The organism is Streptomyces sp. NPDC127114, from assembly GCF_042677525.1.
Lineage (GTDB): Bacteria > Actinomycetota > Actinomycetes > Streptomycetales > Streptomycetaceae > Streptomyces.
This window is the reverse complement of record NZ_JBHXTJ010000012.1, coordinates 22,405-79,265: the sequence shown is the minus strand read 5'-3', so window position 1 is coordinate 79,265 and position 56,861 is coordinate 22,405. Positions and strand designations below refer to the sequence as shown.

Annotated in this window: 49 protein-coding genes (1 of these 49 running past the window's edge); 22 read left to right on the top strand and 27 right to left on the bottom strand. The window is 72.4% G+C overall.

Going from position 1 to position 56,861, the window contains the following annotated elements:
• From gltX to ACFVGS_RS15125, 3 genes are all read right to left on the bottom strand, one after another.
• A protein-coding gene (gene gltX / locus ACFVGS_RS15135) for a glutamate--tRNA ligase (RefSeq protein ID WP_384416965.1) crosses the window boundary here: on the bottom strand, positions 1-384 show its 5' end (the start). It extends 1,089 nt beyond the left edge of the window; only the first 384 of its 1,473 coding nucleotides appear in the window; it begins with the start codon at positions 382-384; its stop codon lies beyond the left edge, outside the window.
• Complete coding sequence (locus tag ACFVGS_RS15130; protein ID WP_384416962.1) at positions 377-1,171, bottom strand: fumarylacetoacetate hydrolase family protein; 795 nt, start codon at positions 1,169-1,171, stop codon at positions 377-379. The genes gltX and ACFVGS_RS15130 overlap by 8 nt, the downstream gene beginning before the upstream one ends.
• Before the next feature lie 80 nt (positions 1,172-1,251).
• The gene (locus tag ACFVGS_RS15125; RefSeq protein WP_384416959.1) at positions 1,252-1,437 is read right to left on the bottom strand and encodes a hypothetical protein; all 186 of its coding nucleotides are present in this window, start codon (positions 1,435-1,437) and stop codon (positions 1,252-1,254) included.
• A 564-nt stretch (positions 1,438-2,001) separates the two neighbouring features.
• Here ACFVGS_RS15125 and ACFVGS_RS15120 point away from each other — a divergent pair.
• From ACFVGS_RS15120 to ACFVGS_RS15055, 14 genes are all read left to right on the top strand, one after another.
• On the top strand, positions 2,002-5,703 hold the full coding sequence (locus ACFVGS_RS15120) for a nitrate- and nitrite sensing domain-containing protein (protein WP_384416956.1): 3,702 nt from the start codon (positions 2,002-2,004) through the stop codon (positions 5,701-5,703).
• Between the two features lie 9 nt (positions 5,704-5,712).
• Entirely contained in the window at positions 5,713-6,126 is a 414-nt protein-coding gene (locus tag ACFVGS_RS15115) for a roadblock/LC7 domain-containing protein (protein WP_128978732.1), read from the top strand.
• 212 nt (positions 6,127-6,338) lie between these two features.
• Positions 6,339-6,746, top strand: a complete 408-nt coding sequence (locus tag ACFVGS_RS15110; protein ID WP_128978535.1) for a DUF742 domain-containing protein — start codon at positions 6,339-6,341, stop codon at positions 6,744-6,746.
• Entirely contained in the window at positions 6,727-7,314 is a 588-nt protein-coding gene (locus ACFVGS_RS15105) for an ATP/GTP-binding protein (RefSeq protein WP_384416953.1), read from the top strand. Before ACFVGS_RS15110 ends, ACFVGS_RS15105 begins: the two co-directional genes overlap by 20 nt.
• A 363-nt stretch (positions 7,315-7,677) precedes the next feature.
• On the top strand, positions 7,678-10,944 hold the full coding sequence (locus ACFVGS_RS15100; protein WP_385692688.1) for a nitrate- and nitrite sensing domain-containing protein: 3,267 nt from the start codon (positions 7,678-7,680) through the stop codon (positions 10,942-10,944).
• Between the two features lie 10 nt (positions 10,945-10,954).
• On the top strand, positions 10,955-11,368 hold the full coding sequence (locus ACFVGS_RS15095; RefSeq protein ID WP_128978734.1) for a roadblock/LC7 domain-containing protein: 414 nt from the start codon (positions 10,955-10,957) through the stop codon (positions 11,366-11,368).
• Between the two features lie 93 nt (positions 11,369-11,461).
• Positions 11,462-12,034, top strand: a complete 573-nt coding sequence (locus tag ACFVGS_RS15090) for a DUF742 domain-containing protein (RefSeq protein WP_384416947.1) — start codon at positions 11,462-11,464, stop codon at positions 12,032-12,034.
• Positions 12,015-12,596 (top strand): ATP/GTP-binding protein, encoded by a 582-nt coding sequence (locus ACFVGS_RS15085; RefSeq protein ID WP_069978110.1) that lies wholly within the window; start codon positions 12,015-12,017, stop codon positions 12,594-12,596. The genes ACFVGS_RS15090 and ACFVGS_RS15085 overlap by 20 nt, the downstream gene beginning before the upstream one ends.
• A 124-nt stretch (positions 12,597-12,720) precedes the next feature.
• Positions 12,721-13,722, top strand: a complete 1,002-nt coding sequence (locus ACFVGS_RS15080; protein WP_385692687.1) for a serine/threonine-protein kinase — start codon at positions 12,721-12,723, stop codon at positions 13,720-13,722.
• Positions 13,712-14,188, top strand: coding sequence for a hypothetical protein (locus ACFVGS_RS15075; RefSeq protein ID WP_384416941.1), 477 nt, complete (start codon positions 13,712-13,714; stop codon positions 14,186-14,188). Before ACFVGS_RS15080 ends, ACFVGS_RS15075 begins: the two co-directional genes overlap by 11 nt.
• Complete coding sequence (locus tag ACFVGS_RS15070; RefSeq protein WP_385692686.1) at positions 14,166-15,407, top strand: hypothetical protein; 1,242 nt, start codon at positions 14,166-14,168, stop codon at positions 15,405-15,407. The genes ACFVGS_RS15075 and ACFVGS_RS15070 overlap by 23 nt, the downstream gene beginning before the upstream one ends.
• A gap of 55 nt (positions 15,408-15,462) precedes the next feature.
• On the top strand, positions 15,463-16,251 hold the full coding sequence (locus tag ACFVGS_RS15065; protein WP_384416935.1) for a hypothetical protein: 789 nt from the start codon (positions 15,463-15,465) through the stop codon (positions 16,249-16,251).
• Positions 16,248-17,150 (top strand): PP2C family serine/threonine-protein phosphatase, encoded by a 903-nt coding sequence (locus tag ACFVGS_RS15060; protein ID WP_385692685.1) that lies wholly within the window; start codon positions 16,248-16,250, stop codon positions 17,148-17,150. Before ACFVGS_RS15065 ends, ACFVGS_RS15060 begins: the two co-directional genes overlap by 4 nt.
• Complete coding sequence (locus ACFVGS_RS15055; protein ID WP_385692684.1) at positions 17,137-18,753, top strand: hypothetical protein; 1,617 nt, start codon at positions 17,137-17,139, stop codon at positions 18,751-18,753. Before ACFVGS_RS15060 ends, ACFVGS_RS15055 begins: the two co-directional genes overlap by 14 nt.
• A 108-nt stretch (positions 18,754-18,861) precedes the next feature.
• Here ACFVGS_RS15055 and ACFVGS_RS15050 read toward each other — a convergent pair whose 3' ends face one another.
• The 4 genes from ACFVGS_RS15050 to ACFVGS_RS15035 form a co-directional block, all read right to left on the bottom strand.
• A complete protein-coding gene (locus ACFVGS_RS15050; RefSeq protein ID WP_384416926.1) occupies positions 18,862-19,062 on the bottom strand; it encodes an acyl-CoA carboxylase subunit epsilon in 201 nt (66 codons plus the stop codon).
• A gap of 15 nt (positions 19,063-19,077) precedes the next feature.
• Complete coding sequence (locus ACFVGS_RS15045) at positions 19,078-20,661, bottom strand: acyl-CoA carboxylase subunit beta (protein WP_384416923.1); 1,584 nt, start codon at positions 20,659-20,661, stop codon at positions 19,078-19,080.
• Positions 20,662-20,840: 179 nt separating this feature from the next.
• Positions 20,841-24,731, bottom strand: a complete 3,891-nt coding sequence (locus tag ACFVGS_RS15040; RefSeq protein ID WP_385692683.1) for an endo-alpha-N-acetylgalactosaminidase family protein — start codon at positions 24,729-24,731, stop codon at positions 20,841-20,843.
• 96 nt (positions 24,732-24,827) lie between these two features.
• Positions 24,828-25,337: a hypothetical protein gene (locus ACFVGS_RS15035; protein ID WP_384416917.1), complete on the bottom strand. Its 510-nt coding sequence runs from the start codon at positions 25,335-25,337 to the stop codon at positions 24,828-24,830.
• A 246-nt stretch (positions 25,338-25,583) separates the two neighbouring features.
• Here ACFVGS_RS15035 and ACFVGS_RS15030 point away from each other — a divergent pair, with 246 nt between their 5' ends.
• Positions 25,584-26,201: a YceI family protein gene (locus ACFVGS_RS15030; RefSeq protein ID WP_384417039.1), complete on the top strand. Its 618-nt coding sequence runs from the start codon at positions 25,584-25,586 to the stop codon at positions 26,199-26,201.
• A gap of 100 nt (positions 26,202-26,301) precedes the next feature.
• Here ACFVGS_RS15030 and ACFVGS_RS15025 read toward each other — a convergent pair whose 3' ends face one another.
• Positions 26,302-27,456 carry a serine hydrolase domain-containing protein gene (locus ACFVGS_RS15025; protein WP_385692682.1) on the bottom strand — a complete coding sequence of 385 codons (1,155 nt, stop codon included), beginning with the start codon at positions 27,454-27,456 and terminating at the stop codon, positions 26,302-26,304.
• A gap of 106 nt (positions 27,457-27,562) precedes the next feature.
• Between ACFVGS_RS15025 and dnaN the strand changes: the two genes are divergently transcribed.
• Positions 27,563-28,672 (top strand): DNA polymerase III subunit beta, encoded by a 1,110-nt coding sequence (gene dnaN, locus ACFVGS_RS15020; protein ID WP_384416911.1) that lies wholly within the window; start codon positions 27,563-27,565, stop codon positions 28,670-28,672.
• Between the two features lie 203 nt (positions 28,673-28,875).
• Here dnaN and ACFVGS_RS15015 read toward each other — a convergent pair whose 3' ends face one another.
• The 8 genes from ACFVGS_RS15015 to ureA form a co-directional block, all read right to left on the bottom strand.
• Positions 28,876-30,222: a hypothetical protein gene (locus ACFVGS_RS15015; RefSeq protein ID WP_384416908.1), complete on the bottom strand. Its 1,347-nt coding sequence runs from the start codon at positions 30,220-30,222 to the stop codon at positions 28,876-28,878.
• Positions 30,223-30,279: 57 nt separating this feature from the next.
• Positions 30,280-31,911 carry a citramalate synthase gene (gene cimA, locus ACFVGS_RS15010; RefSeq protein WP_385692681.1) on the bottom strand — a complete coding sequence of 544 codons (1,632 nt, stop codon included), beginning with the start codon at positions 31,909-31,911 and terminating at the stop codon, positions 30,280-30,282.
• Between the two features lie 284 nt (positions 31,912-32,195).
• Positions 32,196-33,545: an MFS transporter gene (locus tag ACFVGS_RS15005; protein WP_385692680.1), complete on the bottom strand. Its 1,350-nt coding sequence runs from the start codon at positions 33,543-33,545 to the stop codon at positions 32,196-32,198.
• An 81-nt stretch (positions 33,546-33,626) separates the two neighbouring features.
• The gene (locus ACFVGS_RS15000; RefSeq protein WP_384417036.1) at positions 33,627-34,166 is read right to left on the bottom strand and encodes a TetR/AcrR family transcriptional regulator; all 540 of its coding nucleotides are present in this window, start codon (positions 34,164-34,166) and stop codon (positions 33,627-33,629) included.
• Between the two features lie 113 nt (positions 34,167-34,279).
• Positions 34,280-34,723 carry a hypothetical protein gene (locus ACFVGS_RS14995; protein WP_384416900.1) on the bottom strand — a complete coding sequence of 148 codons (444 nt, stop codon included), beginning with the start codon at positions 34,721-34,723 and terminating at the stop codon, positions 34,280-34,282.
• 45 nt (positions 34,724-34,768) lie between these two features.
• Positions 34,769-35,788, bottom strand: coding sequence for an agmatine/peptidylarginine deiminase (locus tag ACFVGS_RS14990; protein WP_385692679.1), 1,020 nt, complete (start codon positions 35,786-35,788; stop codon positions 34,769-34,771).
• Between the two features lie 20 nt (positions 35,789-35,808).
• Positions 35,809-37,491 (bottom strand): urease subunit alpha, encoded by a 1,683-nt coding sequence (locus ACFVGS_RS14985; RefSeq protein ID WP_385692678.1) that lies wholly within the window; start codon positions 37,489-37,491, stop codon positions 35,809-35,811.
• Positions 37,491-38,225, bottom strand: a complete 735-nt coding sequence (ureA, locus tag ACFVGS_RS14980; RefSeq protein ID WP_384416891.1) for an urease subunit gamma — start codon at positions 38,223-38,225, stop codon at positions 37,491-37,493. Before ureA ends, ACFVGS_RS14985 begins: the two co-directional genes overlap by 1 nt.
• Positions 38,226-38,427: 202 nt before the next feature.
• Here ureA and ACFVGS_RS14975 point away from each other — a divergent pair, with 202 nt between their 5' ends.
• Positions 38,428-39,873 (top strand): cytosine permease, encoded by a 1,446-nt coding sequence (locus ACFVGS_RS14975; RefSeq protein ID WP_384416889.1) that lies wholly within the window; start codon positions 38,428-38,430, stop codon positions 39,871-39,873.
• A 16-nt stretch (positions 39,874-39,889) separates the two neighbouring features.
• Here the strand turns inward: ACFVGS_RS14975 and ACFVGS_RS14970 are convergent, their stop codons facing one another.
• From ACFVGS_RS14970 to ACFVGS_RS14955, 4 genes are all read right to left on the bottom strand, one after another.
• Positions 39,890-40,981 (bottom strand): branched-chain amino acid aminotransferase, encoded by a 1,092-nt coding sequence (locus tag ACFVGS_RS14970; protein WP_384416886.1) that lies wholly within the window; start codon positions 40,979-40,981, stop codon positions 39,890-39,892.
• Positions 40,982-41,232: 251 nt separating this feature from the next.
• Positions 41,233-42,273, bottom strand: coding sequence for a 3-isopropylmalate dehydrogenase (locus ACFVGS_RS14965; protein ID WP_385692677.1), 1,041 nt, complete (start codon positions 42,271-42,273; stop codon positions 41,233-41,235).
• Positions 42,274-42,350: 77 nt separating this feature from the next.
• Positions 42,351-42,482, bottom strand: a complete 132-nt coding sequence (locus ACFVGS_RS14960; RefSeq protein ID WP_384416880.1) for a hypothetical protein — start codon at positions 42,480-42,482, stop codon at positions 42,351-42,353.
• A 234-nt stretch (positions 42,483-42,716) separates the two neighbouring features.
• The gene (locus tag ACFVGS_RS14955) at positions 42,717-43,604 is read right to left on the bottom strand and encodes a LysR family transcriptional regulator (protein WP_385692676.1); all 888 of its coding nucleotides are present in this window, start codon (positions 43,602-43,604) and stop codon (positions 42,717-42,719) included.
• 101 nt (positions 43,605-43,705) lie between these two features.
• Between ACFVGS_RS14955 and ACFVGS_RS14950 the strand changes: the two genes are divergently transcribed.
• Genes ACFVGS_RS14950 through ACFVGS_RS14940 form a run of 3 tightly spaced genes read left to right on the top strand, consistent with a single transcriptional unit; the run spans position 43,706 to position 45,841 of the window.
• Entirely contained in the window at positions 43,706-44,725 is a 1,020-nt protein-coding gene (locus ACFVGS_RS14950; protein ID WP_385692675.1) for a zinc-binding dehydrogenase, read from the top strand.
• A gap of 40 nt (positions 44,726-44,765) precedes the next feature.
• Positions 44,766-45,107, top strand: a complete 342-nt coding sequence (locus ACFVGS_RS14945; protein ID WP_384416871.1) for a PadR family transcriptional regulator — start codon at positions 44,766-44,768, stop codon at positions 45,105-45,107.
• Complete coding sequence (locus ACFVGS_RS14940) at positions 45,104-45,841, top strand: hypothetical protein (RefSeq protein WP_385692674.1); 738 nt, start codon at positions 45,104-45,106, stop codon at positions 45,839-45,841. Before ACFVGS_RS14945 ends, ACFVGS_RS14940 begins: the two co-directional genes overlap by 4 nt.
• A gap of 46 nt (positions 45,842-45,887) precedes the next feature.
• Here the strand turns inward: ACFVGS_RS14940 and ACFVGS_RS14935 are convergent, their stop codons facing one another.
• Complete coding sequence (locus ACFVGS_RS14935; RefSeq protein WP_385692673.1) at positions 45,888-46,451, bottom strand: GNAT family N-acetyltransferase; 564 nt, start codon at positions 46,449-46,451, stop codon at positions 45,888-45,890.
• 90 nt (positions 46,452-46,541) lie between these two features.
• Between ACFVGS_RS14935 and ACFVGS_RS14930 the strand changes: the two genes are divergently transcribed.
• The gene (locus ACFVGS_RS14930; RefSeq protein ID WP_385692672.1) at positions 46,542-47,423 is read left to right on the top strand and encodes an alpha/beta fold hydrolase; all 882 of its coding nucleotides are present in this window, start codon (positions 46,542-46,544) and stop codon (positions 47,421-47,423) included.
• A gap of 79 nt (positions 47,424-47,502) precedes the next feature.
• Here ACFVGS_RS14930 and pruA read toward each other — a convergent pair whose 3' ends face one another.
• Both pruA and ACFVGS_RS14920 read right to left on the bottom strand, forming a co-directional pair.
• On the bottom strand, positions 47,503-49,134 hold the full coding sequence (pruA, locus tag ACFVGS_RS14925; protein WP_384416859.1) for an L-glutamate gamma-semialdehyde dehydrogenase: 1,632 nt from the start codon (positions 49,132-49,134) through the stop codon (positions 47,503-47,505).
• A 33-nt stretch (positions 49,135-49,167) separates the two neighbouring features.
• Positions 49,168-50,094 (bottom strand): proline dehydrogenase family protein, encoded by a 927-nt coding sequence (locus ACFVGS_RS14920; RefSeq protein ID WP_384416856.1) that lies wholly within the window; start codon positions 50,092-50,094, stop codon positions 49,168-49,170.
• 194 nt (positions 50,095-50,288) lie between these two features.
• Here ACFVGS_RS14920 and ACFVGS_RS14915 point away from each other — a divergent pair, with 194 nt between their 5' ends.
• Positions 50,289-51,731, top strand: a complete 1,443-nt coding sequence (locus tag ACFVGS_RS14915) for a PucR family transcriptional regulator (protein ID WP_385692671.1) — start codon at positions 50,289-50,291, stop codon at positions 51,729-51,731.
• Between the two features lie 27 nt (positions 51,732-51,758).
• Here the strand turns inward: ACFVGS_RS14915 and ACFVGS_RS14910 are convergent, their stop codons facing one another.
• The 4 genes from ACFVGS_RS14910 to serA form a co-directional block, all read right to left on the bottom strand.
• Entirely contained in the window at positions 51,759-52,937 is a 1,179-nt protein-coding gene (locus ACFVGS_RS14910) for a hypothetical protein (protein WP_385692670.1), read from the bottom strand.
• Positions 52,938-52,941: 4 nt separating this feature from the next.
• The gene (locus ACFVGS_RS14905; RefSeq protein ID WP_385692669.1) at positions 52,942-53,892 is read right to left on the bottom strand and encodes a hypothetical protein; all 951 of its coding nucleotides are present in this window, start codon (positions 53,890-53,892) and stop codon (positions 52,942-52,944) included.
• 390 nt (positions 53,893-54,282) lie between these two features.
• Complete coding sequence (locus ACFVGS_RS14900) at positions 54,283-54,861, bottom strand: TetR/AcrR family transcriptional regulator (RefSeq protein ID WP_385692668.1); 579 nt, start codon at positions 54,859-54,861, stop codon at positions 54,283-54,285.
• Between the two features lie 79 nt (positions 54,862-54,940).
• Entirely contained in the window at positions 54,941-56,530 is a 1,590-nt protein-coding gene (gene serA, locus ACFVGS_RS14895; protein ID WP_384416841.1) for a phosphoglycerate dehydrogenase, read from the bottom strand.
• Positions 56,531-56,861 lie beyond the last annotated feature (331 nt).

Below are 56,861 nucleotides of genomic sequence, written 5' to 3'. Positions count from 1 at the left end.
GGGCCGGCCCGCGGCGCGGGCGGCCTCGCGGCGGTCGTCCAGCTCGGTCTGGGTGCAGTAGCAGTGGTACGCGTAGCCGCCGGCGAGCAGCTTGTCGGCGACGTCCTTGTAGATGTCCATCCGCTGGGACTGCCGGTACGGCGCGTGGGGGCCGCCGACCTCGGGGCCCTCGTCCCAGTCGAGGCCAAGCCAGCGCAGCGAGTCGAGCAGCTGCTCGTACGACTCCTCGGAGTCGCGGGCCGCGTCGGTGTCCTCGATGCGGAAGACCATGGTGCCCTGGTTGTGCCGGGCGAAGGCCCAGTTGAAGAGGGCGGTGCGGACCAGGCCCACGTGGGGGTTGCCGGTCGGGGACGGACAGAAACGGACGCGGATCGCGTTAGCCACGCTTGATCACCCTGTTGGTGAGAGTGCCGATGCCTTCGATGGTGACGGCGACCTCGTCGCCGACGTTGAGGGGGCCGACCCCGGCGGGGGTGCCGGTGAGGATGACGTCGCCCGGGAGCAGCGTCATGGCCTCGGAGATGTGGACGACCAGGTCCTCGATGGAGCGGATCATGTCGCTCGTACGACCGAGCTGTCGCTGTTCGCCGTTGACCGTCGCCTGGATGGTCAGGTCGCTCGCGTCGGCGATGCTCAGGCCGGTCTCGATCCAGGGGCCCAGCGGGCAGGAGGTGTCGAAGCCCTTGGCGCGGGCCCACTGGGCCTCGCGCTTCTGGACGTCGCGGGCGGTGACGTCGTTGGCGCAGGTGTAGCCGAGGACGACGTCCTTCACGCGCTCGCGGGGCACCTCGCGGCACATACGGCCGATGACCACGGCCAGTTCGGCCTCGTGGTGCAGCTCGTCGGAGAAGGAGGGGTACTCGATGGCGTCGCCGGGGCCGATGACCGAGGTGGTGGGCTTGAAGAAGGCCACCGGCGCCTCGGGCACCTCGTTGCCGAGCTCCTTGGCGTGCTCCGCGTAGTTGCGGCCGATGGCCACGACCTTGTTGGGAAGCACGGGCGGCAGGAGCCGTACCTTGCTCATCGGGACCTTGGTGCCGCTGAGCTCGAAGTCGGTGTACGGAATGCCCTTGATGATGTCGAGGACCAGGCCGCCGGACTCGACGGTCCCCTCGCCCTCGACCGCGCCGAAGGCGACGTTGCCGTCGATGGAGAATCTGGCGATGCGCACGAGTGCTGTCGCCCCTCACTTGCTACTGGCTGGAGTCTGACGCTCCAGGCTAACGCGCAGGGGCGGGCGCCTCGGGCGACTTACCGCGCGGGCTGGTACGGCGCCGGGGCGGTCATGAGGATCGTGCGGCGCGGGTTGGCCGTGGCGCCCGGGAGCTCGGCGGCGTACTCGGGCTGGGCGCCGCGGCCGAGCTGCGCCGCGTCCTCGAGGTGGGCGAGGGTGGAGCGGCGGGGGTTGGCCGTGGTGCGGAGCACGAACGTCTTCATCGCGGTGTCGGACCCTTGTCTGGGAGCGGTTGGGCTGCAGCACCCATTCTGTAAAGCGTCAGGCTAAACATGCAATTCCCTTCGATTGCCTGGCGGATTCAACGAACTACGTGTGAGTTTGCTCACCAGGAGCGGAACATACCGGGCATTACACACCGCCATCCGAGGTAACCGAAACGGACATTCCTCCACTGAATGCGCCATTCCGCTCCTGATCATGGCGACTGGGACACCCCCACCCCTCGGTCACTTCGCGCGGATACGCCCGATTCCTCCGTGATCATCTTCTACATGGGGTGACGTACCGTTCACGCGTTGTCATGCCCCTCGGGGCGCGCCCCACGGCCCTTGTTGGAGATCCGCCACTGTGCTGGAATTCCACGCACCGCCGCGGGCTTGAGGCCGGCGCGCAGGGGGCGCAACGCAGCGCCGGCCGAGTGGCGGGAAAGGGGGATCTGCGCCGGTCACCGACGACCACCACTGGGGCGCACCTGCGCCCCCAGACGCCGACACCGTCCTCTCCGTTCACCCGGAAGGACGCCTGGTCCAGAGGTTGCGACGCTAGTGCAGGGACGTTTCAAGAGGGATGGCACGGGCTCCTCCCAGGCCCGCAAGGGCCGAGGGGAAGCTTCGGCGGAGCAGGAGCCGCGTGCCGGGACCCAGCACGGTTCCCCGGCCCCGCAGCCCCAGAACCCCAGGAAGGGCGAAGGCGGTGACGGTGCCGCGCGCGGTACCGCCGCGGACGCCGCGACCGAGCACGCCCCGCTGCCCAAGCTGCAGTCCGAGAGCCAGGTCGGGCCTCGAATAGCCCTGCGCAACTGGCGCATCTCCACCCGCCTCGTCGCGCTGCTGACCCTCCCCGTGGTCGCCGCGACCAGCCTCGGCGGCATCCGTATCAGCGAGTCCTTGAAGGACATGGAGCAGCTGGATCACATGCAGCTGCTCACCAAGCTGACCAAGGAGGCCACCAACTTCGCCGAGGCGCTGCAGACCGAGCGTGACCTCTCCGCCGGTCCGCTCGCGAACAAGAAGTCGACCAGCGACTACCAGGTCTCCAACCCGCGCAAGGCGACCGACCGCGCGTACAAGGCCTTCCTCGAGGCGACCAACGACATCCCGGCGACCGAGGACGACGAGTCGCTGCGCAGCATCCGGCAGAACGTCAGCCAGATCGCCTCGCAGGTCAGCCAGCTCGGTTCGATCCGCACCACCGCGTACGAGGACGGCGTCGCCCACTCGGTGACGGTCGAGGCCTACAGCCGGCTCATCCGCTCGCTGCTCAGCCTGTCCCAGGACATGGCGCAGGCGACCAGCAACCCTGAGATGATCAAGCGGACCCGCGCGCTCGCCGCGTTCTCGTCCGCCAAGGAGTACGCCTCCATCCAGCAGGCGATCATCGCCTCCGCGCTGCCCCCGAACGACAGCAAGCCGGCCAAGATCGAGCAGGGCGACCGCCTCTACGGCGACGCCGCCCTCACCAGTGAGGCCGTCGAGCTCAAGTCCTTCAAGTCGATCTACGAGTCGACCGGCGGCGACGCCGAGGAGCTCACCGCCTCGCTGACCAACGGCAACCCGTCGATCGAGGCCGCCGACAACTACGCCCAGCGGATGCTGAAGTCGGACCGCGGCCTGCCCGACGTCAAGCGCGGTCACCTCAACTTCACCGACGAGTACGGCACCAAGATCCGGGCCATGAACACCATCGAGGCCACGCTGCTGGGCGAGATGGAGACCAAGGCCCGTGAGCTGCGCCAGGAGTCGCAGCGCGACGCCATCATCAACGGTGCCCTGATCCTCCTCGTCCTCGGCGTCTCGCTGGTCGGTGCCTTCGTCGTGGCCCGGTCCATGATCCGGTCGCTGCGCCGCCTCCAGGACACCGCGACCAAGGTCGCCCAGGAACGCCTGCCCGAGCTGGTCAAGCAGCTCTCCGAGTCCGACCCGCAGGACGTCGACACCTCCGTCGAGTCCGTCGGTGTGCACTCCCGCGACGAGATCGGCCAGGTGGCCGCGGCCTTCGACGACGTGCACCGCGAGGCGGTCCGCCTCGCCGCCGAGCAGGCCCTCCTCCGGGGCAACGTCAACGCGATGTTCACCAACCTCTCGCGCCGTTCCCAGGGCCTCATCCAGCGTCAGCTCTCGCTCATCTCCGAACTGGAGTCCCGCGAGGCCGACCCGGACCAGCTGTCCTCGCTCTTCAAGCTCGACCACCTCGCGACGCGCATGCGCCGTAACGGTGAGAACCTCCTCGTCCTCGCGGGTGAGGAGCCCGGCCGTCGCTGGACCCGCCCGGTCCCCCTGGTCGACGTCCTGCGTGCCGCCGCCTCCGAGGTGGAGCAGTACGAGCGCATCGAGCTGGCCGCGGTCCCGGCGACCGAGGTCGCCGGCCGCGTCGTCAACGACCTCGTGCACCTGCTCGCCGAGCTGCTGGAGAACGCCACCTCGTTCTCCTCGCCGCAGACCAAGGTCCGCGTCACCGGTCACGCCCTGCCCGACGGCCGTGTGCTCGTCGAGATCCACGACACCGGCATCGGCCTCTCCCCCGAGGACCTCGCCGCGATCAACGAACGGCTCGCCTCGCCGCCCACCGTGGACGTCTCGGTCTCCCGCCGCATGGGTCTGTTCGTGGTCGGCCGCCTGTCCCTGCGGCACGGCATCCGGATCCAGCTGCGTCCGTCCGACTCGGGCGGCACCACCGCGCTCGTCATGCTCCCGGTCGACGTCGCCCACGGCGGCAAGAAGCCCGCGCCGAAGCCCGGTGCGGGCGGCCAGGGCGCCGTGCCGCAGGGCCAGGGCGCCCCGGGCGGCCGGCTCACCGGCGGTCCCGGCGCGGCCGGCGGCCCCGGCGCTCCCGGCGGGCGTCCGGGCGGTGCCCCGTCCGCGCCCGGCGGCCGGCTCGGTGCGGCCGCGAGCCGTACGGCGCTGCCCGGCCGTGACGGCGGCCCGCAGGGCCAGAACGGCCCGAGCGGCCAGAACTTCTTCCAGGAGCGCAGCGCCCAGGCTCCCGCGCCGGCCCAGGCGCAGGCGCAGGGCCCGCAGACCGAGCAGATGCCGCCCGTGCCGCAGGACCAGCAGCGTCCCGGTGCCGGCGCGCCCGGCGGTTTCGTGGGCGGCGCGCAGAGCGCCATCCCGTCCCGTACGGACGTGTGGGGCGGCGGACAGAACAACCAGGCCCCGCGCGGCCCGCAGGCCCCGCAGGCTCCTCAGCCTCAGGCCCCGCAGGAGCCCCGCCCGGTCCAGAACGGCTACCCGCGTGCCGAGCTGCCCGGCGGCAACCCGCAGCAGCCCGCCCGGCCGCAGGCCACGAGCTGGGGCAACGACCCGGCGCAGCCGGTCCGCAGGCCGCAGCAGGACATGACGCCGCCGGACGCGCCGCGCGGTCACGAGGAGCCCCAGCAGGCCCCGCACCAGAGCCCGCAGGGCTACCAGGGCGGTGCCCAGGACCCGGCGTCCACGGCGCAGTTCCCGCGTCCGGACTTCGGCGCCCCGCAGCAGGCTCCCCAGCAGGCCCCGCAGCAGCAGTTCGGCCACCAGCCGTTCGTCCCGCAGGCCCAGGCGCCCCGGCAGGCCCCGCAGGCGCCGGCTCCCGCCCCGCGCCAGCGCACCGGCAACGAGCCGCAGCAGTCGCAGCAGCCCCGCCAGCCGCAGCTCCAGCAGCCGCGTCAGCCGGAGGCCCTGCCGCCGGCGTCGCACGCCGGGGACGGCCGTACGCCGCTGTACGACACCCTGGAGACCAACTGGTTCCGCCAGGAGCAGGAGCAGAGCGGCCAGGGCCAGGCTCAGGGTCAGGGGCAGTACGCCGGTCAGTACCCGGGTCAGCAGCAGCCGGCCCAGGGCCACGGACCCGCTCCGGCCGCGCCGCAGCAGCAGGCGCAGCGCCAGGCCCCCGGCCAGGGCGTGCCGGACGTCGAGCGGACGATGCAGACGCCCGTGGTCGACCAGCGTCCCGAGGCGGGCCGGCCCAACGGCCAGGCCTCGTGGCGGACCTCGCCCAACGACGAGCTGGTGCGCCAGGCCGAGCGGGTGCGCAAGCCCGCCGCCGGCGGTGTCACCACCTCCGGGCTCCCGCGGCGCGTGCCGCGGGCCAACCTCGTGCCCGGGACCGCCCAGGAGCAGGCCCAGACGGCCGGCCCCCAGGTCTCCCGCGCACCCGACGACGTCCGCGGCCGGCTCACGAATCTGCGCCGCGGTATCCAGCAGGGCCGTCAGGCGGGCAACTCCACCACGGGTTCCTTCAATCTCGGTCCGACCCACCAGCAGGAGCGTTAGTTGAGCGCGATGAGCCAGGCGGCGCAGAATCTGAACTGGTTGATCACCAACTTCGTGGACAACACCCCAGGGGTGTCCCACACGGTGGTGGTCTCCGCCGACGGACTGCTCCTTGCCATGTCCGAAGGGTTCCCCCGCGACCGCGCCGACCAGCTTGCGGCGGTCGCGTCCGGACTGACCTCGCTGACCGCGGGGGCGTCCCGGATCTTCGAGGGCGGTCCCGTCGCCCAGACCGTGGTGGAGATGGAGCGCGGCTTCCTCTTCATCATGTCGATCTCGGACGGTTCCTCGATGGCCGTGCTCGCGCACCCCGAGTGCGACATCGGCCTCGTGGGCTACGAGATGGCGCTGCTCGTCGACCGTGCGGGCAGCGTGCTCACCCCGGACCTGCGTGCCGAGCTGCAGGGCAGCCTGCTCCGCTAGCCGCGCCGGGCCGCGCCGGGCTTCCGTCCGGCAGCCTTCCGACCGTCCCCTCTCTCCCCGTCCGTCCTCGTATCCACACCCGTCAACGACATGCCCGGGGCGGTGCGCCCCTCCGCACCGCCCTGGACCCGTTCACCGTCCGGCCGCCCCACCCGGCCCCCCACCGGCCCCATCAGACGGCAGAAGGTTCTGCTGTCACGCCCGGAGGATTCATGACCCCGCCCCCCGCCTCTCACGATCCGTACGGCGCGTCGATAGACGACGGCTACGGAGCTGAGGGCGACCAGCCGCTGGTACGTCCGTACGCGATGACCGGCGGCCGGACCAGGCCTCGTTACCAGCTCGCCATCGAGGCGCTGGTCAGCACGACGGCCGACCCGGCGCACCTGGCCACGCTGCTTCCGGAGCACCAGCGCATCTGCCACCTCTGCCGTGAGGTGAAGTCGGTGGCCGAGGTGTCGGCGCTCCTGTCGATGCCGCTCGGTGTGGCCCGCATCCTCGTGGCCGACCTGGCCGAGGCCGGCATGGTGGCCATCCACCAGCCGGGCAACGGAGAGGCCGGCGGCACGCCGGACGTGACACTGCTCGAAAGGGTGCTCAGTGGACTTCGCAAGCTCTAGCGGTTCCGTTCCCCAGAGCCGCTCGACCACCAGCGCGAAGATCGTGGTGGCGGGTGGCTTCGGCGTGGGCAAGACCACGTTCGTCGGCGCCGTCTCCGAGATCAACCCGCTGCGTACCGAGGCCGTGATGACGTCCGCGTCCGCGGGCATCGACGACCTGACGCACACCGGCGGGAAGACGACCACCACGGTGGCGATGGACTTCGGCCGCATCACCCTGGACCAGGACCTGATCCTGTACCTGTTCGGTACGCCCGGTCAGGACCGCTTCTGGTTCATGTGGGACGACCTGGTCCGCGGCGCCATCGGCGCCGTCGTGCTCGTGGACACCCGTCGGCTCGCCGACTGCTTCCCGGCCGTGGACTACTTCGAGAACTCGGGCCTCCCCTTCGTCATCGCCCTCAACGGTTTCGAGGGGCACCAGCCGTACACCCCGGACGAGGTGCGCGAGGCGCTCCAGATCGGGCCGGACACCCCGATCATCACCACCGACGCCCGTCACCGCGCGGACGCGAAGAGCGCGCTCATCACCCTCGTCGAGCACGCCCTCATGGCGCGGCTGAAGTAGTACACCTCAAGTAGAAGTCGATATACGTCAGTTGTCGTAGAGGTTTTGGGGGCGGTCTGTGTCGTTCGACACGACCGCCCCCAACGGTTCCACCGGTTCATAACGTTTCGACAGAGAATTGGGACGCCTCGGACACCCGACGCATCCACTCGGTGCCGCTGCGCTCACATGAGCTCCGCCTTTTGGCGGGGCTCGCTCTTTATGCCCGTTTTATCTCTGCCGTAGGGCGTGAAAACCGGCTGCTTCGCACTGTTTGGAGGGGACCCCCTTCACGTGCTGGAATTCATGAACTCCCGAGTAGTACGGCCCTGAACGAAAAACCCGGCACAACGTAGGTGCCGGCGCCGAGAGGTTGTTGGTCGAGTGAGGCGAAGCAAGGAAAGCTCCGCGGAGCAGCAGACGCGGGGCAACTTCACGCCGCCGTCCCGCGGGCCGATGTCGCCCGTGGACGAGCCCGTGGCGCCGCCGGCTCCGAGCCGCAAGGGCAGCACCAGCAAGCTGTCCCCGCGCAACTGGCGCGTGCCCACCAGGCTGAACGCGATCCTCCTCATACCCGTGCTCGTCGGCCTCGTCATGGGCGGCTTCCAGGTGAAGGGAGCCATCGACACCTGGCAGGAGGCGCAGGACGCCGAGAAGACGGCGCTCATCGTGCGCGCCGCCTCGGACTACGGCCAGGCGCTGCTCAACGAGCGTGACCTCACCGCCGCACCGCTGCTCAAGGCCAAGACCGCCGAGGACCGCGAGAGCGACGAGGTCACCCAGGCCTACGCCGCCACCGACGCCGCCAAGGTCAAGTTCGACGAGGCCGTCAAGAACATGCCGAGCGGCCAGGGCCTCGAGCGCCGCCTCCGGCTCTTCCGGGACGCCGAGCCGCGCCTCCAGGAGCTACGCAAGGTCGCCTACACCCGCTCGCTCGACCCGGTGAACACCCAGCTCGGCTACACCGAGTGCCAGCACTACCTGATGGAGTTCTCCAACGAGCTCGGTCTGGGCACCGGCAACATCACCAGCTACGGCCGCACCGTCTACGCGATCCAGCTGGCGAAGGCCGCCGAGTCCCTCCAGCGCTCCATCGGCACCCAGCTCCTCGTCCGGCCCAGCCAGAAGGACGAGGTCTTCGCCCAGCAGTCGGTCGCCTTCAACTCGTACAACTACCTGGAGCAGATCGCCCTCGGCGAGTACCAGTCCGGCGGCACCGAGGCCGACGTCGAGCGGCTCAAGGAGGTCATGGCCGGCAAGGCCGCCGAGGGCTCCAAGAAGATGGCGGCGCTGGGCATCGAGCTGCCCAAGGGCAGCGGCAAGGACACCTCCGTCTACGCCGGCGTCGCCCAGGCCATCGGCTCCGCCAAGGACGCCGACGCCATCGCGGACCTGAAGAAGCAGGGCATCACCGCCGACACCTGGATGGCCGTCGCCACCGCCAAGTTCGACGGCTACAGCGAGGTCGAGAAGGAGCTCGTCGACAAGGCCACCACCGAGGCCGCCGAGATCTCCTCGGACGCCCAGACGGACGCCTACGTCACCGGTGGCATCACCGTCATCGCCCTGCTCGCCGCCTTCATCCTGGCCGGACTGATGGCCCGCCAGATGAGCCGCTCGATGCGCGAGCTGCGCACCGCCGCCTTCGGCATCGCCGAGCAGCGTCTGCCGATGCTGGTCGACCAGCTCTCCCGGACCGAGCCCGGCCGGGTCGACACCCGCGTGCAGCCCATCCCGATCGACTCCACGGACGAGATCGGCGAGGTCGCCCGCGCCTTCGACCAGGTGCACCGCGAGGCCGTCCGGCTCGCCGCCGAGCAGGCCCTGCTCCGCGGCAACATCAACGCGATCTTCACCAACCTCTCGCAGCGCAACCAGTCGCTCATCGAGGGCCAGCTGACCCTCATCACCGACCTGGAGAACAACGAGGCCGACCCGGACCAGCTGGAGAACCTCTTCCGCCTGGACCACCTGGCCACCCGTATGCGCCGCAACGGCGAGAACCTCCTGGTCCTCGCCGGCCAGGAGCCCGGCCGCCGCTGGGACCAGCCGGTCCCGCTGGTCGACGTCATGCGCGCCGCCGCCTCCGAGGTGGAGCAGTACGAGCGCATCGACATCGAGGGCGTCCCGGAGGCCGACATCCACGGCCAGGCCGTGACCGACCTCGTGCACCTGCTCGCCGAGCTCCTGGAGAACGCCACCACGTTCTCCTCCCCGCAGACCAAGGTCCGCGTCACCGCGACCCGTCTCCCCGACGGCCGCGTCATGGTCGAGATCCACGACAAGGGCATCGGCCTGACCGCCGAGGACTTCGCGGACATCAACCACAAGCTGGCCAACCCGCCGACCGTGGACGCCGCCGTCTCGCAGCGCATGGGCCTGTTCGTGGTCGGCCGGCTGGCGGACCGGCACGGCGTCCGCGTCCAGCTGCGCCCGTCGGGCGAGCAGGCCGGCACCACGTCGCTGGTCATGCTGCCGGACGCGATCACGCACGGTGGCGGTGGCGAGGCGCCGCTGCAGGACGACTTCACCGTCTCGCAGATGATCCCGCAGCAGTCGCTCTCCGCCTTCGAGCCGCAGGCGCAGCCGATGCGCACCGCCGCCGAGCTCGGCTTCGACGACTCGCGCTACGAGCAGCAGGGCGACGACCGCCAGCTCGACCCGGTGAACCGCTCCCTGATGCGCGAGGAGCGCCGGGCGGCCCTGGAGGCCCAGGTGCACCACCAGGGCCCCGACCACGCGCCGTACCAGGACGCCGCGGGCGAGCCCGCCGAGCCCGCGCAGCAGACGTACGTCCCCCAGGGGAACGAGCAGGGCTACGCGCCGGAGTACACCGGCGAGTACGCGCAGGAGTACCAGCAGGGCTACGCGCAGGACTACGCCCAGCAGGGTCCGCAGGACCCGCAGCAGGGTCACGGCCAGGACGCCTTCGGCTACGCCGAGCAGGGCTACGACGGCTACCAGCAGCCCGCCGAGCCCTACCGGGACCAGGCGTATGCGGAAGCCTCGTACGACGGCGGCGCGAACGCCCACCAGGGATACGAGAACGGCTACGAACCCCAGACCCACCAGGGTGAGTGGCAGCAGCAGACCGGCTACGACGAGGGCTTCGGGCAGGCGTTCGGAACGGAACCGGAATCTGCTCCGGCCGCTCCCGAACAGGCCCGCGACCGCGTAGGCTTCGACCGTCCGGGTGCCACGCCGGGTACCGGCCCGGACGCCGGCCACGCGCTGACCGACGCCGGTCTGCCCCGCCGCGGCAGCGTCGCCCCGCAGGCGCCGCAGAGCCCGCAGGCGGCGCAGCCCGCGCCGCCGGCCCAGACCGCTGGTCCGGCCGGCACGGCAGCCGACGGCTCCGGGGAATGGCGCTCCGCCAACGACGAGCGCTGGACCCGGGCCGAGAAGCTCCGCGACCCGAAGGCGGGCGGGGTGACCCCCTCCGGCCTTCCGCGACGGGTTCCCAAGGCCAACCTGGTCGAGGGCTCCGCGGAGCAGACCCCGCAGGGCGGCCCCCAGGTCTCCCGCGCACCCGAGGACGTCCGGGGCAGGCTGAGCAACCTGCGCCGCGGTGTCCAGCAGGGACGCAGCGTGGGAACGGACACGAACGGATCGGGCCTCGGCCCGGGCAACACCTACAACCAGGAGCGTTAGTGTGAGCGCGATGAGCCAGGCGGCGCAGAATCTGAACTGGTTGATCACCAACTTCGTGGACAACACCCCCGGGGTGTCCCACACGGTGGTGGTCTCCGCCGACGGCCTCCTGCTGGCGATGTCCGAGGGATTCCCCCGGGACCGCGCCGACCAGCTTGCGGCGGTCGCGTCCGGGCTGACCTCGCTGACCGCGGGCGCGTCCCGGATCTTCGAGGGCGGCGCGGTCAACCAGACGGTCGTGGAGATGGAGCGCGGCTTCCTCTTCATCATGTCGATCTCGGACGGCTCCTCGCTGGCCGTGCTCGCCCACCCGGAGTCCGACATCGGCCTCGTGGGCTACGAGATGGCACTGCTCGTCGACCGCGCGGGAAGCGTCCTGACGCCCGACCTTCGGGCGGAACTGCAGGGAAGTCTTCTCAACTAACAGACAGACAGTGCGTTTCTCGTCACCGCACCGTAGGGTGCGGTGGCGCGGTTCCAAGGGACATGGGGCCGCGAGGCAGTCGGAGGAGGAGACGTGGGTACACCCCCGGGCGCAAGCCCTTACAACGGTTTTGACGCGCATCAGGCGCCGCTCGGCGACACCGCGCAGAACCGGTACAACTTTCCCTCCACGCCGAGCAGACCGGGCACGGCACAGCCCTACCAGCAGCCGCAGTCCCAGCCCGCGCCCGTCGGGGCACCGGGCGCGCCCGCCGCTCCGGCCGCCCGCCGGGGCGGTACCGGCGGCGCGGGCGGCTCGGGCGGGAACAACCCGCTGGTGCGTCCGTACGCGATGACCGGCGGCCGGACCCGGCCGCGCTACCAGCTCGCCATCGAGGCGCTGGTCAGCACGACGGCCGATCCGGCCCGGCTGCAGGGCCAGCTGCCCGAGCACCAGCGGATCTGCCGGCTGTGCTTCGAGATCAAGTCGGTCGCGGAGATCTCGGCCCTTCTCTCCATCCCCCTCGGCGTTGCCCGGATTCTCGTCGCCGACCTGGCCGAGGCCGGACTCGTCGCCATCCACCAGCCCGGCGGCGACGAGGCCGCCGGCGGTCAGCCAGACGTGACACTGCTCGAAAGGGTGCTCAGTGGACTTCGCAAGCTCTAGCGGCGGCGCGGCCCGTTCAACCACCAGCGCGAAGATCGTGGTGGCGGGTGGCTTCGGCGTGGGCAAGACCACGTTCGTCGGCGCGGTCTCGGAGATCAACCCGCTGCGAACCGAGGCCGTGATGACGTCCGCGTCCGCGGGCATCGACGACCTCACCCACACGGGCGACAAGACGACGACGACTGTCGCCATGGACTTCGGCCGCATCACCCTGGACCAGGACCTGATCCTGTACCTGTTCGGTACACCCGGTCAGGACCGCTTCTGGTTCATGTGGGACGACCTGGTCCGCGGCGCCATCGGCGCCGTCGTGCTCGTGGACACCCGGCGCCTCGCCGACTGCTTCCCCGCGGTCGACTACTTCGAGAACTCGGGCCTCCCCTTCGTCATCGCCCTCAACGGCTTCGACGGACACCAGCCGTACACCCCGGACGAGGTCCGCGAGGCCCTGCAGATCGGCCCCGACACCCCGATCATCACCACCGACGCCCGCCACCGCGCGGACGCGAAGAGCGCGCTCATCACCCTCGTCGAGCACGCCCTCATGGCCCGCCTGCGGTAGTCGTCCCGCCGCCGCACGCCCCGGAGGCCGCGTCTCCCCGGAAGGGGGACGCGGCCTTCGTCGTGAAACCGGCCCCGCCGTCTCCGGCGTCCCAGTACGTTGTACGGGGACCTCGGGGGGAGACATGGGTTCGCTGGACGGTGCGCACCGGATCGGGCGCTTCACGGTCGAACGCACGCTGGGCAACGGCGGGATGGGCAAGGTCTACCTGTGCCGCACGCCCGCCGGACTGCGGCTGGCCGTCAAGGTGATCAGCACGGAGCTGTCCCACTCGCACACCGGGCGGGTGCGGTTCCACCGCGAGGTCGAGGCACTGCGCGACGTGCGCAGCCCGTACACGCTCCCGCTGTACGACGCCCAGACGGCCACGCCGCCCTTCTGGCTCGCCTCCCGCTACGTGGAGGGCCCCACCCTGGACGAACACGTCCGTAAGAGAGGCCCGTTGGGCGAGCGGAGGGTGGCCGAGCTCGGCGCGATGCTCGCCGAGGCACTGGCGGGCGTGCACGCCCACGGACTCATCCACCGGGACCTCAAGCCGAGCAACATCATCCTGGAGGACGGCGAGCCCCGGATCATCGACTTCGGCATCGTCCGCTCCGACAGCGCCACCAAGGGCCTGACGGACCCTCAGTCGCCACCCGGCACCCACGGTTTCGTCCCGGCGGAGAGCCTGCGCGGCGGCGAACCGACCCCCGCCGTCGACGTGTTCGCCCTCGGGGTGGTGCTGGCGTTCGCCGCGACCGGACTGCTGCCCTTCGGCCACGGACTGCCCGCCACCCTGCGGATCTACCAGGGCGTGCCGCCGCGGCTCACCGGCGTGCCGCCCGCGCTCGCCTCCGTCATCCGGGCCTGCCTGTCCCCCGCACCGGCCGAACGGCCGCTGCCCGAACGGCTGATGGCGGATCTCGGCGCCCTCCTGAAGCCCCCGCCCGCCGCCGGACGGCCGCCCGCCCGGCCGCCCCGCCAGCCCACCGTCCCCGTGGCCGATCCCCCGCACCACTGCCATGTGCCCGAGCCGCCGGCCGCCGGCGAGGGCTGCGCCCTGCGCCCGGTCGCCGCCCGGCTGCTCGCGTCGGGGCTCACCCGTCCGCTGATCCGGAAGGCGGTTCTGCAGCATGCCCGATGAGCCCGTGGTCGAACTCCACGACGGCTGGGAGTCGTTGATGTGGGAGTGGGCGCGCCGGCGCGGCGAACCCGTCCACACCGAGGACGGCGCGCTGTACCTGGAGACCAAGGCCGGCGGCCCGTCCGGGCCCCGGCTCACCGTGGACGTCAGCCGGGCCGCCGGCTCGCTCGTGGTCGCCGTGACCGACGGGACACTCGTCCCGGCGGACCGGCTCGCGCCGACCGCGGCGGCCGCGACCGCGTGGAACGCCCGCGAGGTCACCCCGACGGCGGTGCTCGGGGACGCCCGGAGCGACGAGCCGCTGCTGTCCGCCGTCCTCACCCTGCCGCTGGTCTGCCATCTGACCGCCACCGGCTTCGCCACGACCCTCGACGCGCTGCTCGACCGATCGGTGCGGCTCCTGCGGGAGTGCCACGACCTCGGATTCGTGCTGCGGAGCACCGATGACCTCGCCGGACCGGAGTGATCCCGTGGACTCGCCGGCCTGGATCCTCACCTTCACGGTGCTGCCCATGGTGACCCTGCTCGTCGCGCTGTGGGCGAGCACGGGCTCGTGGTTCCCCGGATCGCGGGAGTACGAGGAGCCCGGAGGGCGGCGGGAGGAGGAACGCCGGGAAGAGGCGCGGCGGCGCGAGGAACGGCGCCGCGAGAAGCGCCGCGCCGAGGAGCTCAGGTCCGAGCGGCGCCGCACCGGGGAACGCCGCCCGGACGAACGGCGGCCGGAGGAACGGCAGGCCGACGAACGGCGGGCGGAGGAGCTCCGGTCCCGTGAACGCGGGCCGGAACGACGCCGCCCGGAGCGGTCCGGGCCGGACCGGCCTGAGTCGTACGGGCACGAGTCGTCCGGAGCCGGGTCGCACGGACCCGAGTCGTACGCGGCGGAGACGCACGGACCGGAGACGCACGGACCGGAGTCGCACGGGTCGGAGTACGGGTCGGAGGCGTCCCGGCGCGGGCCCGAGGAGCGCAGGGTTCCGCGGCCGCGGGCCCGGCCCGGGAGGTCGCCCCGGCTGCAGGACGACGTCCTGTGGGCCGTGTCCACCGGGCGCAGTCTGCTCGGCAGCGCGATCGACGCCGCCTCCGCCCTCCTGCCGTTCAGGACCGCGCCGGGCCCGCGCCCGGAGGACGGCGGGACCGGGCGGCCTCCGGGCGCTCCGCCGGCCGCTCCGTCGGCCTCGTCCGCCCGGGAGCCGGACCCGGAGGCGGCGGAGCAGACACGGCCGCCCGAGCTGCCGCACGGCTGGCATGTCCGCGGCGAGGAGCCCGCACCGCACCGCCGTTCACTGCCGGAGCCGATACCCGAACCCCGGGCCCTTCCGCAGGCCGCCCGGCCGCCGGCCCGGCCCGAGCCCCCGGCACGGCCGCAGCCCCAGGCCTCGCCCGGACCCGAGCCCGAGGCCGCGGGGCCCGATGCCAGGACGGCGCCGGACGCAGGACCGGCGGCGGAGCTCGCGGCCACGGCCGCGCGCGAGTCCGACACGATGCCCCTCGGCACCGGCTACCGCGCCGTCGTCACCGCCGTGACCTGGCTGCGGCCCGAGGGGTACGTCGAGTGGGACGGCGGCCTGTACCGGGCCCGCTGGCGGGGCCCCGCCGACTCCTATCCCCGGCCCGGCGAGCCGGTCAAGGTCACCGTCACGCCGGACACCGACCCGCCGCTGCTCATCGCCGGTCCGCTCCACTGACCGCACCGCGCCTTCACCAGCACCACGTCCCCATCCTTCGCTCGACGGAGTAGCCGTGTACACGACCGCAAGTCCTGACGAAGCCCCCCTCCCCGTGCCGTACATGGGCTTCGAGTTCGACAGCGCCCAGCGGCTGCCGCTGCTGCTCTGTCTGGACACCTCCTCCTCCCTCAGCCAGAGCAAGGCCATCGACGCGCTCAACGAGGCCCTCGCCTCGTGGGCGGAGAGCCTCGCCGAGGACACCGCGCTCAGCGCCGCCGTCGACGTCGCGCTCATCACCTTCGGCGGCGTCGAGGGCATCACCGTGTGGCAGGGCGCCACGCCCCTCGGCGCGGTCGCCCCGCGCTGGCCGCACAGCCCGTTCGTGCCGGCGCACGAGTTCCGGCCGCCGCAGCTGCGCGCCCACGGGGTGACGCTCATGGACCGGGCGCTGCGGCTCGCCATGGAGGTCGTCGCCGACTACAAGGCGGGGCTGCGCGAGGAGGGCCTCACGTACTACCGCCCGCAGATCTGCGTGGTCACGGACGGCGCGCCGAGCGACGAGCAGGGCCGGTTCTCGCACGCGTACCGCGACCTGCTGCCGGAGCTGCGCAAGGCCGAGGAGGAGCGCCGCTTCCGGCTCTTCGCGGTCGGCGTCGGCGAGCGGCACTCCGGGGCCGAGGACGTACTCAAGGAGCTGGCGCCGCACTACCACGCCTGGCTGGACGGCTTCCCGTTCGCCGAGCTGCTCACCGCGATGTCGCACAGCGCCCGCGCCACCCAGGGCGGCGCCGACGAGGCCGAGTTCCAGGAGATCTTCGCCCGGCTCAAGCGCCGGCGCGGCGGCGGGCAGGTCCCCGCGTGAGGCCGCGGGGCCGGCCGGCCCGCCGCTGGCGGGTGCACGGGATCAGCGCGGTCGGCTACCGGCACCTGCGGGACAGCAAGCCCTGCCAGGACGCGTGGCTGCACCGGGAGACCCCCGGTGGTCTGGTCCTCGCGGTGGCGGACGGCGCGGGCAGCGCGGAGCTCTCGGGCGAGGGCGCGCGGGAGGCGGTGCGGCTGGCGGTCGACGCCTTCGCTCCGGTCGCCGCGCCGTGGCGGCACGGCGACGACCCGCGGGAGCGCAAGGAGTTGATGACCGAGGCGTTCCGCGAGGTCCGCGCCGAGTTCCTGAACTGGTGCGCGGGGCCTCCGGGCCCCTACGCCACCACCCTGACGGTGGTGGTGGCCGCCGAGGGCTGGCTCGGCCAGGTGTCGGTCGGCGACGGTCTGGTGCTCGTACGGGCGGAGAGCGCCGCCCCGGCCGCCACGCCCCGGCCGGTCACCGACCGGGCGGCCGGTGCTCCCGAGGGCGGCGCGGGAGAAGGGACGGGTTCCGGGGCCTCCCCGGCCTCGGTCCAGGCCTCGTACCACCTGCTGCCCCAGACCCACTCCGGCAGCGAGTACGCCAACGAGACGGTCTTCCTCGGCTCGCCGACGGCGCTCGGCCGGCTGCGGGTCGACTGTGTCCGCGACGACCGGATCGACGGCGTGCTGCTGTCCACGGACGGACTCACCCACGCCCTGCTGCGCCGCTCCCCCGGCGGGCATCCGCTGCCGCACGACGCGTTCATCGGCCATCTCTTCGACCGGCTCGGGCGGGCCGACTACGACCACGACGAGGAGGACCACCGACTCCAGGACTTCCTCGCCTCCGACCAGATCTCCCGAGTGACCGGGGACGACAAGACTCTCCTGTGGGCGATACGACATGACGACCACTGACGACACCCCTGACGACCCGTCCGACGACGGCGACGACCCCGTCGCGGACCACGCCGACCTGACGCTCGGCGACGGCACCCGGATCAGCCGCAGGGGCCGGCCCCTCGGCACCGGCGGCCAGGGCAGCGTGTGGGCCTTCGCGGAACGGGCCGATCTGGCGGGCAAGATCTACAACCGGCCGCCCGACGCGGCCCAGTTGCGCCGGCTCACCGCGATGCTGCGGGCCGACCCGCTGGCCGGCGAGCGGCTCGCCCTCGGGCAGCCGCCCATGCTGGTGTGGCCGGTGCAGCTGATCCAGGCGGGCGGGCGGCCGGTCGGCTACGGCATGCCGTTCCTGGACCCGGCGGAGCACGTCCAGCTGAGCGGACTGCTCCAGAAGCGCGAGCGGCTGCGCCGGTACGAGGGCCGGGCACACTGGCGGTTCCTGCTGGGAGTGGCGTCGAACCTCGCGTACATGACGGCGCAGCTCCACCAGCGGAGCTTCGTGGTGGGCGATCTGTCCAGCGCGAACGCGGTCGCCGACCAGCGGGGTTACGTCACCCTGCTCGACTGCGACTCCTTCGCCTTCACCGACCCGCTGACCGGCGAGTTCTTCGGCAGCGACGTGTTCACGGACGACTGCGCGGGGCCCGAGCGGCACTCGGGCGGGCCGCCCACCCGGCACTCGGACGACTTCGCGCTCGCGGTCCTCGTCTACCAGCTGCTGACCGCGGGGAACCACCCGTACGACGGCACTCCGCTGCAGGGCCCCGGTGAGTCCACCCGCAAGGACAACATCCTCGCGGGCAGCTCCTTCCTGGTCCATCCGGACCGGGTGCGCGTGCCGGGCCGGCAGCTGCCGCCCGGGATGCTGCCGCCCGAGGTGGTACGGCTCGCCCGGCAGGCCTTCGGCCCGGGCTGGCGCGAGCCCGCCCGCCGGCCTTCGTCGGCCGAGTGGCTGCAGGCACTCGACGACGCGAAGGAGTCGGTCGTCGAGTGCCGCGCGGTGCCGGACCACCACTACGGCGGGCACCTCACGTCCTGCCCGTGGTGCGCACACGCGGCGAACGGTCACCACGACCCGTTCGTCCCGGGCCCGGCCGGGGCGGGAAGGGGCGGCCGGGGAGCCGGCACCTCGCGGACGGCGTCCGCGTCCGCGTCGGCATCCTCATCGGCGCCCTCGTCGGCATCGCCGTCTTCGTCGGGCCCGGCGTCGGCGTCCGCGTCCAGGTCCGCGTCGGCATCGGCATCGGCATCGGCATCGGCTTCGGCGTCCGTGCCGCCGCCGGGGTCCTCCGCGCCCCCTCCCCCGCCGCCGTCGGCGTCCGGCGCGTCGTCGAAGCCGTCCCACAAGGCGTCCGCGAAGCCCTCCGCCAAGCCGACGGCGAACACGACGAAGCCGCCGAAGACGGCGCCGTCGCAGACGACGACGGGGTCTTCGACGGCGAAGCCGGCCGGGACCGCCTCCGCCGGCTCCTCCAAGGCGGCAGCCGCCCAGGAGAAGCCCCCGCCCCTCACCAAGGCCGACATCGCCCTGGGCGTGGCCTTCCTCGCGGTCGCGCTCGGCGCTGTGGTCGGGGTGATCTGGGGCGTCGTCGCGCTGATACGGGCGCTGGTCTCCTGACCCCGTGACGCGGCGGAGGGCCGGAACCTGGGGCACCTCCCAGGCCGAAGGCTCTGGGGGCGGGTTCCGGCCCTCCGCCGACCACGTGGGTGGCGTCGGTGCGGGGCGTCAGCGCCAGCTGTGCGGCGCGCGGAAGCCGTTCTCGCGCTCGAGGCGGCGCCAGCCGGCCGTGGAGCGGCCGCCGTGGGCGGGCTCGCTGGGCTGGGCGGCGGCGCGGGCGAGCAGGACCGCGGTGATCGCGGCCAGCTCCTCGGGCTCGGCGTTGCCCTTCTCGACGCGGAGAAGGCTGGCTGTGGCAGGCGTGGTCACTTCGGTGGGCTCCTCTTACTGAGGCGGGTTGCCGTGCTTGCGGGACGGCAGGTCGGCGTGCTTGGTGCGGAGCATCGCGAGGGACCTGATCAGCACCTCGCGGGTCTCGGCGGGGTCGATGACGTCGTCGACCAGGCCGCGCTCCGCGGCGTAGTACGGGTGCATGAGCTCGGCCTTGTACTCCTTGACCATGCGCGCGCGCATGGCCTCGGGGTCCTCGGCCTCCGCGATCTGCTTGCGGAAGATGACGTTGGCGGCGCCTTCGGCACCCATCACCGCGATTTCGTTGGTGGGCCAGGCGTAGGTCAGGTCGGCTCCGATGGACTGGGAGTCCATGACGATGTAGGCGCCGCCGTACGCCTTGCGCAGGATCAGCGAGATCCGGGGCACGGTCGCGTTGCAGTACGCGTACAGCAGCTTCGCGCCGTGGCGGATGATTCCACCGTGCTCCTGGTCGACGCCCGGCAGGAAGCCGGGTACGTCCAGAAGGGTGATGATCGGGATGTTGAAGGCGTCGCACATCTGGACGAAGCGCGCGGCCTTCTCGGAGGCCTCGATGTCGAGCACGCCGGCCAGCGTCTGCGGCTGGTTGGCGACGATGCCGACGACCTGGCCGTCCAGGCGGGCGAGGGCACAGATGATGTTGCGGGCCCAGCGCTCGTGGATCTCCAGGTAGTCGCCGTCGTCGACGAGCTCCTCGATGACCTTGTGCATGTCGTACGGGCGGTTGCCGTCGGCGGGCACGAGGTCGAGCAGCACGTCCGAGCGGCGGTCGGCCGGGTCCTCGGAGGAGACGGTCGGCGGGTTCTCGCGGTTGTTCTGCGGGAGCATCGACAGGAGGTAGCGGACCTCGGCGATGCAGGTCTCCTCGTCGTCGTACGCGAAGTGCGCGACGCCGGAGGTCTCGGCGTGGACGTCGGCGCCGCCGAGGCCGTTCTGGGTGATCTCCTCGCCGGTGACCGCCTTGACGACGTCCGGGCCGGTGATGAACATCTGCGAGGTCTCGCGGACCATGAAGACGAAGTCGGTCAGCGCGGGGCTGTAGGCCGCGCCGCCGGCGCACGGGCCGAGCATCACCGAGATCTGCGGGATGACGCCGGACGCCTTGGTGTTGCGCTGGAAGATGCCGCCGTAGCCGGCGAGGGCGGAGACGCCCTCCTGGATGCGGGCGCCCGCGCCGTCGTTCAGGGAGACCAGCGGGGCACCGGCCGCGATGGCCATGTCCATGATCTTGTGGATCTTGGTGGCGTGGGCCTCGCCCAGGGCGCCGCCGAAGATCCGGAAGTCGTGCGCGTAGACGAAGACGGTGCGGCCCTCGACCGTGCCCCAGCCGGTGATGACACCGTCGGTGTACGGCTTCTTGGCCTCCAGGCCGAAGCCCTGCGCGCGGTGCCGGCGCAGCTGCTCGACCTCGCGGAAGGAACCAGGGTCGAGCAGCAGCTCGATGCGCTCGCGAGCGGTCAGCTTGCCCTTGGCGTGCTGGGCCTCGGTCGCTCGGTCACTGGGGCCTCGCCGAGCCTGCTCGCGCAGCTCGTGCAGCTCGGCCACACGGCCACGGGCGTCAGCGGGCTCGCTCGGGATCTGGTCCACAACGGTCATGTACCGACCCTACGAACTCACACAAGAAAACCCCGCCGTCGACTCCGTACAGTCTCGCGTGTCGAATCCTGGTGGGGCATGACAGAACCATCTGCCCCACCAGCTCGAGTCGACAGCCAGACACCCCAGCTGATTGTAGGTTTTCTACACGAGCATGCCGCAGCGGTAGGGGAGACCCGCTAGGACCGAGTGTCGCAGTGGAAGCGGGCGTCGCCCCAGTCGGCGTGGTCGTTGCCGTTCCCGTCTCCGCCGTCGCCCACGACGAGCTCGACGTACGACGCGCCGGTGACGTCGGCGGTGAGCGACCAGGCGCCGTCGGCGGCCCGGAGGACCGGGCTCGTCACCTTCTCCGTGCCGTCGGCGAGCACGCCGAACCGGACGCTGCCCCGGGTGGTCTGGACGTCGTCCACGCCGACCTCGGCGGTGAAGGAGGTGCAGCGCCCGCCCAGGTAGTAGCGGATCTTCGCCGACGCGTGGGTGCCGAGGCCCTTGGCGTAGGTCACTCCCCCGATCCGCAGCGGGCCGCCGTCCCCGGTGCCCGTCTCGCCGTTGGAGCCGTCCTTCTCCACCGGACCCCAGCCGTTGGACGCCGAGGTCCAGTCGAGGTCGCTCGCCCAGGCGTCGGCGGTGGGCGGCGGGGGCAGGGTGCGGACGGTGGTCGCCGCGGTCAGCCTACGGGGCTCGCCGCCGACGGCGTACGTGACGGTGGCGCCCAGCTCGTACGGCCGGTAGGCGGCGTCCACGGGCGGGGTGACCCGCCAGGTGGCGGTGGCGGTGCCGCCGGGGGCGACCGCGTCGAGGTCGACGGGTCCGGCCGGCTCGGCGGTCCAGCCCTCGGGCAGCGCGAGCGCGGCCCGCGCGCCGGTGACCTGGCCGGTCTCGTCGTTGCCGAAGGTGGCGGTCACGGTGTTGGCCCGGCCGGGCTCCAGGGTCTCCGGCGCGGTCACGGCGAGGGTGCCGCAGGCGGCGCGCTCGGCGGCCGGGCCGAGGTCGGTGACGGTGAAGCGGTCGAGCACGAAGTCGGCGCCGTCGGGGGCGTCGGCGCGCTTGCGCAGCCCGGTCCAGGTGTCGCCGCAGCCCGCGGTGACCGTCTCGGTGAACTGCCCGGTGGTCCGCTGCTGTCCGATCGGGGTGCGTCGGGTCTCGACGGGGGCGCCGTTCCCTTGGGTGCGGTCGTAGCCGGTGACCCACTCGTAGGCGCCGGCATGGCTGGACTGGTAGGCGAAGTCGACGCGGTAGCGGTGGCCGTCCTTCATGGGGACGGTCCAGGGCGCGGTGCGGTAGACCAGGCCGCTGTTCTCGTCGTGGGACTTGAGGGACTCGGCGCCGTCGAGGACGTCGTCGATCGCCTTCCCGTTCCAGCCGGCCTGCGTGTAGGGGGCGTGGAGCTGGGCGATGTGGGTGCGGGGGTCGGTGGTGCCGCCCGCGTCGCCCTTGAGGAAGGGGCCCCAGCCCTGGTCGACGGCCTCGAAGTCCTCGTACACCAGCGCTCCGGCCCTGGTCGCCGGGTCGTTGGCGACGATCCGGACGTCGTCGATCCGGACGGTGGCGGAGGAGCCCGCGGCGGCCCGGACGGTCAGCGGGGTGCTGCCGCCGGCCGGGGCGGTGAAGGTGAGCTTGGCGCGCTGGAAGTGGGTGTCGTTCCAGTCGGACGCGGCGACCCGGTCCCGGAGGGCGGAGCGCTCGACGGTGACCGAACGGCCGCCCGCGAAGAGGGTGGTGGGCCGGGTCCGGCCGGGCTCGACCTCGATGAGGGCGGAGGCGGTGTAGCGCGCGCCGGGCTTCAGTCCGGTGATCCGCTGGGTGACGGCGGCGGTGGCGGACCCCGAGAGCTTCGCGCTGTTGCGGCCCTGGTCGTCGGTGTGGCGGGTGACGGTGCCGCTCCTGGTCCAGGAGTTCAGGCCGGCGTCGTTGAAGCCGGGGTCCTTGACGGGGGTGCCCTGGCCCCAGTGCGGGTTCGGCGGCTCGGGCGCCCGGTCGGGGTAGAGGACGTAGGGCTGTCCGGCGACGGCGTCGAGGGTGATCCGGCCGCCGGCGGGCCGCACGGTGCCGGTCTTCACCCGGCCGTTGTCGGTGAGTTTGTAGACGGTGTACGAGCCGGTGCCGGGCACCTCCCAGCTCGTCCGCCCGCCGGTCTTGTTGTAGTGGTACAGCCTGCCCGCACCGCCCGCGCCCGCCCAGGGCAGCAGATAGGTGTCGCCGTCGAGGACCTTGCGGCCGTTCTCGTAGAAGGTGCGGCGGCCGTTCTCGAGCGTGCCGCGGACATTGCCGGTGAAGGTGATGTCGTCGCCGTCCCAGCGGGTGATCTTCTGGTGCTGGAGGTACTTGGCGGGCAGGTTGCGCTGCCAGATGTTGGCGGTGAACGCGGTGTGGTCGGTCTCGCCGGTCCAGCCCTCGAAGTCGACGAGGGCGGTCTGGCCGAGGACCGGGTGATCGTTCCAGACGTCCTTCTCGTCGTTGCGGATGAAGCGGATGATCCGCGAGTTGAGGCCCTTGTTGGTGGCGCCGCCGTAGTCGAGGTCGTTGGCCCAGTGCGACCAGAGGGAGGCGCGCTCGAACTTCTCCGACCACTCGGTGGCGACGTTCCAGCCCTGGGCCTGCACGGTCCGCATCGTCTTGTCGGCGATCCAGCCGTGGGTGTAGTAGACGTCGATGTAGAGCATCGACAGGTTGGGGTCGGTCTCGTCGCGCAGCTGCTGGAAGCGGCGGGCGAGGTCGCCGCTGTTCACGTCGCGGCGCTGGTCGATGTAGTAGCTCTGGTTGAGCCAGTTCCAGCCGGGCCTGGTCTTGTCGACCAGCGTCTCGCTGAAGTTCTTCGCCTCGGGGTACGACTCGGTGGCGTTGACGTGGACGCCGAAGCCGGCGCCCCACTTCCTTCCCTCGCGCAGCAGGGTGTTGAGGTCGGCGAGGCCGCCGGCGCGCTTGTTGTAGTTGCCGCCGTAGTCGGGGTGCGCGGAGTCGTGGCCCTCGGAGCCGTATCCCTTGAGCAGCGCGAACTGGCCGAGTCCGTCGGTGGCGAGCGAGATCCGCTTGACGTCGTCGAGGGTGCGCAGGAAGGGGTGGGTGGCGTTGGAGGCGAAGTTGAACGGGATGTGGGCGATCACCCGGTCCGGGGTCTGTTCGCTGCCGGGCGCCTTGACGCCGATGGTGCGGAAGGCGACGGCGCCGTCCTGCCAGTCGACGGTGCCGTCGGCGTTGGCGTCGGGCGTGACGACGACCTTGGCCCAGGGCAGGTCGTCGCCGCTCTCGGGGGCGGGCGCGCCGGCGCCGCGGTAGGTCCACTGGCCGGACCAGACGCCGACGCGGGTCCCGTCACCGCCCTTGCGGGCCTGGTGCCAGAGGCGTGCGCCGTCGCGGGCGCTCGGTCCGGACGGCTTGTCGTAGGAGGAGTTGGACTCGACGGCGGCGGCGAGCTGCCCGGTGTTGACGATCGCGTAGCTGGCGCCGACGGCGGCGGTGTCGGCCGGGGTGGCGTCGGTGACCTGGGCGAAGACGTCGGCGGTCCGGGTGGAGTCGGGGTCGAGCCGGGTGAAGGCGGTGGCAGCGCCGGGTTCGGCGGAGCCGACGGAGACCAGGTCGTGGCCGGGGATGTCGAGGGTGCCGACGCGGAAGGCCTCGGTGTCGCGGACGGCGGTCACCCGGAAAGTGGTGGCCCGGCCGCTGACGCTCAGGCGGGCGTCGATCTCGACCCCGGGCAGGTCGGGGAAGACGAGGGTGTAGGCGGCGGAGTCGGCGGTCACGACGGGGGCGGCCGCGGTCCGGACGGCGTGGCCGGTGCCGTTGAGGACGACCTGGGTGACGGGGGCGGTGGAGCCGAGGAGCCGGGCGCCGGTGGCGCGGTCGGTGTACGACAGGACGCGGGGGAAGTCCTCGGCGACGGCGACGGACAGCAGGTCTGAGCCGATGAGGAGCCCGTCGGAGCCGATGACGGCTTCGGCGGCCGCTCGCGCGGGGTCGGGGGCGCCGGCGCGGGCCGGGCCGGCCAGGGCGAGCACGGCGGAGGTGGCGGCGGCCAGCGCACAGGCCGTGCGCAGCCGCCGCGCGGTGGAGGGAGGGTAGGGGTGCGACATGGGCACTAGTTGGCCCGCGTGACGGATCACCGTCAACGAGATCGCGCCCCGAGGGGCCCTCCAGTCCAACAACCTCCTACGGTTAGTCCAAGTCGCTCAGCAGCCGCCGCAGTTGTAGTAGGTGACGTCCCAGTGGTTGCCCTCGTCGGCGTAGATGTTGCCGGAGCCGGACTTCCACTGCGGGGCGCCGTCGCCGCGCAGGCCGATGTAGGTGAAGGTGTTCTTGATGTAGTTCCCGACGCAGGTGTACTTGCTGTAGTCGAGCTTGTAGCCGTTCCAGTGCGAGTACGTGCCGCTGGCGTGGCCGACCTCGGTGCCGCCGGTGATGTTGAGGGCGCAGCCGCTGGCCCGCTTGAGGGTCTGGGCGCCCTGCGCGGTGGCGAGGTTGAGCTGCTCGAAGGACGTACAGGTGGAGTTGTAGCGGTCCGAGCAGCCGCCGGACGAGGACCAGGTGATGCCGACCTCGCGGAACATCGAGGTCGCGGTGGCGTGACTGATCTTGGTGACGGCGTGGGCGTCGGTGGCGGTGGAGAGGACGCCGAAGCCCGGTGCGAAGAGGGCGCCGAGGACGAGGGCGAGGGCGGTGAGGACGGAGCGGAGCTTCACAGGTGCCTCCTGCGGATGACCGTGGCGATGGGGACGGCAGTGCAGGTGGTGCTCGTCGCGCAGGGAGATGGTGCCGCAGTTCTACGCGCGTCCGCCAGAGGGCGTGGGAGACCGGCGGGCGCCGTCCGGGTGAACCCTTTCCAGAGATGTTGAAAGTTGAACGGAATAGGTCTATGGTCGATGTCGTTGAAGGTTCAACGAATGCACCACCAGCGCCTCCCGCGCACCGTCCCCAAGGAGCACGTCATGGGTCTCTTCGGCCGCAAGAACACCACCGAGTCCGCCGCCACCACCGTCGCCACCCTCCCCGTCGACCCGGCGCTGGCCGCCCTGACCGGCGCCTACACCATCGACCCGGCGCACAGCAGCATCGGCTTCACCGTCCGTCACGCAATGGTCACCAACGTCCGCGGCACCTTCGCCGAGCACGAGGGCACGCTGCAGCTGAACGGCTCGGACCCGGCCGCCTCCAGCGCCGCCATCGACGTCCGGATCGCCTCGATCGACACCGGCATCGGCGACCGTGACAACCACCTGCGCAGCGCCGACTTCTTCGACGCCGACGCCTTCCCGCTGATGACCTTCCGCTCCACGGAGGCCGCACACCTCGGTGGCGACCTGTATCGCGTCAAGGGCGACCTGACGATCAAGGACGTCACCAAGCCGCTCGCCATCGACCTGGAGTTCAACGGCACCGCGACCGACGTCTACGGCAACGAGCGGGTCGGCTTCGAGGGCTCCGCCGAGATCCTGCGCTCCGACTGGGGCCTGACCTGGAACGCGGCCCTGGAGACCGGCGGCGTCATGGTCAGCGACAAGGTGAAGCTGAACTTCGACATCTCCGCCATCAAGAACGCCGCCTGAGCCGACGGCCTCCGCGGCACCCACTCCGGACCCGGCAGCCCCCAGGGCTGCCGGGCGGTGGTGTTTCCTCAGGCCCCGGCCGTGCGCGCCTGCCCGGCCCTCAGGCCCCGGCGCGGTCGGCGGCGGCCGCCACCGCGCGTATCAGCCGGTCGTTCTCCCGGGCACCGGGACCGGCGGCGAAGGCGAAGCGGCGACGGGCGTAGCTGTAGGCAAGGGCCCGGCCCGGGTCGGCGAAGGACTGGGAGCCGGGGACGCCGCTGTGACCGACGGCGGTCGGACCGAGCTCGGGATGGCGGGTGGCGAGCGGGACGAACCCGAGGCCGAAGGCGTTCCGCTCGCCGGTCACCAGGTCCGTGCCGGAGGAGTGCACGCGGGAGACCTCGGCGAGGACCTCGGGCTTCAGGAGCGGCGGCCGGCCGTCGAGCTCGCCCGCGACCGCCGCGTACATCCGGGCCAGGCCGCGCGCGCTGCCCACGCCACCGCCGGAGAGCGGGGCCGCGGCGTGCACGGCGCGGGAGTTCCCGTAGGCGACGGCGTCGAAGGGCTGCTCGGCGTGCAGGCCGAACGCGATGGCCATGAGGCTGTCGGGCGCGACCGGGTTCGCCGCCTGGAAGGCCTGCTGGGCGGGCGTGGGCAGCAACGGGAGCGCCGGACGGAAGCGGGACTCGAGCTCCTCGGGCAGGCCGAGGTGGTAGTCGAGCCCGTACGGCTCCCTGATCCGCTCCTCGTAGTGCTCCTGGACCGTCCGGCCGGTGGCCCGCAGCACCACTTCGCCGACCAGCGCGCCGAAGGTCAGGGCGTGGTAGCCGTGGCCCGTGTCCGGCTCCCAGTACGGCCGGTGGGCGGCGACCCGCGCGGCGACCCGGCGGTCGTCGGCGAGCTCGTCGGGCGTGAAGCCGTCGGCGGTGCCGATCGCGCCGGAGCGGTGGGCGAGCAACTGCCGCAGGGTGACCCCGCCCTTGCCCTCGGCCGCGAACTCGGGCCACCAGAAGGCCACTTCGCGGTCGAGGTCGAGCGCGCCGTCCTGCACGAGGAGCGCGGCGACCAGCGCGGTGGCGCCCTTGGCGGAGGAGTACAGCGCGAGCAGCGAGTCGCCTTCGACCCCGTCACCGCCCCACAGGTCGGCCACGAGCCTGCCCCGGTGGTAGACCACGAGCTGGGCGCCGCCGTCACGGGCCTCTGCCGCGGCGACCCCGGCGAACTCCTCCCGTACGGACTCGAAACCGGGCGCCACCATGCCGTGCACCTCGCTCATCGCGCACTCCCCCCTCGTCTTCACGCGATGCCTTCGGAGGGCGTAACGATCACGGGCCGGCCGGGATTCCCGACTGTTGTCAGTGGCGGTCGCTAGCGTCGCCGGCATGGAATTCCGTATCGACAGCGGGGCGTTGACCGAGGCCGTGGCCTGGGCCGCCCGCGTGCTGCCCGCCCGCTCCCCCGTCCCCGTGCTCGGCGGCCTGCTCCTGGAAGCGGCGGACGGCCGGCTCACCGTGTCCGGCCTGGACTACGAGGCCTCGGCGCGGATCGAGGTGGACGCCGACGTCCTGCGGGACGGCAGGGCGCTGGTCCTCGGGCGGCGGCTGCTCGACATCTGCAAGGTGCTGCCGCAGGGCCCGGTCGTCTGCGTGACCGAAGGGGCCCGGCTCGCGGTGACCGGCGGCGAGGCCAGCTTCGGGCTCTCGCTGCTGCCCCTGGACGACTACCCGGACCGGCCGGCGCTGCCCGAGCGGCGCGGCGAGGTGGACGCGGACGCCTTCGCGGCGGCCGTCGGGCACGTGGCGGTGGCGGCCGGCCGTGACGACTCGCTGCCGGTGCTCACCGGGATACGGCTCGGCCTGGACGGCACGACGATGACACTGGCCGCGACCGACCGCTACCGGTACGCGGTGCGGACCCTCCAGTGGCGGCCCGAGGGCCCGTTCGAAGGCACCGTCGACGTGGTGGTGGCCGCCCGGCGGCTGACCGACATCGCACGCTCGCACGCGGGCGCGGGGACGGTCCGGCTGGCCCTCGACGGCGGCTCCGTCGGCTTCGAGAGCCTGGCGCGCCGGACGACCACCCGGCTCATCGACGGGCGGCTGCCCCGGCACGACAAGCTCTTCGCGCTCGGGGAGCACGCGGTGGCCGTCATGGAGCGGGCCCCGCTGGTCGAGGCGGTGAAGCGGGTGGCGGTGGTCGCGGAGGGCGACAGCCCCGTCCAGCTGGCCTTCGACGGTGCGACGGTCCACCTCAGGGCGGGGTACGAGGACGACGTGGCCTCGCAGCGGCTGCCCGCCGCCCTGAGGGGCGGCCACGCGATGACGGTGGCCTTCAACCCGGGCTACCTCCTGGACGCGCTGGGCTCGTTCGACGCGCCGGAGATCGGGCTGCGGCTGCTCGGCCCTGGGCAGCGGGCGCTGATCACCGATGCCATCGACGACGGGGACGGGACCCATCGCCATCTGCTGATGTCGGTGAAGCCCCTGGTCTGAGCCCCGCGGACCCGGCGGGGCGGGTCCGGCGGGCCTCGGCGGAACGGGTCCGGCGGGCCTCGGCGGAGCGCGCGGGCCTCCGCGGAGTGGAGCCGGGCCTTCGCGGGGCGGGGCTGGCGGGCCTCCGCGGGGTGAGGCCGGGCCATCGCAGGCGAGGCGGGCCTCCGCAGGGTGGGGCCGGGCCTTCGCGGGGCGGGGCGGGCTCAGAACCCGCCGCCTCCGTCGAAGCCACCGCCGCCGTCGAAACCGCCTCCGCCGCCGAAGTCGCCCGAGCCGAAGTCGCCGCTGCTGAAGTCGGCGCCGGAGAAGTCGCCGCCCTGGAAGTCCTGGAAGTCGCCGCCGCCGTACTCGCCCGCGTAGGCCGGGGTGGAGAGCATCGAGCCGAGCACGGTGCCGACCAGGAGGCCGGGGAGCATGCCGCCGCCGAAGTAGCCGCCGGCCCAGGGGCCGTAGGCGGGGCCCGCCTCCCAGTAGGGGCGGCGGCCGTCGTCGGTGTCGACGGTGCGGGCCCGCGGGTCGAGACCGTCGTCGAGGCGGGCCGCGTCGGCGGCGCAGACCGGCACCTGGCGGGCCGAGCCGCCCGCCGGGGCCCAGGTCCGGTCCTCTGCGGCTGGACCGTGGCGCGGGTCGAAGAAGCACGGCGGGCGCCGCTCGGGCAGGGCCCGGCCCTCGCGGCGGGCGGCGAGGACGGCGAGCGAGAAGCGGCCGTCCTCCAGGGCCTGGGTGACCCCGCGCACCTCGTGCGGGCGGGAGACCGAGCCCATGAGGGACTTGGCCTTGTCGTACGAGTCCAGGGCCCGCTCGTAGTCGCCGCGCATGGCGTCGTCGGCGCCCGCCTCGGCCGGGTGGAAGTCGAGCCGCTCCAGCTCCTCGCCGAAGGCGGTGATGTCCTCGTCCACGACGACCCGCAGCTTGTCGAGGGCGGCGCGCTCCTCGGCCTCCTTGCGGCGCTTCTTCTGCCGGACGACCGCGTAGGCGCCGGCGCCGCCGGCCACGACGACCGCGCCGAGCGTGACCAGACCGGCCACCGGCACGCCGGAGTCCTCGCCCGCCGTGCCCCAGGAGGCCGGGGCGGAGCCGCGCAGGGTGGGCAGCGCCTGGTCGACGAAGTTGTTCAGCTCGGTCTCGGCGTCCACGCCGGGCTGGCGTACGGCCGTCACGAGGTTGGCCACGGCGTCGCGGGACATCACCGAGGAGTCCGCGGCGGCGTTGAACCCGTCGCCCAGCCGTACGGCGTAGAGCCCCGTCACACCGGTCTCGGTGCGCAGGTTGCGCAACAGGTTCTCCGGCGGGAACTGCGCGTTCGCGGGCAGCACGGCCACGAAGAGCGGCTTGTCCGCGTCCCTGATCTTCTGCGCGAGGGCGGCCGCGTCGGCCGTCGACAGCTGGTCCGCGGCGCCGGGATCGACGTAGACCGGTCCCTGTTTCAGGGCCGCGGCCGCGTCGGACACGCCCGTGGCCCTGGCCCCCGCGGACGGGGCCAGGACCAGGAGCAGCAGCAGCGCGAGGCCGGCGAGCGCCGACACAAGGGGGAACGGCCTGGTCCTCATGTCTTGACGCTACCCCGAATGGGGCAGAACGAGACATATGAGGACAGTCGGCACCTCCTACTCGGCCGGGTCGATGCCCACCCGCAGCAGTCCGTACGTGAAGGCGTCCTCCAGGGCCTGCCAGGAGGCCGCGATGACGTTCTCGCCGACGCCGACGGTCGCCCACTCGCCGTTGCCGTCGCTGGTGGTGACCAGGACCCGGGTCGTGGACTCGGTGCCGTGCCGGCCTTCGAGGATGCGGACCTTGTAGTCGACCAGCTCGAACTTGGCGAGCTGCGGGTAGATCCGCTCCAGCGCGACCCGCATCGCCCGGTCGAGGGCGTTGACGGGGCCGTTGCCCTCGGCGGTGGCGACGATCCGCTCGCCCTTGGCCCACAGCTTCACGGTGGCCTCGTTGGCGTGGGTGCCGTCCGGGCGGTCCTCGACGATCGCGCGCCAGGACTCCGTACGGAAGTAGCGGCGCGGCCGGCCCTCCGCCTCCTCGCGGAGCAGCAGCTCGAAGGAGGCGTCGGCGGCCTCGTACGTGTAGCCCTTGAGCTCGCGCTCCTTGACCCGCTCGACGACCCGGGCGACCAGCGCGCGGTCGCCGCCCAGGTCGACGCCGAGCTCCTTGCCCTTCAGCTCGATGGAGGCGCGGCCCGCCATGTCGGAGACCAGCATCCGCATGGTGTTGCCGACCAGCTCGGGGTCGATGTGCTGGTAGAGGTCGGGGTCCACCTTGATGGCCGAGGCGTGCAGGCCCGCCTTGTGCGCGAAGGCGGAGACGCCGACGTACGGCTGGTGGGTGGAGGGGGTGAGGTTGACGACCTCGGCGATGGCGTGCGAGATCCGGGTCATCTCGGCGAGCGCGCCCTCGGGCAGCACCTGCTTGCCGTACTTGAGCTCCAGGGCCGCGACAACCGGGAACAGGTTGGCGTTGCCGACCCGCTCGCCGTAACCGTTGGCGGTGCACTGGACGTGGGTGGCACCGGCGTCCACGGCGGCGAGGGTGTTGGCCACGGCGCAGCCGGTGTCGTCCTGGGCGTGGATGCCGAGGCGGGCCCCGGTGTCGGCGAGGACGGTGGAGACGACGGCCTGGACCTGGGCGGGGAGCATGCCGCCGTTGGTGTCGCAGAGGATGACCACGTCGGCGCCGGCCTCGTGCGCGGTGCGCACCACGGCCTTGGCGTAGCCGGGGTTCTCCTTGTAGCCGTCGAAGAAGTGCTCGCAGTCGACGAAGACCCGGCGGCCCTGGGAGCGCAGGTGGGCGACGGTGTCGCGGACCATCTCCAGGTTCTCGTCGAGGGTGGTGCGCAGCGCCAGCTCGACGTGCCGGTCGTGCGACTTGGCGACGAGGGTGATCACCGGGGCGCCGGAGTCGAGCAGCGCCTTGACCTGCGGGTCCTCGGCGGCGTTGCCGCCGGCCCGGCGGGTGGCGCCGAAGGCGACGAGCTGCGCGTTCTTGAACGCGATCTCCTGGCGGGCGCGTGCGAAGAACTCGGTGTCGCGCGGGTTGGCACCGGGCCAGCCGCCCTCGATGAAGCCGACGCCGAAGTCGTCGAGGTGCCGTGCGATGGTCAGCTTGTCCGCGACCGTCAGGTTGATGCCCTCGCGCTGGGCTCCGTCGCGCAGCGTGGTGTCGAAGACATGGAAGCTGTCGTCGACGCGCCCGGCGCCCGGGCGCCCGCTCTCGCCGTTCTCCGTGGTCATGACTGTGTTGGCTCCTGTCGGATGTGGCTCCGGAAGGTCTGGATCCACTTGCCCCCATTCTCACGCGCTGTCCGCTTCCGGCGGAGGTGGGGCCGGAAAACGAAAAAACCCCTCGCGGGTGCGAGAGGTCTGCGCGCGGGTCTGGGGCACGGTGGCCGCCGCCGCGGGGGTTGGGGTCCCACGGTCAGCGGTCACTGCGGACCGGCGCGCTGCTGCCGATAATCATGGCGGTAGCAAGCACGCCGGCAGTCTGCCACACCCGCGCGCGGCGATGGACGCGGATCTCACGATGCGGAATCGACGGCGGCTTCCCTCGACCGTACGGGCGCGGCGGCTCCGGCCCCGCCCGTGGCGTCGCGGCCGACCCGGCCGAGGTCGATGTCCCGGGTCTCGCGCATGGTGACGTAGACGACCAGCGACACGGCGGCGCAGCCGGCGACGTACCAGTAGTAGCCGGACTCGACGCCCGCGTCCTTGAACCACAGCGCCACGTACTCGGCGGTGCCGCCGAACAGGGCGTTGGCGATCGCGTACGGCAGGGCGACGCCGAGCGCGCGGATGCCGGTCGGGAACAGCTCCGCCTTCACGCAGGCGTTGATCGAGGTGTAGCCGGTGACGACGACCAGGGCGAGCAGGGAGAGGCCGAGGGCCGGCCAGAAGGAGCCCGCGTGCCTGAGCATCGTCATGATCGGCACGGTGAGGAGGGTGGAGCCGACCGCGAAGGTGATGAGCAGCGGGCGGCGGCCGATCTTGTCGGAGAGCCGGCCGGCGAGCGGCTGGAGGCAGGCGAAGACGATCAGCGCGCAGAAGGAGACCAGGGTGGCGGTCTGCTTGGGCAGTCCGGCGGAGTTGGACAGGTACTTGGTGAGGTAGGTGGTGTACGTGTAGTAGGCCACCGTGCCGCCCATGGTGAGCGCGATGACGAGGAAGGCCTCGCGCCTGTGCGCCCACAGGGCCCTGACGGTGCCCTTGTCGCCGCTCGCGACGCCGGCGTCGGCGGTCTCCTCGTACACCTCCGTCTCCAGCATGCTGCGCCGCAGGTAGAAGACGACGGCCGCGCCGAGGGCGCCGACGATGAAGGGGATGCGCCAGCCCCAGCTGTGCAGGGCCTCGGCGGACATGGTCCGCTGGAGGACGATCTGCAGCCCGAGGCCGAGGATCTGGCCGGCCGTCATCGACACGTACTGGAAGCTGGAGGCGAAGCCCCGGTGCTTCGGGGCGGATGCCTCGGTGAGGTAGGTGGCGCTGGCGGCGTACTCGCCGCCGACGGAGAGGCCCTGGAGGAGGCGGGCGACGAGGAGGACCGCGGCGCCGCCGTATCCGGCGACGGCGTAGGTCGGGGCGACGGCGATGAGCAGCGCCGACGCGGACATCAGCGTGACGGTGAGGGTCAGGGCCGCCTTGCGGCCCTTGCGGTCACCGACCCGGCCGAGCAGCCAGCCGCCGACGGGGCGCATGAAGAAGCCGACGGCGAAGATGCCGGCCGTGTTCATGAGCTTGGCGGTGTCGTTGCCCTCGGGGAAGAACGCCCCCGCGAAGTAGGTCGCGAAGCTCGCGTAGACGAACCAGTCGAACCACTCGACCATGTTGCCGGCCGACCCGACCCAGATCTTCTTCCAGTGTTCTCGTCCCATGGCCCCGAACCGTGCCGGAGGCGGCCGGGCGGCAACAAGGGTGCACGGGACAACGATCAGGAGTACTTACGTGCCTAACGGTCACGGAAGCAGGGTTTCGGCGACGAACTCCCTTACATGAGCGAGGACTTGCTCACGCCCCGTGCCCGGGATGCCGACCGCCACGTGCACGCTGAAGCCGTCGAGCAGGGCGCGCATCCGGTGCGCGAAGCGGTCCGGGTCGACGGGCCGGAACTCGCCGCGCGAGACGCCTTCGGCGAGGATCGCGACGAGGTCGCGGTGCCAGGCGCCCTCGATGGCGGCCTGCCGGGTGCGGGCGTCGTCGTCGGCGTTCTGCGAGCGGTTCCACACCTCGAGCCAGAGCGTCCAGTGCGGGTCGCGCGGGCCGTCCGGCACGTACACGTCGACGTATCCGTCGAGCCGCTCCCGCGCGGTCCCGGGGGCGGAGAGCAGTGCGCTCCGCTCGGCCCCGAGCCGGCCCTCGCTCCACTCGAGCGTCTGCAGCAGCAGCTCGTCCTTGGTGCCGAAGTAGTAGAGCAGGTGCCCGCTGCTCATCCCGACCTGCCGTCCGAGCCCGGCCATGGTCAGTCCGTCGAGCCCGCGCTCGGCGATGGTGTCCATGGCCGCGGCGAGCACCTCCTCGCGGGGCGGGGCGGCCTGGTTGCGGCGGCGCGGGTGGGGCGCCGGGGTCGGGGTCGGGTCGCTGCTCTGACTCACTCGTACGTTCTACAGGATCAGCCGTTGTCCGGGATCACGCCGTCGGGCCCGCGCCCGAAGGCGTGCAGCATCACGTCGGCCAGATCGGCCTCGGGCAGCCGGGCGCGCAGCCCGGCGAGCACCGGCGGCAGGTCCTCGTCGTCGATCACGCCCAGGTGCTCCTGCCGCAGCTCGTGGATCATCTCGACGATCTCGGGCCGGAGCTCCATCCAGTCCCGGGAGGTACGGATCTCCCGGTCCACCGCGTCCATGAACCAGCGCACGACGTCGTACGGGATGTCCCGCTCGCTCCACCGCTCGGCGAACCAGACCGTGGGCTCCCGTGCCGGGTCCTCGTCGGGCACGATCCCGATCGCCAGCTGCCGCTGCCCCGCCACCTCGTCCAGCTCCACGTACCAGGCGTCGTCGGCGACGGAGTACAGGTAGGTCAGCGTGTAACGGCCGGAGGGGTGGATGCTCATGGCCGCACGCTGTCACACGGCGTGCGGCCACGACCAGCGGGTTTCTCAGACCGCCGGCTGCTGCTGGGTGATGCAGTGGATACCGCCCCCACCTGCGAAGATCTCGCGGGCGTCGACCAGGACCACCTCGCGCTCCGGGAAGAGGCGGCGGAAGATCTCCGCGGCGACCTCGTCGTGCGGGTCGTCGAAGGCGCAGAGCACGACGCCGCCGTTGCAGAGGTAGTGGTTGATGTACGAGTAGTCGACCCAGTCGCCCTCCTCGTCCTTGAGGACGGTCGGGGCCGGGACCTCGATGACCTCCAGGGGACGGCCCTGGGCGTCGGTCTGGCTGCGGAGGAGGTTGACGTAGAGGCGGGAGCGCTCGTAGTCGGGGTGGAGCGGGTTCTGCTGGCTGTGGACCAGGACGGTGCCGGGGCGGGCGAAGGCGGCGACGATGTCGACGTGGCCCTGGGTGCCGAACAGGCCGTAGTCGCCGGCCAGGCCGTGCGGGAGCCAGATCGCCTTGGTGGTGCCGAGCTTCGCGTGGATCTCGGCCTCGACCTCCTGGCGGTTCCACTCGGGGTTGCGGCCCGCGCCGAGCTGCACGGTGTCGGTGAGGAGTACGGTCCCCTCGCCGTCCACGTGGATCGCGCCGCCCTCGTTCACCAGGGCGCTGCTGAGCACCGGGACGCCCGCCGCGTCCGCCACGTGGCGGGCGATCTTGGAGTCGTGTTCCCAGCTGGCCCAGTCCTGGGCTCCCCAGCCGTTGAACACCCAGTCCACGGCGGCCAGCCGGCCCTCCTCGTCCTTCACGAAGGTGGGGCCGATGTCGCGCATCCAGGCGTCGTCCAGCTCGCGCTCCAGGATCTCGACGTCATCGCCGAGGAGGGCGCGGGCGGAGCCCGCCTCGCCGGGGGCGACCACCACCGTGACCGGCTCGAAGCGGCGTACGGCCCGGGCCACGGAGCCCCAGGCGGCACGCGACCGTGCCAGCTCCTCCTCGTTCGTGAACGTGGAGTTGTGGGTGGGCCAGGCCATCCAGGTGCGCTCGTGCGGCGTCCACTCGGCGGGCATGCGGTACGTCATGGGATCAGGTCCTAGCGGGATCAGAGGAAGTAGAGGCGGTTGAGGGAGACGGAGTCGGCCGCCTCGGAGCGGATCGGCGAGCCGTCCAGCGAGACGAGGCCGGTGTGGCCGTCGACCTGGACGTCTCCGATGCGCGAGTTGAGCAGCAGGTCGGCGGGGCCGATGCCGCGAGTGCCGCGCACGGGGACGCGACGGCGGCGGGTCGGCATGCGGTCGGAGCCGAGGTCGACGGCGGCCTGGGCGACGAACGCGACCGAGATGTCGGCGGCGGTCGCGCCGTGCCCGCCGAACAGCGGACCGAGGACGAGCGGTTCGCAGGTGTCGGTGGCCGCGTTCGGATCGCCCACGACCCCCCACGCGGGGAAGCCGGACTTCAGCACCAGCTGCGGCTTGGCGCCGAAGAACTCCGGCCGCCACAGCACGATGTCGGCCAGCTTGCCGACCTCGATCGAACCGATCTCGTGCGCGAGGCCGTGGGCGATCGCCGGGTTGATGGTGAGCTTGGCCATGTAGCGCAGGACGCGCGCGTTGTCGTCGTGCGCGCCGTCGCCCTCCATGGGGCCGAGCTCGGCCTTCATCTTCCCGGCCATGGCGAAGGTCCGGCGTACGGTCTCGCCGGCCCTTCCCATTCCCTGCGCGTCCGACGACGTGATGCCGATCGCGCCGAGGTCGTGCAGGACGTCCTCCGCGCCCATCGTTCCGGACCTGATCCGGTCGCGTGCCATGGCGGCGTCGCCGGGGAGGTCGGTCTTCAGGTCGTGGACGGAGACGATCATGCCGTAGTGCTCGGCGACCGCGTCACGGCCGAAGGGCAGCGTGGGGTTGGTGGAGGAGCCGATGACGTTCGGCACGCCCGCCATCTTGAGGACGTTCGGTACGTGTCCGCCGCCGCAGCCCTCGATGTGGAAGGCGTGGATCGTCCGGCCGTCGAGGACCTTCAGGGTGTCCTCGACGGACAGGCACTCGTTCAGGCCGTCGGAGTGCAGCGCCACCTGGACGTCGTACTCCTCGGCGACCCGCAGCGCGGTGTCGAGGGCCCGGGTGTGGGCGCCCATGTCCTCGTGGACCTTGAAGCCGGACGCGCCGCCCTCGGCGAGCGCCTCGACCAGCGGGGCCGGGTCGGAGGAGGAGCCGCGGCCGAGGAAGCCGATGTTGACCGGCCAGGCGTCGAAGGCGTTGAAGGCGTGGCGCAGGGCCCAGGGCGAGTTGACGCCGACGCCCCAGACGGGGCCGAACTCCTGGCCGATGACGGTCGTGACACCGCTGGCGAGGGACGCCTCCATGATGCGCGGCGACAGCAGGTGGACGTGGGTGTCGACGGCTCCTGCGGTGGCGATCAGGCCCTCGCCGGAGACGATCGAGGTGCCGGTGCCCACGACGACGTCGACGCCGTCGAGGGTGTCGGGGTTGCCGGCGCGGCCGATGGCGTGGATGCGGCCCTCGCGGATGCCGACGGACACCTTGCGGATGCCCTGGACGGCGTCGATCACGAGGACGTTGCTGATCACCACGTCGCAGGTCTCGCGGACGGCCGCGGCCTTCAGGTGGAGCCCGTCGCGGGCGGTCTTGCCGAAGCCGGCGAGGAACTCGTCGCCGGGCTTCTGGGAGTCGGACTCGACGCGCACGACGAGGCCGGAGTCACCGAGGACCACCCGGTCACCGGCGCGCGGGCCGTGCACGGAGGCGTACTCGTAGGGGTCCATCAGTCCTCCTCCTTCGGGGTCGCGAACGGCGCCGAGGACAGGTAGTCGGGGGTGGTGCCCGCGCCGAGATAACCGCAGGCCGCGGCCCGGTGGAGGGCCTCTTCCTTCGCCCCGGGGGCGTCCAGCGGGCCGTCGACGAGGCCCGCGAAGCCGATGGCGACCCGGGCGCCGCCGATGGGCACCAGGCCGACCTCGGCCTCGCCGCCCGGGTCGAAGCGGAAGGAGGCGCCGGCCGGGATCGCGAGCCGCATGCCGTAGGCGGCGGCGCGGTCGAAGTCGAGGCGCGGGTTGGCCTCGAAGAAGTGGAAGTGCGAGGTGACGCTGACCGGGACGGCGGCGGTGTTGCGGACGGTCAGCGTGACCGCCGGCGTGGTGTCCTCGTACGCGGGCCCGGGCAGCAGCGCGCCGGGCGCGTCCGCTCCGAGCGAGCCGCCGCCGATCGGGTCGGAGACGACGGCGAGCCGGGATCCGTCGTCGAAGACGGCCTCGACGTGGACCTCGGTGACGACGTCGGCGACGCCGGGCAGCACGTCCTCGGGTCCGAGGACGGAGCGGGCGGCCTCGATCGCCTCGGCGAGTCGCTTGCCGTCGCGGGCCGCCTCGCAGACCGTGTCCGCGATGAGGGCCGTCGCCTCGGGCACGTTGAGCCGAAGGCCGCGGGCCCGGCGGGCCCGGGCGAGCTCGGCGGCGCCGAAGATCAGCAGCCGGTCGCGCTCCGTGGGGGTCAGTCGCACTTCCGTACACCTCCTGTTTGAGTGACACTCTAAATGTTGGAGAGCCATCTTCCAAGCATTGACGTGGCCGACACGGATGGGTCACATTGGCTGACATTGAGCGTCACTCTAAAAACGTCGCTCGCGACGGATCCCCTCACGGCGGATCCCCCCTACCCCCCACTCCCCCGCCCCGCCCCCACCCCAGCCCCCGGGAGTCCCCATGGCGATAGAACAGCGCGGAGTCGACACCATCCCCGAGGTGGAACGCACCAGCGGTCCCCGCGACCTCGTCTCGATCCTGCTCGGCTCCAACCTCTGCCTCGGCGTGATCGTCTTCGGCTGGCTGCCGGTCTCCTTCGGCCTCGGCCTCTGGGCCTCGGTGACCTCCGTCGTCGCCGGCACCCTCGTCGGCGTCGCCGTCACCGCCCCGCTCGCGCTGATCTCGCTGCGCACCGCCACCAACCTCTCCACCTCGTCCGGCGCCTTCTTCGGCGTACGCGGCCGGCTCGTCGGCTCGGTCGTCGGCCTGCTGCTCTCGCTCGGCTACACCGCGCTGACCCTGTGGATCGGCGGCGACGTGATGGTCGGCACGCTGGAGCGCCTGGTCGGGCTGCCCACCGGGGGCGCGGCGCACGCCGCCGTGTACGCGCTGCTCGCCGCCCTCACCGTGGTCGGCGCGGTCTACGGCTACCGGCTGCTGCTCAAGCTGAGCCAGGCCCTGGCGATCGGCATGACCGTGCTGCTCGCGATCGGCCTCGTCGCGTACGCCGGTGACTTCACCGCCGCGCCCGTGGCGGACACGCCGTACCTGCTCGGCTCGTTCTGGCCGACCTGGCTGCTCTCGGCGGTCGCCGCCGGACTCAGCGGCCCGGTCGCCTTCATCACCCTGCTCGGCGACTACACCCGCTACATATCGCCGGAGAAGCACAGCCCGAAGAAGGTCTGGCGGGCCACCTGTCTCGGCCTGGTCGTCGGCCTGCTCGTGCCCCAGCTGTTCGGCACCTTCACCGCGCTCGCGGCCGGCGCCGGCGCCGACTACGCCGGACCGCTGGTCGCGGCCTCGCCGGTCTGGTACCTCGTCCCGCTGCTGCTCGCCGCCACCGCCGGCTCCGTCGGCAACGCCGGACTGATGCTCTACTCGATGGGCCTCGACCTCGACGCGATCCTGCCGAAGGCCACCCGGGCCCGCGCGACCCTGGTGGTCGCCGTCGTCGCCACGGCCTTCGTCTTCCTCGGCCACTTCGCCTCGGACGCGCAGACCGCGATGACCTCCTTCGTGCTGCTGCTCACCGCGATCGGCACGCCGTGGGCGGTCATCACCCTGATCGGGCACCGGCGGTGCGGCGGCACGTACGACGCGGAGGCGCTCCAGGTCTACAACCGGCGCTCGCGCGGCGGCGCCTACTGGTTCTCGGCCGGCTGGCACCCGCGTGCCACGTTCTCCTGGGTGATCGGCGCGGTCGTGGGCCTGGCCGCCGTCTCGACCCCGCTCTACGAGGGCCCGCTGCTCGCGCTCACCGGCGGCATCGACTGCAGCTTCGTGCTGTCCGGGATCGTGGGCGGCGTGCTGTACGCGGTGCTGACGCCGGCTCAGCGGGCCGCCGGCGACACGGAAACGCCCGGGACGGTGACCGTCCCGGGCGCCCTGGTGGACTCGGAGTCGTAGCTCCGGGGTCCGGGTCCTACCTGCCCAGCTCGTGCATCCAGCCGTGGACGTCCTCGGCCGTCCCGGTCTGGATGGCGAGCAGCGCCTCGCGCAGCTTCATCGTCACCTCGCCGGGCTCGCCGCCCGACTGCTGCCACTCGCCCCGGGCGGACTTGACCGTGCCGACCGGGGTGATGACGGCGGCGGTGCCGCAGGCGAAGACCTCGGTGAGCGAGCCGTTCTCGGTGTCGGCCTGCCACTGGTCGATGGAGACGCGGGCCTCCTCGGACTCGTAGCCGAGGTCCTTGGCGACCTGGAGCAGCGAGTCGCGGGTGATGCCCTCCAGGATGGAGCCGCTGAGGGTCGGGGTGACGATCTTGTCGCCGTACACGAAGTACAGGTTCATGCCGCCGAGTTCCTCGACCCACTTGTGCTCGACCGCGTCGAGGTAGCAGACCTGGTCGCAGCCCTTCTCCGCCGCCTCCGCCTGCGCGAGCAGCGAGGCGGCGTAGTTGCCGCCGGTCTTGGCGTCGCCCATGCCGCCGGGGACGGCGCGGACGCGGTCCTCGGAGGCCCAGATGGAGACGGGCTTGACGCCGCCGGGGAAGTACGGGCCGGCCGGCGAGGCGATGACGACGAAGAGGTACTCGTTGGCCGGGCGGACGCCCAGGCCGACCTCCGTCGCGATCATGAACGGGCGAAGGTAGAGCGAGGCCTCGCCGCCGTGCGCCGGGACCCAGGCCTCGTCCTGCCGGACCAGGACGTCGCAGGCCTCGATGAAGGTCTCGACCGGCAGCTCGGGCATGCCGAGCCGGTGCGCGGAGCGCTGGAAGCGGCGGGCGTTGGCGTCGGGGCGGAAGCTGGCGACGGAACCGTCGGGACGGCGGTAGGCCTTCAGGCCCTCGAAGATCTCCTGGGCGTAGTGCAGGACGTTGGTCGCCGGGTCGAGGGAGAGCGGGCCGTACGGCACGAGCTGGCCGTCGTGCCAGCCGCGGCCCTCGGTCCAGCGGATGGTGACCATGTGGTCGGTGAAGTGCCGGCCGAATCCCGGGTTGGCCAGGATCGCCTCGCGCTCCGCGTCGGACAGCGGGCTGGAGGAGGGCTTGAGCTCGATGGTGGGCGTCGTCATGGGTGCTTGTCCTTCACCGGTTGTGTGGGTCGGACCGCGCTCACGCCGCTCCGCAGCCACGCAAGTCACTGCTAGGACGTCCGAGCTTTCCCGCATGCCGCGGCCCCACGTTCGATTATCGCGCGTGGGGGCCGGTGCACGAAACGGTGTGTGCGCGGTCCAGGGTTCGATGGTGGCACCCCGCGACCGCACAGGTACAGCCGCCGGGTGCGAGGTGCGACCCGGCGGCTGGGTGAGAAGTCAGCGGCGGGTCAGCTCGCTACTCGTACCGCGAGCGCGTCGCCGATCTCGTCCGTGCTGCGGACCGCGTCACCGCGCTCGGTGAGGTCGGCGGCGACGGCCGCCTCGATCCGGGCGGCCTCGGACTCGTATCCGAGGTGCCGCAGGAGGAGGGCGACGGAGAGGACCGTGGCCGTCGGGTCGGCCTTGCCCTGGCCCGCGATGTCCGGCGCGGAGCCGTGGACCGGCTCGAACATGGACGGGAACTCACCGCTCGGGTTGATGTTGCCCGAGGCGGCGACGCCGATGCCGCCGGAGACGGCCGCGGCGAGGTCCGTGATGATGTCGCCGAAGAGGTTGTCGGTGACGATGACGTCGAAGCGGGCCGGGTCGGTGACGAGGAAGATCGTCGCGGCGTCGACGTGCAGGTAGTCGGTCGTGACCTCGGGGAACTCGGCCGCGACCTTGTTGAAGATGTTCGTCCACAGGTGGCCCGCGAAGGTCAGCACGTTGTTCTTGTGGACCAGCGTCAGCTTCTTGCGGGGGCGGGCCTGGGCGCGGGCGAAGGCGTCCCGGACCACGCGCTCGACACCGTAGGCCGTGTTGACGGAGACCTCGGTGGCGACCTCGTGCTCGGTGCCCTTGCGGATGGTGCCGCCGTTGCCGGTGTACGGGCCCTCGGTGCCCTCGCGGACCACGACGAAGTCGATGGCGGGCTGGCCGGCGAGCGGGGTCGCGACGCCGGGGAGCAGCTTCGAGGGGCGCAGGTTGACGTGGTGGTCGAACGCGAAGCGCAGCTTCAGCAGGAAGCCGCGCTCGAGGACGCCGGACGGGACCGACGGGTCGCCGATCGCGCCGAGCAGGATCGCGTCGTGCTGCTTGAGGGCGTCGAGGTCGGCGTCGGTGAGGGTCTCACCCGTGGCGTGGTAGCGCCTGGCGCCGAAGTCGTACTCCTTCGTCTCCAGCTTCACGTCCTGGGGAAGCGCGGCCGCGAGGACCTTCAGGCCCTGGGCCACGACCTCCTGGCCGATGCCGTCGCCGGGAATGACTGCGAGATTGATGCTGTGAGACATGTCGGCACCCTACTCTTCGTCCCATCGTCTGACACGCTGCGTCCACCATGTGGACGAACGGACAGGCGTACGAGGGGTCAGTGGCCGGTGGAGCCGCCGTTGTCACGGCGGTCGAGGGCGCGCTGGAGAGCGGCGGCGGCGTTCTTGCGGGCCTCGTCGCCGGAGTGGGGGGCGGAGTGGCGGACGCGGCGGGCGGTCTGAGCGGCCATGAGGGATCGACTCCTTGAGATCAGTGCTCCGGACGTGCGGGTGCGGAGTGGCGTGGTGATCGAAGGCGCCGGAAAGGGGCGGGGAGCGCCGCCGCAGGGGTTGCCTGCCTGGGGGCGTCGCGCTCGCGTCCGCCTGCGCTCGATGGAGCGGGACGTTCGGCTCCTACAAAGCTAGGCGAGAACCCCGCATCTGTCTCCACAATTACTCGGACTTCCTACTATCTGAGACGGCGATCAGGCCACCCGGCCGCGCAGCTCGCGGATCAGCGCCCGTACGGCAAGGGATTTCGCCAGCTCAGGGGTGGTGACATAGCCGACCGAGCGGGTGGGCCGGTCCGGTCCGAGATCGGTGATCTCCACCGAGGGCGGCGCTCCGGTGAGGGACAGTTCCGGCATCACGGCCATGCCGAAACCACTGCTCACCATCGAGAGCACCGCTCCGTCGTCCTCGGCCTGAACGGTCGCGGCCGGCAGCCACTCCTGGGCGGCCCACCAGTCGCGCGTGTACGAGGTGCAGTTCTCCGCCCAGTCGACCAGCGGCAGCGAGCGCGGCGCCGCGTGCCCGGCCGGGTGGACCAGCGCGTAGCCCTCCTCCAGGAGGACACCGCCGACGAGCGCGGGCGGCACGGGCGAGGTGGTGCCGATGGTCGCGATGCCGATGTCGGCCCGCCCGTCGAGGACCTCGCCGGCGGTGCCGCGCCCCACCTCCCGGACGATCCGCACCTCGGGCACCAGCTCCGGGTGACGAGCCGTCAGGCGGCCCAGCGCGCCCGGCAGCAGATGCAGGGCCGCGCTGCGGAAGGCGGCGATCCGCAGCGGCCCCGCGACGATCCCGCTCCCGTCTCCCGCAGCGGCGCCCCGCACCTCCGCCGCCATCACGTCCAGCAGCCGCAGCACCCGCCGGGCGTGCGCGAGCGCCCGCTCCCCGGCCACGGTCGGGGTCGCCCCGCTGCGGCCCCGGTCGAAGAGGACGGCCCCGAGCCTGCGCTCGCTCGCACGGACGGAGTGGGAGACTGCCGACTGCGTCATGCCGAGCGCGGCCGCGGCGGCCGAGAAGCCGCCCTCGCGCCCGACGGCGAGCAGGACGCGCAGTTCGTTCGGTGCCGGGTAGGGGTCGGTCATCTCGGCTTTCACCTCGGGCTATGAGCAGGATCGATGGATCGGCGGCTGCCATCGACGCAACCTACTGCCCGGCCGCCGGATTCCTTCCTACGGTCTGCGGCATGACGAACGAGACCATGATCACCGTCCAGCAGACCGCCCGCCCCAACGGCTTCCCCACACCCGTCCTCTTCGACTTCGTCGAGTCCCCGGTGCCCGCGCCCGAGCCGGGCACGGCCCTGGTCGAGAACCTGCTCTGGTCCGTGGACCCGTACCACCGCGAGGCGATGGACGGCGACTACCTGTGGACCCTGAACGCGCCCATGGAGGGCCGCACCCTCGGCCGGGTCCTCGACTCCCGGGACCCGGCGCTGCGTCCCGGCGACCTCGTGCTGCACCGCAAGGGCTGGCGGACCCACGCGCTGGTCACGCGCGCCGAGGTCCGCCCGGTGCCGGACCTCGGTCCGGGCGTCCCGCTCGCCGCGCACCTGAGCCTGCTGGGCGGCACGGGCCTCTCCGCGTACGTGGGCCTGACCCGGATCGCCCGGCTGCAGCCCGGCGAGGACCTGTTCGTCTCGGCGGCGGCCGGCGGGGTCGGCACGGCGGCCGGCCGCTTCGCCCGGCTGCTCGGCGCCGGGCGGCTCGTCGGCAGCGCGGGCTCGGCGCGGAAGGTCGCGCACCTCACCGAACGGATCGGCTTCGACGCGGCCTTCGACTACCACGACGGGCCGGTCGCCGACCTGCTCGCGAAGGCCGCTCCGGACGGTCTCGACGCGGTCCTCGACGGGGTGGGCGGCGACCACCTGGAGGCCTCGATCGCCTCCTTGCGCGAGTACGGCCGGATCGCCTGGGTCGGCGCGGTCGCCCAGTACCACTCCCTGGCCACTCCCCCGCCGGCCCCGCGCAACCTCTTCGAGCTGGTGGAGAAGAGCATCCGCCTGGAGGGCTTCCTCGTGCGGAACCACATGGACGCCCAGGAGGAGCTCTACGACTTCGCCGTGCCCCACCTCCGCTCGGGACGCCTGGAGCTCGACACCACGGTCGTCGAGGGCTTCGAGCACATCGTGACGGCGTTCCTGGGGATGCTGCGCGGCGAGAACATCGGGAAGATGCTGGTCGCCCGTCCCGGCCTGGACCGCTAGCTAGATTGCATTCCTACCTATGTAGTGATGGAATGCCGCCATGGCCGCAGACCGCAGATCCAGCTGGCTCAAGGGAGTCCTCGACCTGCTCGTCCTCTCCTGCCTGACCGACGGCGAGAGTTACGGGTACGAGATCGCCAAGGCGCTCGCCGCGGCGGGACTCGGCGAGATCAAGGGCGGAACGCTCTATCCCGTCCTGAACCGCCTGGAGGAGGCGGGGCTGGTGGCGGCCGAGTTCCGGGCCGCCGAACGCGGCCCGGGCCGGCGCTACTACCGCCTCACCGACGAGGGGCGGCGGCATCTCGCGGCCGAGAGCGAGGCCTGGCGCGAGTTCCACCGGGCCGTCACGAACACGCTGCACACAGGGGGAAGCACGACATGACCGGCGACACCGGCGACACCGGCTACTTCGACGAGCTGGCCGCGGCGCTGCGCGCGGCCGGCGTGCCCGGGGAACAGATCGCGGACACCGTCGCCGATCTGCGCGGGCACGTCGCGGAGACGGGGACGGCCCCGGAGGAGGAGTTCGGCCCGGCCGAGCGGTTCGCCGCCCAACTGGGCGGCCTCGCGCCCGTGCCCGGCGAGCCGGACGCGGCGGCGGAGCACTGGACCTGGACCGCGGACCTCTTCAACGACCGCAGGATGCTGGCGGTCCACGGCGACCAGGGCTGGGAGGTCGAGTCGCTGGACGCGCTCGGGCGGTTCGTCTGCCGGCGGGCGCCGGGCGCGGCCCTGCGCTGGGAGTACCGCCGCGAGCTGATCGGCGGCCGCCGCCGCGGCAAGGTCCTCGACGAACTCTCGCCCGAGGGCTGGGAGCTGTGCGGGGAGTGGCTGGTGTACGGCTACTTCAAGCGCCCGAAGGCGGCGACGGCCGGGCCCGGCGGCGCGCTCGACCTCCTCCCGGAGGCGCCCCGCCGGTGGCTGTTCCTCAGCCGCCGGGGGAAGGTGGTCCTCGCCGCGTGGGCGGCGTTGGTGCTGGCCGCGACGACGGCGTCGTTCGTGGGCGCGCTGGGACTCCCCGGGCTCGCGCTGACGCTGGGCCTCGGCTCGATGGTCTCGGCCCTGTACGCGGCCCACCTGGAGGCGGCCGGGGGCCGGGTGCAGCAGAAGCCCTGACGGCGGCCGGCCCGCCCCGACCGACCCGCAAGCCCCTGACGCCACGTCACATCACGTCGCCGTTCCGCCAGTCGAAGACGAGCGGGTCGGCGGGGTCCGGAAGCGGGTGCCAGGCGGCCGGAAGGAGGTAGGTGGAGCCCTCCTCGTCGGGAAGCCTTACGATCCCGTCCGGGCTCAGCGTCTCGATCCGCCCTTCCCAGACCCGCCAGCCGCAGGCCGTGTAGAGCGCGGCCCCGTCGTCGGAGGCGGAGAGCGCCCCGAACGCGTACGCCCCGTCGATCACCCGCTCCAGCTCCACCATCACCGCACCCCCGAGCCCCTGGCGCCGCACGTCGGCCCGGACGGCGACGCCTTCCACGTACCCGACGCGGTACGAGCGCCCCCGGTGCAGCACACGCCGCTGGGCGACGGCCCCGTGCGCGACGAGGCTGCCCCGGTCGTCCTCGACCAAGACGTGGACGCCACCGAGGGTGTGGTCCCAGTCGTCGTCCTCGAAGTCGCCCTCGAAGGCGGTGTCGAGAAGGTCCCGGACGGCGCGGAGACAGTCGGCGCCGAGTTCATGGGTGGGTGCGGTCCACAGCTTCACGCCCCCAGTCTCACACCCTTCCATGCCTAACCCCCAATATTTTATTGACAGGTTAGGCAGGGAGCGCTTGACTCTCCTCATAACCACTCATCATCGAGTAAGGGGTTAGAGGCAATGTCCGTGCTCCCGGTCCACCACCGCACCGTCACCGTCCGCGGCCACGAGATCCACTACCGGGAGGCGGGCCCCGCCGGCGCGCCCGTGCTGCTCCTGCTGCACGGCTTCCCGACCAGCTCGCACATGTTCCGGGACCTGATGCCGCGGCTCTCCGGGACCTACCGCCTGATCGCCCCCGACCACCTGGGCTTCGGCCGCAGCGCCGCGCCCGACGCCGCCGACTTCGACTACACCTTCGCCGCGCTGGCCGCGCTCACCGACGCGTTCACCCGCGCCCTGGGCCTCGACCGGTTCGCCCTCTACATCCAGGACTACGGCGCCCCCATCGGCCTGCGCCTCGCCCTCGCCCACCCCGAGCGGATCACCGCGATCATCAGCCAGAACGGCAACGCCTACGAGGAGGGCCTCGGCGCGGAGGCCTGGGCACCCGTCCTCGCCCTGATCGCCGAGCGCACCCCCGAGACGGAGGCGGCCGTCCGCGCCATCCGCTCCCTCGACGGCATCCGGTGGCAGTACGAGACGGGCGTGCCCGCCGAGTACCGGGAGCTGCTCAGCCCCGACGCCTGGCACCACGACGCCGCCCTGATGGCCCGTCCGGGCCAGGACGAGATCCAGACCCGCCTGATCGCGGACTACGGCTCCAACTTCGCCCTCTACCCCGCCTTCCACGAGTACTTCCGCAGCTCCCGGGTCCCGCTCCTCGCCGTCTGGGGCGAGGGCGACGAGGTCTTCGTCCCGGCCGGCGCCGAGGCCTTCCGCCGTGACCTCCCGGACGCCGAGATCCACCTGCTGCCGACGGGTCACTTCGCCCTGGAGACCCACGCTCCGCTGATCGCCGAGCTCGTCGGCGACTTCCTGAAGCGCCGGGCCGGCGCATGAGAACCGCCCCCGTCCTCAGTTGGGGGACCGAGGAGGGGGGCGGTGATCAGGGTCGCCGCCGCGAGGCGGCGCGGGGGCGTCAGCCCATGTGCGGGTAGCCGTACTCCGTCGGCGGCACCAGCGTCTCCTTGATGGCGCGGGTCAGCGTCCAGCGCATCAGGTTCTGCGGGGCGCCCGCCTTGTCGTTGGTGCCGGAGGCGCGGCCGCCGCCGAAGGGCTGCTGGCCGACGACGGCGCCGGTCGACTTGTCGTTGATGTAGAAGTTGCCCGCGGCGAAGCGGAGCTTCTCCATCGTGTACGCGGCGGCGGCGCGGTCGCCCGCGATGACCGAGCCGGTGAGGGCGTAGTCGGAGACGGACTCCATCTGGGTCAGCATCTCGTCGTACTTCTCGTCGTCGTAGACGTACACCGCGAGGATCGGGCCGAAGTACTCGGTCGTGAAGACCTCGTTCTCCGGGTCGGTGCACTCGATGACGGTCGGGCGGACGAACCAGCCCTCGGAGTCGTCGTACGTGCCGCCGGCGACGATCGTGCACGAGGCGTCCGCCTTGGCGCGGTCGATCGCGGCCTTGTTCTTGGCGAAGGCACGCTCGTCGATGACGGCGCCGATGAAGTTCGACAGGTCGGTGACGTCACCCATCTTGATGCCGTCGACCTCGGCCGCGAACTCCTCCTTGAAGCCGTCGTTCCAGATGGAGGCCGGGATGTACGCCCGCGAGGACGCGGAGCACTTCTGGCCCTGGAACTCGAAGGAGCCGCGGGTCAGCGCGGTCTTCAGGACGGCGCGGTCGGCGCTCGGGTGGGCGACGACGAAGTCCTTGCCACCGGTCTCGCCGACGATCCGCGGGTAGGAGCGGTACTTCTCGATGTTGTTGCCGACCGTCTTCCACAGGTGCTGGAAGGTCTTGGTCGAGCCGGTGAAGTGGATGCCCGCCAGGTCGGGGTGGTTCAGGGCCACCTCGGAGACGGCGATGCCGTCGCCGGTCACCAGGTTGATGACGCCCTTCGGCAGGCCGGCCTCCTCCAGGAGCTCCATGAGGAGCACGGCGGAGTGGGTCTGGGTCGGGGACGGCTTCCAGACCACGACGTTGCCCATGAGGGCGGGGGCGGTGGGCAGGTTGCCCGCGATGGCCGTGAAGTTGAACGGCGTGATCGCGTAGACGAAGCCCTCCAGCGGGCGGTGGTCCAGACGGTTCCAGACGCCCGGGGAGTTGGCCGGCGGCTGCTCGGCCAGGATCTGGCGGGCGTACGCCACGTTGAAGCGCCAGAAGTCGACGAGCTCACACGGGGTGTCGATCTCGGCCTGCTGGGCGGTCTTCGACTGGCCGAGCATGGTGGAGGCGGCCAGCGTCTCGCGCCACGGGCCGGCGAGCAGCTCGGCGGCGCGCAGGATGATCGCGGCGCGGTCGTCGAAGGACATCGCGCGCCAGGCCGGGGCGGCGGCCAGGGCGGCGTCGATCGCGTCCTGGGCGTCCTGCTGCGTGGCGCCGCGGAAGGTGCCGATGACGGCCTTGTGGTTGTGCGGCTGGACGACCTTGAATTCCTCGCCGCCGCCCATGCGCTTCTCGCCGCCGATGGTCATCGGCAGGTCGCGCGGGTTGTCGGCCAGCTCCTTGAGCTTGGCCTCCAGACGGGTGCGCTCGGCGGAGCCGGGGGCGTAGCCGTGCACCGGCTCGTTGACGGGAGTGGGGACCTGGGTCACAGCGTCCATGGTTCGCGGAACTCCTTCTGAGGGGTGTGGGGCTCAGCCCTTGGTGAGGATCGAGCGGACGAAGAAGAGGAGGTTGGCCGGCTTCTCCGCGAGGCGGCGCATGAAGTAGCCGTACCAGTCGGTGCCGTAGGCCGTGTAGACGCGCATCCGGTGGCCCTCGGCCGCGAGCCGGTTCTGCTCCTCGGTGCGGATGCCGTAGAGCATCTGGAACTCGTACTCGTCCAGCTTGCGCCCGGCGCGGCGGGCGAGCTCCTGGCCGACGGCAATGAGCCGCGGGTCGTGGGACCCGATCATCGGGTAGCCCTCGCCCTCCATGAGGATCTTCATGATCCGGACGTACGCCTTGTCGATCTCGGCCTTGTCCTGGAGGGCGACGGACGCGGGCTCCTTGTAGGCACCCTTCACGATCCGCACGCGCGAGCCGTTGGCGGCGAGGCGGCGGGCGTCCTCCTCGGTGCGGAAGAGGTACGCCTGGATGACGCAGCCGGTCTGCGGGAAGTCCTTCCGCAGCTCCTCGTGGATGGCGAACATCGAGTCGAGGGTGGTGTGGTCCTCGGCGTCGAGGGTGACCGTGGTGCCGATCTCGGCGGCGGCCGCGACGACCGGGCGCACGTTGGAGAGGGCCAGCTCGTGGCCGTTCTCCAGGGACTGCCCGAACATCGACAGCTTGACCGACATCTCGGCGCGGGCACCGAGGCCCAGCTCCTTGAGGCGGCCGATCAGCTCCAGGTAGGCGTCCCGGGCGGCGTAGGACTGCTCGACGGTGGTGATGTCCTCACCGACGACGTCGAGGGTGACCTCCAGACCGCGGGCGGCCAGGTCCTGCACGATCGGGACGACGTCGTTCACCGTCTCGCCGGCGATGAAACGCGCCACGACCTGCTTGGTCCCGGGGGCGGCCGACACGAAACGGCGCATCTTGTCGCTGCGCGACGCGGCGAGGATCACGGGACCCAGCACGGGGACCTCCAGAGGGCAGGGTGACGAAAGGTGCCGTACCCGGTCTTTCGGAACCAACCGGGAACAGCACGGATAACCACCGTGAAACCTAAGGATCGCTCCGATCGTCCGCCATCTACAGCTGTCACGCATCCGTGGCCCCGCTCTCAGACATCTGTCTGAAGGAACGGCCGGATCGGTGCGAGAATGGCGGCGTGAAGGGCGATTACCAGGAGCTGGTCGACGAGATCTCGGCGCTGCTCGGCACTCCGGCGACCCTGGAGAACCGCGACTTCGGGCTGATCGCCTTCGGCGCGCACGACAGCGGCAGCGATTTCGACGAAACGACCCTGGACCCGGTCCGCACGCGCTCCATCCTGACCAGGAAGTCGACCCCGGCGGTGCGGTCCTGGTTCGAGGGCTTCGGCATCACCCGGGCGACCGGCCCGGTGCGCATCCCGGCGGCCCCGGACGCGGGCGTGTTCCGGGCCCGGATCTGCCTGCCCGTACGCCATCGGGGCGTGGTCCTCGGATACGTCTGGCTGCTCGACGCCGAGCCGGGGCCCTCGCACGAGCGGCTGAGCGCCGCCATGGACGTCGCCGCGCGGATCGGCGAGCTGCTCGCCGACGAGGAGCGCGCCGGGGCGGACCTCTCCCGCGAGCTGCGCGCCACCCTGACGGCGGAACGCGGCTGGCAGTACGACATGGCCGTCGCCGCCCTGCGCACCGCCCTCGGCCCGGACGCCGACGGCCTGCACGCGCTGGTCTGCCTCGCGCCCTGGCCCGGCGAGGACGCCCCGTCCCCGCGCGCGGTCCCGGCGGCGGCGGCCCTGTGCGCCGTGCCGTGGCGACCGCCGGCCACGCCGGGCGCCCCGCCCACGGGCGGCGCCGACCCGAGCCGGGGCGCGGCCCGACGCCGGGGCGCGGGCACGGGCTCCGGCTCGGGTACGGGTACGGCGCACGTGGCCGGTGCGGGGGCGGGCTCCGCCTCGGTGACCGGTACGGGCGCGGGCTCCGGGCGAGGCGCGGGCCCGTTGGCCGGTGCGGGCGCGGGTCCGGCTTCGGCGTTCCCCGCCGGTCCGTACGCTTCCGGCCCGTACGCTTCCGGCCCGGCCCCGTACGCCCCGGGTGCCGTCCCCTCCGAGGGCGGCGCGCCCCGCGCGCTCGCGGTGCTCGTGCGGCTGCGGTCGGGCGACAACCTCTCCCCCGCCACCACCGCGGCCGGCCGGCTGCGCGACGCCGCGGGTCCGGCAGCCGTCGCCGGGATCGCCTCGCCCCGCCGCGGGCTCGCGGACCTCGACGCGTCCTGGCACGAGGCCTCGTCCGCCGCCCGCGCGGCGACCGCCCAGCCGCACCTGGGTCCGCTCGCGGAGTGGGCCGCCCTCGGCCCGTACCGGATGCTCACCGCACTGCCCCCGGCCGAGCCGGACCCGGCCGTACGCGCCCTGCTCGCCCCGGCCCACGCCGAACTGGCCCGCACGGCCGAGGTGTTCCTCGACCACGCGGGCCAGGCGGGCCGCACGGCCACCGCTCTGGGCATCCACCGCCAGACCCTGTACTACCGCCTCTCCCGCGTCGAACAGCTCACCGGCCTCGACCTCGACGCGGGCGAGGACCGGCTGCTGCTGCACATGGCGCTGAAGGCGGCGAAGCTGTAGGCCGCGGATCCGCCGGCCGCGGTCGGCTCAGCGCCATTCGAGGAGCAGGCTCTGCCCGTTCAGGGCCTCGGCCGGCACCTTCGCGGACGGCGCGCCCGGCGCCGTTCCCGCCACCCGGAAGCCGCGGAAACCCGCGTACGGATCACCCGGCGGGTGCTCGACGAGGAGGAAGCGGCTGCCGTCCGGGGAGACGACGAGCCCCTCGTTCCCTCCGCCGCCGGCCGCCGGCAGGGCGGGCCCGGGCGCGGCACCCGGCGCGGTGCCGAAGGTCCTGAACGTGCCCGCCCGCGTGCGGCACAGCAGCCGGTCGGGGCCCGTCCAGCCGACCGCGTGCAGGCACTCCCCCAGGCTCTCGGCCCGCTCGGCGGCGGCGCCCGTCAGCGCCGTGGACCGCGCCGGGACGTCGAGCAGCACCTGGCCGAGGTCCTCCGCCGACGCCGTCGTCCGGCGCCCGTCCGGCGACACGTGCACCATCTCCGCCTGGACGGCGCGGGGCGGCCCGTCCAGCACGACGAGCGGCAGGTTCGCGGCGGCGGCCGGACCCTCGTCGCGCAGGGCGGCGCTGCCGGTCACGGCGCGACTGCCGATGCGGGCGCGGCCGTCGGGCGTCTCGTAGGTGAACCAGACGCGGCTCCCGTCGGGCGCGAAGACGGCGTTCTGCTCCCGTCGGCCGGCCCCGGCCTGCCCGCCCCGGGCGGTGAGGTCGGTCAGCCCCTTCTCGTCCACGAAGCCGACGTGCGTCCCCTTCCCGTCCGCAGTCCGCAGGACCACGGCCATCCTGGTGAAGTCCCGGTCGAAGACGGCGCGCACACGCGGCACGACGCGCTCCAGGGCGTCGGACGTGTACACGGCGTCCGAGGGGTTCTCCCGGCAGAGGTCGAACAGCGGCGTCAGCACCGCCTCCCGGCCCGGCTCCTGCCAGAAGACGACGGACGCGGGGACGTCGAACAGCCGCTCCGCGACCGGCTTCCAGCCGTCCGGATCCCACGACCGGACGCTGACGGCCGTGAACCGGCCGCCCTTCATGCAGTCCGCGGACACCACCCGGTCCCGCCCCCAGGGTCCGGGCGCGGGCCGGGGCGAGGGGCTGTACGAGGGGGTGCGGGCGGTGTCCGGGGCGCGGCCCTGGTCCTCCCGGCTGCATCCCGCGAGGGTGAGGAGGGCGGCGACGGCCGCGAGGACCGCCCTGACGCGTGTCGACGGCATGCGGTCATCCTCCCGAAGCGGAGACGTCGGCCGCGCGTCCCTCACGCCAGGCCCGGCAGCCGGCGTCCTCCGGCACGTCGTGGCAGGGCACCCACTGCTCCGCGTCCGGCTTGGACGCGTTCATGATCCAGAGCTGCTCGGGCCGGGCCGGGGTCGCCTCCGCGGCGAACGGCTTCTCGCCGTCCTTGAGCGTCACCGTGCCGAACCCCTGGTACGCGTCACGGTACTTGGCCTTGATCTCCCAGGTGCAGGACTGCCCGCGGGTGAGTGCCTCGACCCGGAGCCCGCCGGGCGAGGCGCCGCCGCCCAGGTCGATCTTCCTCACTCCGAAGTAGGGCGCGCCCTGGTCGTCCCCCTCGTCGGTGATGACCGGAGTGGCGCCCGGAGTCGTCAGGTCGAACAGCACGCCCTCGTACGCGGCGCCGCCCTGGGACTGCCAGACGACGACCGTCTTCGCGGTGGGCGCGTGGCAGGAGACGTTGACGGCCTCCATGGAGGTGATCGTCAGCTGGGCCTGCCGCTTGCTGAACAGATTGAGGTGGAGGGCGGTCGCGTCGGCCCCGGTGTACTTGATGGCCAGGTCGGTGCGCTTCTCGAAGGCGGACGGATACCGGACGGTGCGCCCGCCGAGCGAGAGGAGGTAGGCCCGGGCCTTCTCCGGGTCCCTCCTGGCGGCGAGCCCCCGTCGTTCCGCCTCGGTCAGGGGCCGGTCGAGGGCGACCTTCCAGCCCTGGGGCGGGGTCTGGTCGTAGTCGACGCCGACGGTGAACGGCGCCTCCTGCTTGTCCAGCGCGTCCTGTGCCTCCTGCTCCGACTTGGTCACGGCCGGCTGGGACATGACCTGCCATAACGTGGCCGCCACGGCCGCGACCACGGCGAGGCCGACACCGACGGCCACGCGGACGCCGATCGTCCGCCGCCGCTTGGCGGCCGACAGGTGGAGGGTGTTCGGCACCAGGGATTCGGCGACGAGGGCACCGACGGACGGCTCGGGCGGTGGCGCGGGCGCTGCTGCGGGCGCGGAGGCCGACGCGGGAGGAGCGGACGTGGGCGCCGGTGCGGGAGGAGCGGACGCCGGTACGGGCGCCGGTGCGGGCGCCTCGGACGGTGCCGGAGCGGAAGCAGGTGCGGGCGCCGGCGCCGACGCCGGCGCGCCCGCGGGCGTCCGGTCCGGCGGTGCCGGCGCCGACGGTATCGGTGCCGGGTCCGGGTCCGGCGGAGTTCCCTGCGGTGGCGTCGCCGGCATGCGGGGCCTCTCTGTCGACGGGTCGGGGACGAGGAGCGTTGACGCCCCTCACCCTAGACAAACGCCTGGGCAACTCCCGAGGGTCTCCCGGGGGTTGACTCAGTCCCGCTCCCCCATCAGCACCCTGAGGCCTGCGGTGAGGTCGTCCGCCGTCGGGGCCGTGTCCGGGTCGACGACCCACTGGATCATCACCCCGGTCGCGAGGGCCTGGAGGAGCAGACCCGCCACCCGGGCCTTCTCGGGCTCCGCCTCCGGGTCGATGCCGATCATGCCCTCGGCCATGCCGAGCCGGCCTTCCCGCTGCGGCTCCTTGATCGCCTCGCGGAGCTTCTCGTCGTCGTCGAGACGGGTGACGACCTCGGTCTGCAGCTTCCACACGGGGCGGCTGGCCTCGGCGGCTCCGATCAGCGGCTCCCAGACGGCGCGGAAGCGCTCGTACGGATCGCCGGGAAGGCTCTCGACCCCCTCGGCGTCGGCCCCGCCGACCCGCTCGCCCCACTCCTCCGTCAGCGCCAGGAAGGCCTGCTGGAGCAGGGCGTCCTTGGAGCCGTAGTGGTAGCCGATGGAGGCGAGGTTGGTGCCGGAGGCGGCCACCACGTCACGAGCGGTGGTGCGGGCGTAGCCCTTCTCCAGGAGGCAGCGCTTGGCGCCCTCCAGCAGGTCTTCCTTGTGTCCCATGACAGCACTGTACCCGGCCGATAGACGACCGTGTAAGACGGACGTCTATCGACCGGGTACGAGGCTGGAGCGGACCGGGTCAGACCAGGTTGACGGAGCGGGCCGAGGCCGCGCCGATCTCCTCGGCGATCTCCGAGAGCACGTTGGCCGGGACGGTCTCGTCGACGGTCAGCACGACCAGCGCCTCGCCGCCCTCGTTCGTCCGGGAGACCTGCATGCCCGCGATGTTCAGACCGGCCTCGCCGAGGATCCGGCCGACCGTGCCGACGACACCCGGACGGTCCTCGTAGCGCAGCACCGCCATGTGGTCGGCGAGCGCGAGGTCCACGTCGTAGTCGCCGACCGCGACGATCTTCTGCAGGTGCTTCGGGCCCGCGAGCGTGCCGGAGACCGAGACCTCCTGGCCGCTGGCCAGCGTGCCGCGCACGGTGACCATGTTGCGGTGGTCGGGCGACTCGGAGCTGGTGGTCAGACGCACCTCGACGCCGCGCTCCTGCGCGAACAGCGGGGCGTTGACGTACGACACGGTCTCGTCGACCACGTCCTCGAACACGCCCTTGAGCGCGGAGAGTTCGAGCACCTTCACGTCGTGCTGGGTGATCTCGCCGTACACCTCGACGTCGAGACGGGCCGCGACCTCGCCGGCCAGGGCCGTGAAGATCCGGCCGAGCTTCTCGGCCAGCGGCAGACCCGGCTTCACGTCCTCGGCGATGACACCGCCCTGGACGTTGACCGCGTCCGGGACCAGCTCGCCCGCGAGCGCCAGGCGCACCGAACGGGCGACCGCGATACCGGCCTTCTCCTGGGCCTCGTCCGTGGAGGCGCCCAGGTGCGGGGTGCAGACGACCTGGTCGAGCTCGAAGAGCGGGGAGTCCGTGCAGGGCTCCTTCGCGTACACGTCGAGGCCCGCGCCGGCGACCCGGCCCTCCTTGAGCGCCGAGTACAGCGCGGCCTCGTCCACGATCCCGCCGCGCGCGGCGTTGACGATCCGGACGGACGGCTTGACCTTGTGCAGCGCCTCGTCGCCGATGAGACCGAGGGTCTCCGGCGTCTTGGGCAGGTGGACGGTGATGAAGTCGGCGACCTCGAGCAGCTCGTCCAGGGCCAGCAGCTTCACGCCCATCTGGGCGGCGCGGGCCGGCTGCACGTAGGGGTCGTAGGCGACGATCTTCATGCCGAAGGCGGACATGCGCTGGGCGACCAGGACACCGATGCGGCCGAGGCCGACGACGCCGAGGGTCTTCTCGCTGAGCTCGACGCCCGTGTACTTCGAGCGCTTCCACTCGCCGTTCTTCAGCGCGGTGTTGGCCTGCGGGATGTTGCGCGCGGTGGCGACGAGCAGACCGCAGGCGAGCTCGGCGGCGGTGACGATGTTGGAGGTCGGGGCGTTCACGACCATCACGCCGGCCTTGGTGGCGGCGGAGACGTCCACGTTGTCCAGGCCGACACCGGCGCGGGCGACGACCCGGAGCTTCTTCGCGGCGGCGATGGCCTCCGCGTCGACCTTCGTCGCCGAGCGGATCAGGATGGCGTCGACGTCGGCGATCGCGGGGAGCAGCTCGGCGCGGTCGGCGCCGTTGCAGTGCCGGATCTCGAAGTCCGGGCCCAGTGCGTCGACGGTGGCGGGCGACAGCTCTTCAGCGATGAGTACGACGGGTTTCGAGCTCACGTGAGTCCTCACAAAGGCAGTGCGGACGGCCGTCCCGACGGCCGCAGCGGTGGAGGGGGCTTGCCGCGTGAAAGCGCACGACGCTGTGGGCCAGACGCGATGTTGTTGAGCAGTGTAGTGGTGCGTCGACACGAGTCGTACGCCTCGATGGAAGGATCACCCGTCCGTGGTTGGACGGGGTGTCCAAGGATGTGGCGCGGGGGCGGGCCCGCGGTGCGGGCCCCCCCCCCCAGGGGTTATCCGCCACCGCGGTTAACCCCCACAAAAAATATGGCCGCACCAATTCCGGGGGGTTCAACGGGTGGGTATAGGGCAAGGTGTTTTTATAGTT

Excerpts from the sequence above, each read along its gene's own strand:
- ACFVGS_RS15125 (WP_384416959.1), bottom strand. The coding sequence starts at position 1,437 with ATGAAGACGTTCGTGCTCCGCACCACGGCCAACCCCCGCCGCTCCACC.
- ACFVGS_RS15115 (WP_128978732.1), top strand. The coding sequence starts at position 5,713 with ATGAGCCAGGCGGCGCAGAATCTGAACTGGTTGATCACCAACTTCGTG.
- ACFVGS_RS15110 (WP_128978535.1), top strand. The coding sequence starts at position 6,339 with ATGACCCCGCCCCCCGCCTCTCACGATCCGTACGGCGCGTCGATAGAC.
- ACFVGS_RS15095 (WP_128978734.1), top strand. The coding sequence starts at position 10,955 with ATGAGCCAGGCGGCGCAGAATCTGAACTGGTTGATCACCAACTTCGTG.
- ACFVGS_RS15080 (WP_385692687.1), top strand. The coding sequence starts at position 12,721 with ATGGGTTCGCTGGACGGTGCGCACCGGATCGGGCGCTTCACGGTCGAA.
- ACFVGS_RS15075 (WP_384416941.1), top strand. The coding sequence starts at position 13,712 with ATGCCCGATGAGCCCGTGGTCGAACTCCACGACGGCTGGGAGTCGTTG.
- ACFVGS_RS15070 (WP_385692686.1), top strand. The coding sequence starts at position 14,166 with ATGACCTCGCCGGACCGGAGTGATCCCGTGGACTCGCCGGCCTGGATC.
- ACFVGS_RS15055 (WP_385692684.1), top strand. The coding sequence starts at position 17,137 with ATGACGACCACTGACGACACCCCTGACGACCCGTCCGACGACGGCGAC.
- ACFVGS_RS15045 (WP_384416923.1), bottom strand. The coding sequence starts at position 20,661 with ATGACCGTTGTGGACCAGATCCCGAGCGAGCCCGCTGACGCCCGTGGC.
- ACFVGS_RS15040 (WP_385692683.1), bottom strand. The coding sequence starts at position 24,731 with ATGTCGCACCCCTACCCTCCCTCCACCGCGCGGCGGCTGCGCACGGCC.
- ACFVGS_RS15030 (WP_384417039.1), top strand. The coding sequence starts at position 25,584 with ATGGGTCTCTTCGGCCGCAAGAACACCACCGAGTCCGCCGCCACCACC.
- ACFVGS_RS15025 (WP_385692682.1), bottom strand. The coding sequence starts at position 27,456 with ATGAGCGAGGTGCACGGCATGGTGGCGCCCGGTTTCGAGTCCGTACGG.
- dnaN (WP_384416911.1), top strand. The coding sequence starts at position 27,563 with ATGGAATTCCGTATCGACAGCGGGGCGTTGACCGAGGCCGTGGCCTGG.
- ACFVGS_RS15015 (WP_384416908.1), bottom strand. The coding sequence starts at position 30,222 with ATGAGGACCAGGCCGTTCCCCCTTGTGTCGGCGCTCGCCGGCCTCGCG.
- cimA (WP_385692681.1), bottom strand. The coding sequence starts at position 31,911 with ATGACCACGGAGAACGGCGAGAGCGGGCGCCCGGGCGCCGGGCGCGTC.
- ACFVGS_RS15005 (WP_385692680.1), bottom strand. The coding sequence starts at position 33,545 with ATGGGACGAGAACACTGGAAGAAGATCTGGGTCGGGTCGGCCGGCAAC.
- ACFVGS_RS15000 (WP_384417036.1), bottom strand. The coding sequence starts at position 34,166 with ATGGACACCATCGCCGAGCGCGGGCTCGACGGACTGACCATGGCCGGG.
- ACFVGS_RS14995 (WP_384416900.1), bottom strand. The coding sequence starts at position 34,723 with ATGAGCATCCACCCCTCCGGCCGTTACACGCTGACCTACCTGTACTCC.
- ACFVGS_RS14990 (WP_385692679.1), bottom strand. The coding sequence starts at position 35,788 with ATGACGTACCGCATGCCCGCCGAGTGGACGCCGCACGAGCGCACCTGG.
- ACFVGS_RS14985 (WP_385692678.1), bottom strand. The coding sequence starts at position 37,491 with ATGGACCCCTACGAGTACGCCTCCGTGCACGGCCCGCGCGCCGGTGAC.
- ACFVGS_RS14975 (WP_384416889.1), top strand. The coding sequence starts at position 38,428 with ATGGCGATAGAACAGCGCGGAGTCGACACCATCCCCGAGGTGGAACGC.
- ACFVGS_RS14970 (WP_384416886.1), bottom strand. The coding sequence starts at position 40,981 with ATGACGACGCCCACCATCGAGCTCAAGCCCTCCTCCAGCCCGCTGTCC.
- ACFVGS_RS14965 (WP_385692677.1), bottom strand. The coding sequence starts at position 42,273 with ATGTCTCACAGCATCAATCTCGCAGTCATTCCCGGCGACGGCATCGGC.
- ACFVGS_RS14960 (WP_384416880.1), bottom strand. The coding sequence starts at position 42,482 with ATGGCCGCTCAGACCGCCCGCCGCGTCCGCCACTCCGCCCCCCACTCC.
- ACFVGS_RS14955 (WP_385692676.1), bottom strand. The coding sequence starts at position 43,604 with ATGACCGACCCCTACCCGGCACCGAACGAACTGCGCGTCCTGCTCGCC.
- ACFVGS_RS14950 (WP_385692675.1), top strand. The coding sequence starts at position 43,706 with ATGACGAACGAGACCATGATCACCGTCCAGCAGACCGCCCGCCCCAAC.
- ACFVGS_RS14945 (WP_384416871.1), top strand. The coding sequence starts at position 44,766 with ATGGCCGCAGACCGCAGATCCAGCTGGCTCAAGGGAGTCCTCGACCTG.
- ACFVGS_RS14940 (WP_385692674.1), top strand. The coding sequence starts at position 45,104 with ATGACCGGCGACACCGGCGACACCGGCTACTTCGACGAGCTGGCCGCG.
- ACFVGS_RS14935 (WP_385692673.1), bottom strand. The coding sequence starts at position 46,451 with ATGGAAGGGTGTGAGACTGGGGGCGTGAAGCTGTGGACCGCACCCACC.
- ACFVGS_RS14930 (WP_385692672.1), top strand. The coding sequence starts at position 46,542 with ATGTCCGTGCTCCCGGTCCACCACCGCACCGTCACCGTCCGCGGCCAC.
- pruA (WP_384416859.1), bottom strand. The coding sequence starts at position 49,134 with ATGGACGCTGTGACCCAGGTCCCCACTCCCGTCAACGAGCCGGTGCAC.
- ACFVGS_RS14910 (WP_385692670.1), bottom strand. The coding sequence starts at position 52,937 with ATGCCGTCGACACGCGTCAGGGCGGTCCTCGCGGCCGTCGCCGCCCTC.
- ACFVGS_RS14900 (WP_385692668.1), bottom strand. The coding sequence starts at position 54,861 with ATGGGACACAAGGAAGACCTGCTGGAGGGCGCCAAGCGCTGCCTCCTG.